This window comes from bacterium (assembly GCA_030018315.1).
In the GTDB taxonomy this organism is placed as follows: domain Bacteria; phylum Hydrothermota; class UBA3073; order JACQXS01; family JAGMCI01; genus JASEGA01.
This window is the reverse complement of record JASEGA010000016.1, coordinates 1-47,526: the sequence shown is the minus strand read 5'-3', so window position 1 is coordinate 47,526 and position 47,526 is coordinate 1. Positions and strand designations below refer to the sequence as shown.

62 protein-coding genes and 1 other RNA gene are annotated in these 47,526 nt (G+C 45.6%); all 63 read left to right on the top strand.

The genetic code is table 11. The annotated features are described in order from the left end of the window. A partial coding sequence (locus QMD71_06510) for a helix-turn-helix domain-containing protein (GenBank protein MDI6840479.1) occupies window positions 1-185 on the top strand: 185 nt, incomplete at its 5' end. A 150-nt stretch (window positions 186-335) separates the two neighbouring features. Next, entirely contained in the window at window positions 336-524 is a 189-nt protein-coding gene (locus QMD71_06505; protein ID MDI6840478.1) for a hypothetical protein, read from the top strand. 2 nt (window positions 525-526) lie between these two features. Next, a complete protein-coding gene (locus tag QMD71_06500) occupies window positions 527-976 on the top strand; it encodes a gamma-glutamylcyclotransferase (protein ID MDI6840477.1) in 450 nt (149 codons plus the stop codon). Window positions 977-1,015: 39 nt separating this feature from the next. After that, a complete protein-coding gene (locus QMD71_06495; protein ID MDI6840476.1) occupies window positions 1,016-1,510 on the top strand; it encodes a sigma-70 family RNA polymerase sigma factor in 495 nt (164 codons plus the stop codon). After that, window positions 1,488-3,197: a DEAD/DEAH box helicase gene (locus tag QMD71_06490; protein ID MDI6840475.1), complete on the top strand. Its 1,710-nt coding sequence runs from the start codon at window positions 1,488-1,490 to the stop codon at window positions 3,195-3,197. The genes QMD71_06495 and QMD71_06490 overlap by 23 nt, the downstream gene beginning before the upstream one ends. Then, window positions 3,169-3,645, top strand: a complete 477-nt coding sequence (locus QMD71_06485; protein MDI6840474.1) for a DUF6241 domain-containing protein — start codon at window positions 3,169-3,171, stop codon at window positions 3,643-3,645. The genes QMD71_06490 and QMD71_06485 overlap by 29 nt, the downstream gene beginning before the upstream one ends. Continuing rightward, the gene (locus QMD71_06480) at window positions 3,638-3,793 is read left to right on the top strand and encodes a hypothetical protein (GenBank protein ID MDI6840473.1); all 156 of its coding nucleotides are present in this window, start codon (window positions 3,638-3,640) and stop codon (window positions 3,791-3,793) included. Before QMD71_06485 ends, QMD71_06480 begins: the two co-directional genes overlap by 8 nt. Before the next feature lie 202 nt (window positions 3,794-3,995). Then, window positions 3,996-4,184: a hypothetical protein gene (locus QMD71_06475; GenBank protein MDI6840472.1), complete on the top strand. Its 189-nt coding sequence runs from the start codon at window positions 3,996-3,998 to the stop codon at window positions 4,182-4,184. A gap of 49 nt (window positions 4,185-4,233) precedes the next feature. Further along, window positions 4,234-5,205, top strand: a complete 972-nt coding sequence (locus tag QMD71_06470; GenBank protein MDI6840471.1) for a PD-(D/E)XK nuclease family protein — start codon at window positions 4,234-4,236, stop codon at window positions 5,203-5,205. Between the two features lie 47 nt (window positions 5,206-5,252). Then, window positions 5,253-5,570: a hypothetical protein gene (locus tag QMD71_06465; protein MDI6840470.1), complete on the top strand. Its 318-nt coding sequence runs from the start codon at window positions 5,253-5,255 to the stop codon at window positions 5,568-5,570. Window positions 5,571-5,584: 14 nt separating this feature from the next. Further along, window positions 5,585-6,382: an ATP-binding protein gene (locus QMD71_06460; protein MDI6840469.1), complete on the top strand. Its 798-nt coding sequence runs from the start codon at window positions 5,585-5,587 to the stop codon at window positions 6,380-6,382. Continuing rightward, window positions 6,372-6,578, top strand: coding sequence for a DUF669 domain-containing protein (locus tag QMD71_06455; GenBank protein ID MDI6840468.1), 207 nt, complete (start codon window positions 6,372-6,374; stop codon window positions 6,576-6,578). Before QMD71_06460 ends, QMD71_06455 begins: the two co-directional genes overlap by 11 nt. A 15-nt stretch (window positions 6,579-6,593) precedes the next feature. Next, window positions 6,594-6,779 (top strand): hypothetical protein, encoded by a 186-nt coding sequence (locus QMD71_06450; protein MDI6840467.1) that lies wholly within the window; start codon window positions 6,594-6,596, stop codon window positions 6,777-6,779. Between the two features lie 102 nt (window positions 6,780-6,881). Then, a complete protein-coding gene (locus QMD71_06445) occupies window positions 6,882-7,295 on the top strand; it encodes a dCMP deaminase family protein (GenBank protein MDI6840466.1) in 414 nt (137 codons plus the stop codon). A 47-nt stretch (window positions 7,296-7,342) separates the two neighbouring features. Continuing rightward, window positions 7,343-10,258, top strand: coding sequence for a CHC2 zinc finger domain-containing protein (locus QMD71_06440; GenBank protein ID MDI6840465.1), 2,916 nt, complete (start codon window positions 7,343-7,345; stop codon window positions 10,256-10,258). Between the two features lie 57 nt (window positions 10,259-10,315). Continuing rightward, window positions 10,316-10,678 (top strand): 3D domain-containing protein, encoded by a 363-nt coding sequence (locus QMD71_06435; GenBank protein MDI6840464.1) that lies wholly within the window; start codon window positions 10,316-10,318, stop codon window positions 10,676-10,678. A 107-nt stretch (window positions 10,679-10,785) separates the two neighbouring features. Continuing rightward, window positions 10,786-11,601: an NAD(P)/FAD-dependent oxidoreductase gene (locus QMD71_06430; protein ID MDI6840463.1), complete on the top strand. Its 816-nt coding sequence runs from the start codon at window positions 10,786-10,788 to the stop codon at window positions 11,599-11,601. After that, window positions 11,591-12,541, top strand: coding sequence for a dUTP diphosphatase (locus QMD71_06425; GenBank protein ID MDI6840462.1), 951 nt, complete (start codon window positions 11,591-11,593; stop codon window positions 12,539-12,541). Before QMD71_06430 ends, QMD71_06425 begins: the two co-directional genes overlap by 11 nt. Continuing rightward, window positions 12,519-12,668 carry a hypothetical protein gene (locus tag QMD71_06420; GenBank protein MDI6840461.1) on the top strand — a complete coding sequence of 50 codons (150 nt, stop codon included), beginning with the start codon at window positions 12,519-12,521 and terminating at the stop codon, window positions 12,666-12,668. The genes QMD71_06425 and QMD71_06420 overlap by 23 nt, the downstream gene beginning before the upstream one ends. Continuing rightward, window positions 12,661-13,323 (top strand): SDR family oxidoreductase, encoded by a 663-nt coding sequence (locus tag QMD71_06415; GenBank protein MDI6840460.1) that lies wholly within the window; start codon window positions 12,661-12,663, stop codon window positions 13,321-13,323. The genes QMD71_06420 and QMD71_06415 overlap by 8 nt, the downstream gene beginning before the upstream one ends. A gap of 49 nt (window positions 13,324-13,372) precedes the next feature. Beyond that, window positions 13,373-13,846: a nucleotide modification associated domain-containing protein gene (locus QMD71_06410; protein ID MDI6840459.1), complete on the top strand. Its 474-nt coding sequence runs from the start codon at window positions 13,373-13,375 to the stop codon at window positions 13,844-13,846. Further along, window positions 13,833-14,102, top strand: coding sequence for a hypothetical protein (locus QMD71_06405; GenBank protein ID MDI6840458.1), 270 nt, complete (start codon window positions 13,833-13,835; stop codon window positions 14,100-14,102). The genes QMD71_06410 and QMD71_06405 overlap by 14 nt, the downstream gene beginning before the upstream one ends. Window positions 14,103-14,180: 78 nt before the next feature. Next, a complete protein-coding gene (locus QMD71_06400) occupies window positions 14,181-14,921 on the top strand; it encodes an SDR family oxidoreductase (GenBank protein ID MDI6840457.1) in 741 nt (246 codons plus the stop codon). Window positions 14,922-14,953: 32 nt separating this feature from the next. Continuing rightward, on the top strand, window positions 14,954-15,208 hold the full coding sequence (locus QMD71_06395) for a hypothetical protein (GenBank protein MDI6840456.1): 255 nt from the start codon (window positions 14,954-14,956) through the stop codon (window positions 15,206-15,208). Between the two features lie 54 nt (window positions 15,209-15,262). After that, window positions 15,263-15,949 (top strand): FAD-dependent thymidylate synthase, encoded by a 687-nt coding sequence (gene thyX, locus QMD71_06390; protein ID MDI6840455.1) that lies wholly within the window; start codon window positions 15,263-15,265, stop codon window positions 15,947-15,949. Between the two features lie 106 nt (window positions 15,950-16,055). Next, a complete protein-coding gene (dnaE, locus tag QMD71_06385) occupies window positions 16,056-18,881 on the top strand; it encodes a DNA polymerase III subunit alpha (GenBank protein ID MDI6840454.1) in 2,826 nt (941 codons plus the stop codon). Then, on the top strand, window positions 18,878-19,210 hold the full coding sequence (locus QMD71_06380) for a hypothetical protein (protein ID MDI6840453.1): 333 nt from the start codon (window positions 18,878-18,880) through the stop codon (window positions 19,208-19,210). Before dnaE ends, QMD71_06380 begins: the two co-directional genes overlap by 4 nt. Next, window positions 19,197-19,415 (top strand): hypothetical protein, encoded by a 219-nt coding sequence (locus QMD71_06375; GenBank protein ID MDI6840452.1) that lies wholly within the window; start codon window positions 19,197-19,199, stop codon window positions 19,413-19,415. Before QMD71_06380 ends, QMD71_06375 begins: the two co-directional genes overlap by 14 nt. Before the next feature lie 33 nt (window positions 19,416-19,448). After that, window positions 19,449-19,841, top strand: coding sequence for a hypothetical protein (locus tag QMD71_06370; protein MDI6840451.1), 393 nt, complete (start codon window positions 19,449-19,451; stop codon window positions 19,839-19,841). Then, entirely contained in the window at window positions 19,834-19,983 is a 150-nt protein-coding gene (locus tag QMD71_06365; GenBank protein ID MDI6840450.1) for a hypothetical protein, read from the top strand. Before QMD71_06370 ends, QMD71_06365 begins: the two co-directional genes overlap by 8 nt. Beyond that, window positions 19,980-20,387 carry a hypothetical protein gene (locus QMD71_06360; GenBank protein MDI6840449.1) on the top strand — a complete coding sequence of 136 codons (408 nt, stop codon included), beginning with the start codon at window positions 19,980-19,982 and terminating at the stop codon, window positions 20,385-20,387. Before QMD71_06365 ends, QMD71_06360 begins: the two co-directional genes overlap by 4 nt. 471 nt (window positions 20,388-20,858) lie before the next feature. Then, window positions 20,859-21,158: a hypothetical protein gene (locus tag QMD71_06355; protein MDI6840448.1), complete on the top strand. Its 300-nt coding sequence runs from the start codon at window positions 20,859-20,861 to the stop codon at window positions 21,156-21,158. Between the two features lie 120 nt (window positions 21,159-21,278). Next, complete coding sequence (locus QMD71_06350) at window positions 21,279-21,635, top strand: HD domain-containing protein (protein MDI6840447.1); 357 nt, start codon at window positions 21,279-21,281, stop codon at window positions 21,633-21,635. Window positions 21,636-21,739: 104 nt separating this feature from the next. After that, window positions 21,740-23,230, top strand: coding sequence for an adenosylcobalamin-dependent ribonucleoside-diphosphate reductase (locus QMD71_06345; GenBank protein MDI6840446.1), 1,491 nt, complete (start codon window positions 21,740-21,742; stop codon window positions 23,228-23,230). 183 nt (window positions 23,231-23,413) lie between these two features. Continuing rightward, window positions 23,414-23,989: a hypothetical protein gene (locus QMD71_06340; GenBank protein MDI6840445.1), complete on the top strand. Its 576-nt coding sequence runs from the start codon at window positions 23,414-23,416 to the stop codon at window positions 23,987-23,989. Next, window positions 23,973-25,403: a hypothetical protein gene (locus QMD71_06335; protein MDI6840444.1), complete on the top strand. Its 1,431-nt coding sequence runs from the start codon at window positions 23,973-23,975 to the stop codon at window positions 25,401-25,403. The genes QMD71_06340 and QMD71_06335 overlap by 17 nt, the downstream gene beginning before the upstream one ends. A 4-nt stretch (window positions 25,404-25,407) precedes the next feature. Then, the gene (locus tag QMD71_06330) at window positions 25,408-26,943 is read left to right on the top strand and encodes a phage portal protein (GenBank protein ID MDI6840443.1); all 1,536 of its coding nucleotides are present in this window, start codon (window positions 25,408-25,410) and stop codon (window positions 26,941-26,943) included. Continuing rightward, window positions 26,849-27,718 (top strand): phage minor head protein, encoded by an 870-nt coding sequence (locus QMD71_06325; GenBank protein MDI6840442.1) that lies wholly within the window; start codon window positions 26,849-26,851, stop codon window positions 27,716-27,718. Before QMD71_06330 ends, QMD71_06325 begins: the two co-directional genes overlap by 95 nt. 13 nt (window positions 27,719-27,731) lie before the next feature. Further along, window positions 27,732-29,159, top strand: a complete 1,428-nt coding sequence (locus tag QMD71_06320; GenBank protein ID MDI6840441.1) for an XkdF-like putative serine protease domain-containing protein — start codon at window positions 27,732-27,734, stop codon at window positions 29,157-29,159. Between the two features lies 1 nt (window position 29,160). Next, complete coding sequence (locus QMD71_06315; GenBank protein MDI6840440.1) at window positions 29,161-30,162, top strand: phage major capsid protein; 1,002 nt, start codon at window positions 29,161-29,163, stop codon at window positions 30,160-30,162. Window positions 30,163-30,178: 16 nt separating this feature from the next. Continuing rightward, window positions 30,179-30,556, top strand: coding sequence for a hypothetical protein (locus QMD71_06310; protein ID MDI6840439.1), 378 nt, complete (start codon window positions 30,179-30,181; stop codon window positions 30,554-30,556). 6 nt (window positions 30,557-30,562) lie between these two features. Further along, window positions 30,563-30,952 carry a hypothetical protein gene (locus tag QMD71_06305; protein ID MDI6840438.1) on the top strand — a complete coding sequence of 130 codons (390 nt, stop codon included), beginning with the start codon at window positions 30,563-30,565 and terminating at the stop codon, window positions 30,950-30,952. Window positions 30,953-30,959: 7 nt separating this feature from the next. Beyond that, window positions 30,960-31,415 carry a hypothetical protein gene (locus QMD71_06300; protein ID MDI6840437.1) on the top strand — a complete coding sequence of 152 codons (456 nt, stop codon included), beginning with the start codon at window positions 30,960-30,962 and terminating at the stop codon, window positions 31,413-31,415. Then, window positions 31,412-31,885, top strand: coding sequence for a hypothetical protein (locus QMD71_06295; GenBank protein MDI6840436.1), 474 nt, complete (start codon window positions 31,412-31,414; stop codon window positions 31,883-31,885). The genes QMD71_06300 and QMD71_06295 overlap by 4 nt, the downstream gene beginning before the upstream one ends. A 19-nt stretch (window positions 31,886-31,904) precedes the next feature. Continuing rightward, complete coding sequence (locus QMD71_06290; protein ID MDI6840435.1) at window positions 31,905-32,888, top strand: phage tail tube protein; 984 nt, start codon at window positions 31,905-31,907, stop codon at window positions 32,886-32,888. Next, a complete protein-coding gene (locus tag QMD71_06285; protein ID MDI6840434.1) occupies window positions 32,888-33,322 on the top strand; it encodes a hypothetical protein in 435 nt (144 codons plus the stop codon). Before QMD71_06290 ends, QMD71_06285 begins: the two co-directional genes overlap by 1 nt. Continuing rightward, entirely contained in the window at window positions 33,291-33,533 is a 243-nt protein-coding gene (locus QMD71_06280; GenBank protein MDI6840433.1) for a hypothetical protein, read from the top strand. The genes QMD71_06285 and QMD71_06280 overlap by 32 nt, the downstream gene beginning before the upstream one ends. 5 nt (window positions 33,534-33,538) lie before the next feature. Then, window positions 33,539-35,551: a phage tail tape measure protein gene (locus QMD71_06275; GenBank protein ID MDI6840432.1), complete on the top strand. Its 2,013-nt coding sequence runs from the start codon at window positions 33,539-33,541 to the stop codon at window positions 35,549-35,551. Window positions 35,552-35,554: 3 nt separating this feature from the next. Next, the gene (locus QMD71_06270) at window positions 35,555-36,298 is read left to right on the top strand and encodes a phage tail family protein (protein MDI6840431.1); all 744 of its coding nucleotides are present in this window, start codon (window positions 35,555-35,557) and stop codon (window positions 36,296-36,298) included. Then, window positions 36,243-37,382, top strand: a complete 1,140-nt coding sequence (locus QMD71_06265) for a hypothetical protein (protein MDI6840430.1) — start codon at window positions 36,243-36,245, stop codon at window positions 37,380-37,382. The genes QMD71_06270 and QMD71_06265 overlap by 56 nt, the downstream gene beginning before the upstream one ends. A 13-nt stretch (window positions 37,383-37,395) precedes the next feature. After that, a complete protein-coding gene (locus QMD71_06260; protein ID MDI6840429.1) occupies window positions 37,396-38,880 on the top strand; it encodes a phage tail protein in 1,485 nt (494 codons plus the stop codon). Between the two features lie 11 nt (window positions 38,881-38,891). Then, window positions 38,892-39,074, top strand: a complete 183-nt coding sequence (locus QMD71_06255) for a hypothetical protein (GenBank protein MDI6840428.1) — start codon at window positions 38,892-38,894, stop codon at window positions 39,072-39,074. After that, window positions 39,075-39,920, top strand: coding sequence for a hypothetical protein (locus tag QMD71_06250; protein ID MDI6840427.1), 846 nt, complete (start codon window positions 39,075-39,077; stop codon window positions 39,918-39,920). It abuts the gene before it with no gap. Then, window positions 39,917-42,769: a glycosyl hydrolase family 18 protein gene (locus tag QMD71_06245; protein MDI6840426.1), complete on the top strand. Its 2,853-nt coding sequence runs from the start codon at window positions 39,917-39,919 to the stop codon at window positions 42,767-42,769. Before QMD71_06250 ends, QMD71_06245 begins: the two co-directional genes overlap by 4 nt. After that, window positions 42,769-43,053, top strand: coding sequence for a hypothetical protein (locus tag QMD71_06240; GenBank protein ID MDI6840425.1), 285 nt, complete (start codon window positions 42,769-42,771; stop codon window positions 43,051-43,053). Before QMD71_06245 ends, QMD71_06240 begins: the two co-directional genes overlap by 1 nt. A 54-nt stretch (window positions 43,054-43,107) precedes the next feature. Continuing rightward, window positions 43,108-44,154 carry an N-acetylmuramoyl-L-alanine amidase gene (locus QMD71_06235; GenBank protein ID MDI6840424.1) on the top strand — a complete coding sequence of 349 codons (1,047 nt, stop codon included), beginning with the start codon at window positions 43,108-43,110 and terminating at the stop codon, window positions 44,152-44,154. A 14-nt stretch (window positions 44,155-44,168) separates the two neighbouring features. Then, window positions 44,169-44,483, top strand: coding sequence for a hypothetical protein (locus tag QMD71_06230; protein ID MDI6840423.1), 315 nt, complete (start codon window positions 44,169-44,171; stop codon window positions 44,481-44,483). A 534-nt stretch (window positions 44,484-45,017) separates the two neighbouring features. Beyond that, window positions 45,018-45,317, top strand: coding sequence for a DNA-binding protein (locus QMD71_06225; GenBank protein ID MDI6840422.1), 300 nt, complete (start codon window positions 45,018-45,020; stop codon window positions 45,315-45,317). A gap of 187 nt (window positions 45,318-45,504) precedes the next feature. After that, window positions 45,505-46,341, top strand: a complete 837-nt coding sequence (locus QMD71_06220; protein ID MDI6840421.1) for an amidoligase family protein — start codon at window positions 45,505-45,507, stop codon at window positions 46,339-46,341. A 1-nt stretch (window position 46,342) separates the two neighbouring features. Next, window positions 46,343-46,414: hammerhead ribozyme type II (locus QMD71_06215), an RNA gene on the top strand. A gap of 10 nt (window positions 46,415-46,424) precedes the next feature. Further along, entirely contained in the window at window positions 46,425-46,715 is a 291-nt protein-coding gene (locus tag QMD71_06210) for a hypothetical protein (protein MDI6840420.1), read from the top strand. Continuing rightward, entirely contained in the window at window positions 46,708-46,944 is a 237-nt protein-coding gene (locus QMD71_06205) for a hypothetical protein (protein MDI6840419.1), read from the top strand. Before QMD71_06210 ends, QMD71_06205 begins: the two co-directional genes overlap by 8 nt. A 1-nt stretch (window position 46,945) precedes the next feature. Then, on the top strand, window positions 46,946-47,269 hold the full coding sequence (locus QMD71_06200; protein MDI6840418.1) for a hypothetical protein: 324 nt from the start codon (window positions 46,946-46,948) through the stop codon (window positions 47,267-47,269). Window positions 47,270-47,526: the final 257 nt, after the last annotated feature.

Genomic DNA, 47,526 nt, shown 5'->3' with positions numbered 1-47,526 from the left:
GGAAAGACCAACTGGCAGGTAACGAGCCAGAGACCGACGAGCTTGACCCAGGAGATATGACTGTGAAACAGCGTAATGAGCTTATCCTGGAGCGGTTACAAACAGGAGACAGCGTGGCAGATGTGGCTGAAGCCTTTGGTGTTAGCAAGTCAACTGTTTACAACATCAGGAATGCTGCAAGGTGATTGTCGAAACCACCTGCTGGTGGAAGGCAGGTGGTAGCTGGGAAATGACCTACCCAGCCTGATGATGACAGGTCAACCAGAAAGGAGAGATTATAATGAGGAAATTGGAATTGCCAGATGACGTAAAGAGGCAAATGGAATTGTGGCGATGTGGGTTGGTGCCAATACCCAAAGACTACATTGATTTTCATAGACGGTTGGATGGATGGTATGAGAGTGGTGTGGGCAATAGTTGAGAAAAGCAACGAATTGTTCAAACTTAAATGGCACGATAGCAATCAGGAGTTTTTCGTCCAAAGCAAGAGTGGTGGAGGTTTTCCATTCAGGGAGGTGGATTAAACATGTTATACTTTGCTTATGGCAGCAACCTGCACTTGGAACAGATGTTGGAGCGGTGTAAGGATGCAGAGCCACTGACCCAGGCGATATTAGAAGGCTACCAAATGATATACCGACGTGGGGTAGCCACAGTAGAGAAAGCCAGCAAGCGTGATAGAGTGTTCGGAGCGGTTTACAAAATCAGCAAGAGAGACCTGGCTGCATTGGACAGATATGAGGGTTATCCGATACTATATTACAGAGAGCTTCTCCAGGTGGAAACCAGGGGGATGGGAGAAGTAAAAGCGATAACCTACATGATGCACAAGTGTTACCGACCGAGCCTACCAAGAACAGGTTATTACAAGGTAATTGAGGAAGGTTATCGAAACTGGGCACTCCCAATTGAAGCCTTAGAAAACACGGTCACAGATTTGGGTTCTGTTAGGTTATCAATAGCGGTCAAGGGGTAACACTCTTCTGAAAATCGATATAAAAGAGGAGGAAGAGTAATGAAGTTTGAAGATTATGTTAACATGGCATATCACCTGGCAAGTAAGTTTACCTGTGATAAAAACGTGATGATAGATAGGGATGACCTGATACAGTTGGCTTTGATGGGGCTGCACAAGACTTTGACTGAGAAAAAGTATAAGGAAGGGATGCCGTTCTCCACCTACGTTTACAAAGTGATGAAGAATGAAATCCAGAAAGAGTTCAGGAGGTTTGACAAGGAGTATTTGAGGGTTTACGACGTGGAGCCAGAGACAATCAAGAACGTGCACAACCCAGAGGAACTGGCACACCACAAGCTTAACTGGGGGGAGGTTCAAGAAGTTTTATCAGAGCAAGAATATAAGGTGGTTATGATGACTGCGGAGGGCTTCAACCAAAAAGAAATTTCCACAGAAATAGGGTTAAGTCAGTCTCAAGTGAGTAGAATATTCTTGAGGGCGAAGTCTAAAATCAGGGAGGTTGTTGAGAATGGCTGTATTGCTTCTGTTTGATAAAAAGCTGGCACTGAAATGCTCCTTCGATGAGAAGGAGCTTGCCAAGTCTGTTCCAGGTTGGAAGTGGAATGGTGAGATGAAGGTTTGGGAATACCCAGTTGAGAAAGAGACTGTAGACCAACTAAAATCAATTTTCCCCAACCTTAAGATTGCCCAGGCAGTAAGAGACCACATCAAGCGTATTGAGCGTAAGAGGATGCAACTGCTTGAGCTGAAACAGGTTGAAGACGTTGAGTTGGGCGTACCGTTTGCCGACAAGCTACGCAATTACCAGAGGGTAGGAGCACATTTTCTGAACAACACCAGCAAGTGTATACTGGCTGACGACATGGGTACAGGTAAAACCCTTCAGGCGATAACTGCCTGTGAAGACCAAGGAGCAGAAAGGGTGTTGGTGGTTTGTCCTAACACCTTGAAATGGAACTGGTTTGATGAGATTGATAAATGGACTGACAGCAAGGCGGTTGTGGTGGACGGAGCCAAGAAAAAGCGTGAGAAGGCTATCAGTGAATTCCAGGGTAAATACTTGATAATCAACTATGAGGCGTTGCGGTTACACGAGGAGCTTCAAAACATTGAGTGGGATGTGCTGATACTGGATGAGGCTCACAAGATTAAGAACAGGAAGGCACAACAGACCAAGGCAGCAAAGAAGCTCAAGGCAAACCGTGTCTACCTGTTGTCAGGCACACCAATGCTCAACAGACCTGACGAACTGTGGAGTTTGCTGAACAGGTTATACCCTGACAAGTTCAGGAGCTATTGGAGATTTGTAGAGCGATATTGTAGTATGGTTGACAACGGTTGGGGGAAAGATATAGGCATAGGTACATCTGAACAACAGGAAGAGTTGAAGCGGTTGCTTGCACCAATAATGTTGAGACGTACCAAGCAGGAAGTGCTGACTGAACTACCTGATAAAATACACCAGAGACACCTGGTTGAGTTGAAAGGTAAGCAAGCCGAAGCCTACAAGACCATGGAGGAGGATGCTATAGCAACACTGACTAGTGGAGAGACTATTGCAGCACCTGTGGTGATTGCCCAGATTACACGATTACGGCAGATAGCCATATCCACTCAGCTTTTGAGTGACCAGGTGGCAGAGAGTGCAAAGTTTGAGGTATTGTTGGAGCTTATCCAGGACAACAAAGATAACCATAAGATTGTGGTATTTAGCCAGTTCAGGAAGGCTGTAGAGTTATTCAGTAAGAAACTGGACGAAGCAGGTATCAAGTGGGTAGCAGTTACAGGCAAGGTTAAGCAAGATGACCGACACCAAGCAACCAAGAGCTTCCAGGAGGATATTGAGACAAGGGTTATGTTAGCTACCATTGAAGCTGCAGCACATGGGCTTACCTGGACAGCAGCAGACATAGCGGTGTTCTTGGATAGGCACTGGACACCTGCCATTAATACTCAAGCTGAAGACCGTTTGCACAGGATAGGACAGAAGAATAGTGTAACCATAATAAACCTGGTTGCTAAAGGCACTGTTGAGGAATACATTGAGTGGTTGCTTGAGAAGAAAAAGGAAGGTTTTGACAACATTATCAATGGACAGGTTACAGCCGAAGACCTGAAACAAATATTCGGCATGGAAATAGCTAAATTACAAGGAGGTAAAAATGATGAGAAAAGTTGTGATAGTAGCATTGGCACTCCTGCTGATAACAGGGTGTAGCAAGAGCAAGGGTATTGATGCGGTGTTGAATGATGGTTATGAGATGAGCAATGAAGCATTCAATCACTGGTTGGAGACTGGGGAGGCAGACCTGAAAGATTTCAGGGATAAGCCTACCATATGGCAAGCTATTCACCAGATGAGCCACCACGTAATTGAGGCAAGGGAAAAGTGGGGATACCAGCCATTGACTGAAGAGCGTGTAAATTACTTGATAGTGGAGATTGCTGAAAGCACCAAGTTTGAGACAGACTTTGGCAGAGAGCAGTTGTTGGATATTGTCATCAGGTGGAAGGAAGGTGACTTCTCCAGAGCAGACCACGACCATAATACGGTGTGGAACAACCTGGGTGGCACAATAGGGCGTGCTTCTGGAGTGCATGAAGACCGTATCCCAGCCTGGGCAATAGCCAACCAGGAGGCAAAGCTGGTGATTAATCTTGATTAAGTTCACTGACGGTGAGGAGTTTGACACCAGTGGCGAGCTCAGAGTTGAGAAGAGAAAAGACGGTTGGTATGTAGTAGGCAAAGGCATGCTCATACCTGTCAAAGACCGAGAAGAAGCACAGGAAGTTATTGATGCCTTCTCTGAATAGGGAAGGTAATTTTTTATGAAAAAACACTAGAATAGGGTTAATGACAGTTAACTGCGATATACTTAATTAGGAGGGGCGGATATGTTGGAAGTACTATATTGAGCTTACCCAGCCTAGTTGGTAAGCGGTTAGGGTGCTACTGCAAACCACTTGCTTGCCACGGTGATATGTTGATAAAGTTAGCCAGAGAGGAGGGATTATTATGAAGAGCTTGAAAACTGGTGGGCTGCAGGAGCTTGGTTTTTTCAAGAACAGGGTAGGCAGGGCTTACGGCAGAGGGGAGATAGACCGTTCCACCTTTGAGAGGTTGTCTGCCAAAGTTGAAGACCTTCTCCAAGAACTGGAGGCACTACCCAAGCCAGATTTTGAGGAGGATGACGAAGATGAATAGGGAACGAGTGTGCAGGTAGGAGAAAATTGAGAGAATGGAGGTTAGTTAAATGACAAGGAAAGTATTAAGCTACACTCAGATTAAAACCTGGAAACGGTGCAGGCAGAAGTGGTTTTACCGTTATGTGAGAGGGCTTGTGCCCAAAGAGCGTGTCAAAAAGATTGAGTTGGGCAACTACGGTCATGCACTGCTGGAGGCACATTACAGAGGAGAAGACCTGTCAGAAGTTAGCAACAAGTATTGGCTGGAGCAGACTGAGAACATGTTCCAGGAGGAAATGTTGGAGTTTGAAGAGGTTCGGCAGCAAGCTGAACAACTGGTTGGGTGTTATATTAAGCACTACGGTAAGGAAGAGCCTTGGAAAATTTATGCGGTAGAGGAACACTTCACTACGAATATACCAACACCCAAGGGTAACAAGTCTCAGTCAGCATTACAAGGCGTGCTTGACTTGGTTGTTGAGGATGGCACCAATGAAATTTGGTTGGTTGACCACAAGTTCACCAGCATTGACTTGGATAAGTATGAAGAGAATTTAGTTCTTGACGAACAAGCAAACTACTACCTGTGGGCGTTAGCTGAGATGTTGAATAATCATAGTGCGGTGGCAGGTATCATATTCAACCTGGTGCGTACCAAACTACCGACTGTTCCCCAGTTGTTGAAAAAGGGTGGGTTGTCCAAAGCTAAGAATATTGACACAGACGTGGAGACCTACCTTCAGGCTATCAAGGACAATAAGCTCAATCCTAAAGATTATGCTGACTTCTTGACCCATGTTAGAGACAATGAAAAACCGTTCTTCAAGAGACACTACGTTCACAGGACACCCGAAGAGATAGCTGAAGTGGGTGCGGAGTTATATGAAATTTCCAGGGATATGCGTGGGTGTAGAGTGTTCAGGAATGCCACCAAGGACTGCAGTTGGGATTGTCCGTACCGTGAACTTTGCATAATGGAGTATAAGGGAGTAAAAGACGACTTCTATATTGATGCGAATTTCACCAAAAACGAGGGTTAAAACCGTGCCCAAGACAATATACTAATATATGAAGGGAGGTGGGCACGGTGCAGCCGACAAAAGTTTGGATTGTAAATTCATCAGGGCACAACTTTGATGCTGCCAAAGAATTTGGGGAAGAGATGATACCATTGACAGCAGGCAAAGTGAATATATTCAACGTTGAGAGGCTTATTCATGAGTTCAAGGGCAAGATGGTTAATCACCAGAAGGATGACTGGATATTGCTCAGTGGCAACACAGTTCTCAATGTGCTTGCTGTAACGGTTGCTCTTGCCAAACATAGGGAGGTGAAACTTCTACTGTATGATGTAATTCGCAAGGAGTATGTACCCAGGGAAATAAGCTACAAAGAATTCAAATAACAAGGAGGGATATTGTGGATAAGAAAGTTCTTGAGAAGTTGCAAGGCAGGATAGCCGACATTGAACAGATGCCGATAACTGCCAAGGTTCTCTTGTACTCTGACCCAGGTGTGGGTAAGACCACTGCAGCAGCATTATCACCCAAGCCACTGATTATTAACTGTGAAGGTGGCACATTGTGCCTGAACAAGTTCAAGGAGTATTACAAGAAGCTGGATATTAAAACTTTCAAGCCTGACAGCATTAAAGAGCTTCAAGAGATATTCTGGTATCTCAAGAGTGGAGAGCATGACAGGCAGACGGTCATTCTGGACAGCCTAAGTGAAATCCAACGTATGTCCATGGATGAAATTTTGGCTGACCCAAAACGTGATGACAAGTACGACAGGGACACACCAATTCTCCAAGACTATGGCAAAAACACCCAACAATTGAGAAGACTGGTAAGAGCCTTCAGAGACCTGCCTATGAATGTGGTGTTCACCTGTCTAGCAGGAGAGAGTAAGGATGAGACTGACGGCAGTGTGAAGATTGGACCAAGCTTGACACCCAAACTTGCATCAGATGTAATGGGCTACGTTGACGTGGTAGGTTATATGTTTGTGTCAAATGATAAGGGCAAGGAAGGAGTTCGTAAGCTGTTAACCCAGCCGAAGGGTAAGTACCTGGCTAAGGACAGGAGTGGTAAACTGGGCATAGGTATGTTGGAGCCGACCATGTTCGAGGTGTTCAACAAAATCACAGACGGTCAGGTTAAGATACCTGAGTTTGTTAATAAAATTATTGAGGAGGTAAAGAAGCATGAAGGCTAAATTGGATTTTACTAATGTCAACGACGGTTTTAAATTGATACCAAAAGGTGAATACCCTTGTTTCCTATTCGACGTAAACCACAAGGAGACCAAGAACGGAGACGACATGTATGTGTTGGTTCTCAGGGTTGCCAGTGGAGAGTACAAAGGGCGTCAACTGTTCTACAACCTGCCCGTGATGCCTTCCACCATGTAGAAGATTAAGGAGACATTGGAAATCTTTGGTATGGAAGTGCCCAAGGCTGCAATAGACATTGACTTTGACGAGTTGTTGGGCAAGAAGTGCATAGCGGTTGTGGGTCACAGAGAATGGCAGGGTAAGGACAGGGAAGATGTCCAGACCTTGAAACCGTTCGAAGGTGAAGACGTGGACGAAGAAGACGAAGAGCCATTCTAAAAATCCAGCACCACTGCTTAGGGGAAGGAGGGTAAAACCTTCCTTCCCCAATTTTACGTAAAGGAGGTTAATACGGTGCGACCAGATATTGACACGTATTTTATGAAGATGGCAGAAGTAGTTGCGGAGCGTTCCACCTGCGTGAGAAGAAAAGTTGGAGCAGTGCTTGTCAAAGATAAGCATGTTCTATCTACAGGGTATAACGGTGCAGCCAGTGGGGTAACTCATTGCAGTGAACAGGGCTGCATGCGACAAGAGATGAATATTCCTTCAGGTGAAAGGCACGAATTGTGTAGGGCTGTTCATGCTGAGATGAACACCATTGCCCAAGCTGCATTCCATGGGGTTAAGACTGAGGGAGCGGTTTTGTATTGCACTCACCAGCCTTGTTTCATGTGTGCCAAGATACTTCTCAATGCAGGCGTTCATAAAGTGATATACCAGGAGGGCTACCCTGATGAACTTACATTCTCCCTTATTCCACATTTTATTGCAGAAAAGCTCAAAAGGGGTTGATTTTTCATCGAAGCAATATACTAAAAGGGAAAGGAGGTTAAGCACACATGGACAGAAGGCAGTGGGCTGAGAATTTCTACAGCGACTACTTTACAGACCTTAATCCAGGGACAGATGGAGAGTGTGCGGTTAAATGTCCCTGGCATGACGATAACCGTGAGTCAATGAGCGTCAACTTGAACACAGGGCTGTTCTACTGCCATGCTTGTGATATTGGAGGAGACGAGTATGAATATTACAGGCGTGCAGAGGGCTACCAGAAGAGTGAGTTCAGGCGTATGGTTCGAACAATTGAAGAGCAGTATGGCGTGAGACCACAAAGCGAGCCTGAGAAAAACCCAGAGGTGAAAACAGCAGAATTCGAAGAAGAAGAAGTAGATTATATATCAGAGCGTGATGTGCAGAAGCACCACAGGATTTTATTGCAGTCCAACAAAATGCTACACTTTCTCTTGAACAAGCGTGGGCTCAAGCGTGAGACTATTGAGAAGTATAAAATTGGTTACGACGTGGAACGTATCACCATACCTATCTATGACAGTAAAGGTGGGTGTGTCAATATAAGGAGATATTCACCTGAAGCTAAGAGTAAGGTTAAGATGATTAGCTACAGGCGCGGTTCAGGCACAGCCAGGTTGTACCCTATTGAGAACATTGCTGGAGACACCATATTATTGGTGGAGGGTGAAATGGACTGTCTATTAGCCAACCAGATGGGTTACAATGCCATGACAACCACAGGTGGGGCTAACACATGGCGTGCCCAATGGAATAGCCTTTTCCAGGGCAAGACGTTGCATATATGCTACGATATTGACAAGGCTGGACAGTCTGGTGCAGAGAAGGTGGCAAGAAATCTGCACGGTATAGCCAAGCAGATTAAGATTATCAAGCTACCTATAGTTGACCCACCAGATGGAGACCTAACTGACTACTTTGTGGCATTGGGACATACCAAGGAAGATTTAGACCTGGTTATCAAGAAGGCTCACACGTTTGTACCTGGGAATGAAGAGCCAGAGGAAGACGACAGTAAACCTGCCAAGGTTCATTTATCCCAAGCCAGCCATGCAGACTATATTAACAAGAAAATCAGCATGGACGTTATGGTATCAGGGAAGGACATTGGACCATATGGCTACCCAAAGAAAATCACCATAAGCTGCACACCTGACAATGGCAATAAATGTGCGACATGCTTAGTGGGGATGAGCAGTGGTGAACGGACAATATTTTTCAGAGATGATGACCGTACCTTGCTACAGCTTATTGATTGCACAGACAGCCAACAAAAAACGGTTGTGAAAGCTAAGGCAGGTATCCCTAAGGCGTGCAATTCGTTCTGTTTAGAGGTTGAGGAGAAGGGTAACATTGAAGAGGTTATCCTACAACCAGAACTAGACTTCTCTGCAGAAGCAAGGGAGTATACAACCAGAGTTTCTTACGTCATAGGGCATGGATTGCAGGTTAACATGAGTTACCGAATGGAAGGAGTGACCATTACTGACCCAAGACACCAGTATGTTACCCACCTGATATCAAATGCCCAGCCGAGCCAGGACAACGTATCCAGCTTTAAGATGACACCAGAGAAGCACGAGCGACTGAAGATATTCCAACCTGCAGAGGGGCAGACGGTTAAGGAGAAGTTCGCTGAGATTTACAATGACTTGACCAACAATGTCACTCACATTTACGGCAGGGATGACGTGCTTGCAGCAGCAGACCTGGTTTACCACAGCGTTCTCAGTTTCAGGTTCCAAGACCAGCTAATACCGAGGGGTTGGGTAGAAGGGCTTGTAATTGGGGACACCAGGACTGGTAAATCAGAAACAGCACAGGCAGTAATGAATCACTACAAACTAGGAGAATTCGTCACAGGCGAGAACACCACCTATGCTGGGCTTATCGGTGGTATGCAGCAAACCCAGAAGAGATGGTTCGTATCTTGGGGTAAGATACCACTCAATGACAGAAGGTTAGTGGTTATCGACGAGGCTTCAGGATTGTCCGAGGATGCCATTGGTAATATGTCAGGTGTACGTTCCAGTGGGGTGGCAGAGATTATCAAAATCCACCAGGAGAAAACACATGCCAGGACACGGTTGCTATGGATATCCAACACCAGGACAGGAAGAGCCTTGAAACAGTATGGGTTTGGAGTTGAAGCGGTGAAGGAGCTTATTGGTAAGAATGAGGATATAGCCAGGTTTGAGTTCGTGGTAAGCTGTGCCAGTGAGGAAGTCAGTATGGACTTAATCAACAGGCATGCTAGCGAGATAGGGCAAGTTCCCCACATATATACCTACGACGTATGTAAGCAGTTGGTTCTGTGGGCTTGGAGCAGGACAGAAGAACAGATACACTTTACAGATAAGGCAGTAAATCTTATTCTGAAATTAGCCAAGCGTATGGCAAGGGATTTTGTCAGTGAAATCCCATTGGTGGAAGGAGCCAACCAGCGTATCAAGTTGGCACGTATGGCGGTTGCCACAGCCTGCAGAATGTACAGCACAGAAGACGGTGAGAGGGTTATTGTCAAGCCTGAACATGTGGAGTTTGTATATGACTTCCTGATGCAAGTTTATAAGAAACCTTCCTTGGGCTACTGGGATTTAAGCCAGCAGGTTAGAGAACAGGAAAGTGCTGCTGAGAAAGCACGTGAAAAGGTTGTTAAATTCTTGCGTCAAAACAAAGAGGTTGCCAGGGTATTCCTGCAGTATGGTTTTGTGGTGAGTAAAGACCTGGAAGACCTGTGCGACTTGGATAGTCAGACGGTAAGAAGGTATCTCAAGTTCTTAGCCAAGAACGGTATGATAGGCAAGGGAGCCAGAGGTTACACCAAGCAACCAGCCTTCATTGAGATACTGCGTGAAGGGGAGTGGAAGAATGGCAAAGGCACTGACGAGGATGACGATAGCGACATTGCTGGTGGCAACAATAGTGCTGACCCAGGCGGTTAGTGAACTTAAGCAAGAGTTAGAAAAATTTATGAAATTAGGGGTGAACTGGAGGAGGAATTGGATATAATAAAACGAAGGGTGCAAGAGCTTGAAAAGTTCGAAATCTTTGAGTTCGAAGCGACTGGCTATTCACCCTTCGACGACAGGACAGGGCTAAACCACGACGGTAATCCCAATGTAACTGCCACAGGCACAAGACCAAGACCTGGGGTGATTGCCGTCAATCCCCAGGTTATCCCTTATGGTACCAGGATTTTCATCCAAGGTTATGGGTGGGGAATTGCTGAAGATACAGGTGGAGCTATGCGGAGCAGAACAGACCTGATAGACCTGTATTTCCACACCCATGAGGAAGCACGAGCCTGGGGTAGGAGAACTGTTTTAGTTCTTGCTGAAAAAGGAGTGGTAAACCGTGAGTAAGCCAAGAATTAAGACCTTCCATGGTACAAACCTGCAATTATTAGAAGACATGGTTAATGAATTCTGCCAGAAGAGGTGGATATATGATATCCAATTGCAGGTAAGTGGTGGAGAGTACACGTTCATGGTTGTTTACATGGGCAGAGACAAGGAGGTGTAAGGGCTTGAAAGTAGCAATTTTAGGAGCAGGCATGACAGGGTTGCTTGCAGCGAAGGCATTAGCAGAACATGACATTGAATTCACCCTGTATGACAAAAATCCCAACGAGGGGGTAAGCAGTAGCCAAGGACTACATTACCTACACGACAACTGCAATCTCCCGCTAAAACCACAAATAGTCCACAATTATATCATTGGCTGCAAGGATGGGGAACACCCACACGAACAATACAGCCGAAAGTTGGGGACACCACTAAACAATTCTTTGGTTGAATTGCCAGCGTTCAGTATGGTGTACAACTTCCAGGAGGCATACAAGATATTGCTACACTTGATGAAAGGCAATATCCAAAGGTGCAACTTTGAGGCAGACATGCTGAAATACTTCCTGGAAAAATTTGACCTAGTTATCAGCACATTACCGTTACCAGTGGTATACCCTGAAGCTACTTGTAAATTCGTGGAGGTGCAGGCTGTTCGTGGCAGACCAAGAGGTATACCCAAACTGCCTGGAGCCAACCAGGTGGTGTACAACATTGAGGAGAACACCAACTGGTATAGATACAGCAGGGTGTTTGGGGTAGAGTGGACAGAGGTAAAGCAAGGAGGTGAGTTCATCCTAAAGAAGGTGGTTGACTCAAACTTTGAGCCACCTGATGACAGGGTTATCCTGCTAGGCAGGTGGGGGCAATGGAACAGAAAATTCTTGGCACATCAAGCTTATTACAAAATATTAAGGAGGATTGAGAAGTATGGATTTTAAGAGCATATGGGAAAACCAACTAGGCTTTAACAGTAAATTGGTGGATTTTAACAAGGTTCAAGAAGATAAGGAAGAATTTCAGAAGTGGAATAACTTCTATACCTTAGCTTTGCATAGGGAAGTCAGCGAGGTGTTGGATACCGTAAACTGGAAAATCCACCGTAAGGAGGATAAACCTAAGATTAAGTCCAACACTCTTGAGGAATTAGTTGATTGCTTAAAATATTGGATGTGTTTGTGCCAGCTACATGGCTTCAGCCTGGAAGATATTGAGAAAGAGTATTATCGTAAATCAGATGTGGTGGTGCAGAGACACAAACAAGAGCTTGTGGAACAGATTAACACAGAAGGTTGTAAGGTTGTAGGCGTGGATATTGACGGTGTGTTAGCAGATTATCCCAGGAGCTTTGTTGATTTCATTAACAAAGAGCTTGGCACCAATTACACCATGGATAAAGTAACAAGTTACGACATTTATGACTGCCTTGGTATCCCGACAGAGATTGGCATGCGTATCAAAGACCGTTACCGTCAAACAGGACAGAAGAGGTTTATACCTGTCATTCCAGGTGCAGTTGAGTTCCTACAGGAGTTACGCAACCTTGGTTATAAGATAATGTTGTTGACAGCAAGACCTTACCCACAGTATAAGCGTATTTTTGCTGATACTATGGAGTGGTTACAGAAAAATGGGTTGGTTTTTGATTCAATCATTTTCGATAAGAAGAAGGAGGAGCGGTTAGTTAAAGAATTCGGTGCTAACAAGATTGAATTCTTTGTTGATGACGTTGCAAGCAATGCCAACACCATAGCCAGACTTGGTGTACCTTGCTACCTTGTAACCAGACCTTACAATGTGGGGGTTAGCCTTAGAGAGGGGATAATCAGAGTAAATAATTTGGAGGAGGTTATTGCTGATGTACGACATAACTGCAGGTAGCGTGCAGACGCCACAAGGGATTGGCAAGTTTGTCGAGTTTATTGGGCACACAGGCAAGGTTCTGGTTGAAATGGACTACAGTTATATAGTGGAATTCGATGCTGGGGAGGTTTACATTGATGGGTAAATTAGCGTTCGTAACCAAAGTAAGACCTGGAAGCATATCTGATGCTATCAAGAACAAACTGTTAGAGCTTGGTTATGAAGTTATTGTTCCAGAGGAGAATTGGGATATTCGTGAGGGGTATCCCTTCCCACTGGACTGCAAGGTATTAGTGAACACAGCAGGGGTTACTGACACAGCCGAGGCAGATGAGTGGGATTGGGACAAAACTGACCGTATCATATCTACCAACCTGACGGGTGCAATCAAGTTGACTTCAGACTTCATCAGAGACACCAGCAGGACAGAAGGAACTAAGACTATTATTCACCTGGGCAGTCTTTGGAGCAGGAAGCATGCCACCAACGGTGCTGCTTACTGTGCAAGCAAGGCAGGTTTGGCACACTTTGTAGCTTGTATAGGTTATGATGCCAAGTTGAAGTTTGGTGATGAATTTGTGGTGGTGGGATTGCACCCAGGAAATGTAGACGGTACACCACTCACAAGGCGTGTTAAGGCACAGCTACGTAACGAAAGGGGTTTTACCCTTGAGCAGGTGGAAGACCTGTACAGAGGTACAATAACACCCACAGAAATTGCAGATGTGGTGGCGAAGGTGCTGGGTTGCAAGTGGTTGAACGGTGAAAATATTTATTTGGCGAATGGTGACAAGAGGTAGGGTTGAAAATGGAACACCATGTGTATACTATAATTGAGGAGGTGGAGAGATGAGGAATGAATGTCCTGATTGTGGCAACGAGGTTTATGACTTTACCAGACCTGGAGATACAAAAGAAGACCTTCACTGCTTCGGTTGTGGTTGGGAGAGTATTACCAAGACCGAGCGTCAAAAATATGATGCTCTGTTCAAAGGAGTGCTTGACCAGGTTTACCAGTTAGCCAGAGGAGGGGGTGGTAAAACTGACGATTATGGCGAAACCTGGACAAGAACTGGGCTTGTCGGTATTTACATCAAGCTGATGATTAAAGAGGGCAGGCTCAGAGAGCTTGTTTGGAAGGGTAAACAGCCGAAGGTGAAAGGTGAGTCAGTCAGGGATACCCTGATGGACATTGCAGCGTATGCTGTGTATGGAGTTATCTGCCACGACGAAGGAAACTACGACGGTGAGCAGAGCAGGAGAGAACATCTGCAAAGCATGCTATCAAAAATTAAGGAGGAATTGAGCAATGGCGAGGACTAAAACTAAAGGCGTATTCAAGATTGTCAGCAAGGAGAGCGGTAAGGAGTTCTTCGGAGCTTCCAGCCAGATTGAAGTGTGTTTCAGGGATTACATTAAGTGGTTGAACAACGGTAAACACACCAATAAGGAGCTTCAGAGTGAATTTGACAAATATGGCAAAGATAACCTGGAGTTGGTTATTCTGGAAGAACTTCCTGATGCTGACAGAAAGACCTTAAACCAGGTCAAAAAGTCCTACGAGCAACCTGAAGCCTAAACAGAAGCAACTGAGGCGGTGCAGTAACTCAAAAGAGTGGGTTGCTGCACTGCCAACAAAATATAAGGAGGGATTGAGTTGAACACACTAATCATTGGAGCAGGTAGGAAGGGCAACATTGGCTATGCTATAGCCAAGAAATTTGAGCAGGAGGGGCATAGGGTTATGGTTGCTGACATAACCTATGACCATGATGAGTTTGAGCAATACACCTGTGATGTAACAAACCCGAACACCATACACCTGATGATGAGAGCCATCAGCAACACGGTTGAACACTTGGATGCTATCATCAACAGTGCTGGGGTTAATATCCTGAACAAGCTGGAACGGTACACCTTGGAGGATTTCAACACCACCATAGCAGTTAACCTGACAAGCAATTTTTTGCTGCTGCAGGCATATGTCTGGGAGTTTGACAACAATGGCAAGCGTAAGGCGTTCGTGGCTATCACCAGCGATACAGGCATGATACCCAAGACCAGCACTTTTGCTTATGGTGCAAGCAAGGCTGGAGCCAACCATTTCATCAGGTGCACAGCCAGAGAGCTGAACAAATACCACAATGACGACTGGTTGGTAACTGCACTGGCTATTGGCAGGGTTTATACACCCATGGATAGAAAAACTATCACAGATTTAATGGAGCAAAGAGGTATCACGGAGGAGCAAGCCGAAAATATGCTATCTGCCAATATCCCCATAGGCAGGGGCATGACACCAGAGGAATGTGCAGAGTGGGCATACTTTGTGACAACCAAAGGAGATTATGCTACAGGCAATGTTCTGAGAATTGATGCGGGTCAGGTTCAGGGGTAGGCAGATATACTAAATTAAAGGAGGTATGAAGAATGGACTTGAAAGAGATTTTGGAACAAATGAAAAAGCAGGAAGAAAGTAGCAAACCTAACATGTCAGTTACCGTCAAAGTAGACTGTAAAGAAGAGGTAACCTTTACAGAAGATTTTCTGGTGCTGCATGTTGGTAAAAATCACGGTTCTGTCATAAGTTGTGTGGGTGTGGTGGAGCTGATGCAATCTGTTGAGATGCTAATAGACAGTGTCAGTAATGTGATGAAAAGGTTGCCTCCTCACCAACAATGGTGATGTCTCATGTGCTGTTGGAGCGTATGTTGCAGAGGTTAAAGGAGGAGGAATAATATGCCGAAAGTTACCTTGGTTAGTTGGACAAACAAGCCTTTACAAGTTATACATGCTATGACCCAGAATATGATGGGTAACGTCATAACCGACCTAGACACCATTGACGAGCAGGAGGCAATTGAAACTATAAGGGAGTTGCAGAAGACCAGTCTTGGTGGACCAATTGAGTATGTTGACTTCACCTTCCAGGTGCAAGGAGTGCCAAGGGCATTAACCCACCAGATGGTTCGAACAAGAGTGGGAGCTGTATACTCCCAAGAAAGCCTACGGTTTGTAGCCAAAGCTGGAGAGCAATTCAAATATAACGTTGGACCAAGCATTGACAACGAAGAGAAATTGGGAATCTACAACGAGGCGATGCTTAATATCCAGCATGCTTATGAGAAGTTGTTAGACATAGGCGTGGCTACCCAGGATGCCAGAGGGGTTCTCCCGATAAACATTTTGACCAATATAGGCGTAAAGTATAACCTGAAGACTTTAATGGGGATAGCTGAGGTTCGTTTGTGCACTCAGAGCCAACCACACTGGGTCAGTATAATCCAGCAGATGAAGCAGGAGATTGCTGATAAGGTTCACCCTGTGCTTGCTGAGATGTTGGTGATGTATTGCGACCGTCATAAGCGGTGTGGTTATGAGAGCATATATGACAGAAAGTGTCCTAAACAGGAGTTATTCAAGTAAAACCCAGAGAGGTTGAGTCAGGTGTAAACCTGGCTTTTCTTTTGCCTTTTTCCAGGGTTGAAAGCACATTTAAACCGATATAATATATTGAAAGGAGGAATGAAAAATGGAGTATGTGAGCCTACACACTCACACCACCTTCAGCTTGTTGGACAGCTACGGTACACCAGAACAATATGTGGCACGAGCTAAGGAGTTGGGACACAAGGCGTTAGCCATAACCGAGCATGGCAACACCAGCAGTCACCCAAAGCTAGAGCAAGCCTGCAAGGAACATGGTATAAAGCCTATATACGGTTGTGAATTCTACATGGGAGAACACAAGCAAAAGGATAAAAACCACATAACCGTATTAGCTAAGAATGAGGCTGGGTATGCCAACTTGCTCAAACTTAGCTCATTAGCTTACACTGAAGATAGGTTCTATTACCAACCTGCAATCAGGTTAACTGACCTGTTGGAAAACCAAGAGAATTTAATCATTCTCAGTGGTTGCCAAAAAGGACTTATTACCCAGAAGGTGTTGCAAGGGGATATGGAGGGGGCTAAAACCGTTGCAGAGAAGCTTAACAAGGCTTTAGACCACTTCTATATTGAGATACAGCCATTGACCCTTGAAGAGAGCAAACAAGCTAACAGAGGGCTTATAGCTGTGGCACAAGAGCTTAACATTCCACTGGTAGCAACCAATGACGTACATTACCTGGAGCCAGGGGATGAACAGGTGCAATGGTTCTTGTCTAGCATTCGCAGACGCAAGAATGTCTATGACGACTGGGGAACAATGGACAAGCGGTGTTACCTGGCTACAGGTGAGGAAATGCTGCAGTGGGGTTCACCTGTAGAAGCAGTTCGAAACACAGCCAGAATTGCTGATATGGTGGAAGCCTTTGAACTACCCAAAGCAGAGCCAGTAAGGTTTGGCATAGACAATCCTTACAAGACTTTAGTAGACTGGTGCAGGAAGGGTTGGAAGAAGAGGGGTATCCCCAAACCCAAGTGGGATGAATACCGTGAGCGGTTGTTTAGGGAGCTTGACCTGATTAAAGATAAGGATTATGTTGACTACTTCTTGGTGGTTGCCGACATGGTACAGTGGGCTAAAGACCAGGGTATCATGGTTGGACCAGCAAGGGGTTCTGTGGCAGGTTCATTGACTGCATACCTGTTGGGGATAACCGAGGTTGACCCAATTAAGTGGGATTTACTGTTTGAGCGTTTCATTGACGTGAGCAGGTATGACCCACCTGACATTGATTTAGACTTCCAGGATGATAGGCGTGAGGAGGTTAAAGAATATCTCAGAGGTAAGTATGGGCTAGACAGGGTTGCCAACATTGCAGGCTACAGCATGTTTAAGCCGAAGAGCCTATTGGACGATATAGGCAGAGTGCTCAAGATACCCAAAGCTGAGATAGAAGAAGCAAAGAACGAGCTTATTGAGAATGGTGGCACCAAAGACGTTGATGAAATTATCAGGGAGCGTTGGGAAGACCACCAGTACCTGGCTAAGGTGGAAGGAATGGTAAGGCAGTTAACCGTGCATGCTGCAGGGGTGATTGTGGCTAGCGACAAGCTTGAAAAGTTCACTACTTTAGGTAAAGATGGTATCATGCTTGACCACAGGGATGCAGAATATCTGGGGTTAATGAAGATTGATGTGTTGAGCCTTCGCACACTGACCATATTAGACAAGTGCCTGAAGGCAATAGGCAAAGATAGCGAGTGGTTGTATAATGACGTACCACTCGATGATGAGGCTACCTACAGAGCCTTCTCTACCAAAGCCTTCCAGGGCATATTCCAGTTTGAGGGGGCAACTACCAGAAGGGTGTGCCAACAAGTAAAACCAAGCAAATTTGAGGAATTGATTGATATTAATGCTTTATCAAGACCTGGACCACTTCAGAGTGGTGCTACTGAGGCTTATATTAACGGTTGGGTGGATGACATTGACCCAATTGTAACCAAGTACACTGCCAGGAGTAGAGGACAGATATTGTTCCAGGAGCAGATTATGAAAATTCTCAGAGAAGCTGGTAAGCTGGATTGGGCAGACGTTACAGCAGTGCGTAAGTTAATCACCAAGAAACAAGGTGCTGAAAAACTGGTGGGTATCAAAGAAAGGTTCTTGCAAGCATACAGTCATGACCAGGAGCTTGGAGAAGAGATTTGGCACAGATGTGGTGAGAGCGGTGCTTATGGATTCAATATTGCACACAGCACCAGCTACACGTTCCTGGGGTATTACTGTATGTACCTTAAGGTACACCACCCACTAGAGTTCTACTGGGCAAACCTGGTGGTAGAGCCAGACAATGAGAGTTTGCTTAGGGAATACATCCAGGCAGGGGGCAAGGTGTATAACGTCAAGTTTGGCAGGAGCAAAGCCACCTGGACTATAGACAAAGGTGGGTTACGAGCAGGATACCTGACCTTGCATGGCATTGGACTAAAGAATGCTGAGAAATTAGAAAGTGGGGAAGAGCCTGAAGGTAAGATACGTCAAGTATTAGAGGATGCTGGGGCGTTTGAGCCAGAGCAGGGAGAGAGTGATTACCTGGGATTGGAGGCACTGAAGGAACGTTTGGATGAGATACCAGAGCGTGATACCATTGATAAAATCAAGCCTGGTGAATATGTGAGAATTGCTGGTAAGGTTCTCAAGCTGCAGGTGAAAAACCTACGTGAAGTCATAGAGAGCCAAGGCAGGGAATATGACGTTCGTGACCCAGAACATGAGAAATACGTTCATTTAGAGATTGGAGATGAAACAGGCATAGTGAACGTAACAATCAACAGGTATAAATATGCTGACATCACCCTGCAGGAGGAGCTTGCTGAAATCAATGAGAATAGTATAGTAGTGATAACTGGAGAGTACAACAAGCAGTATCAGAAAATCTATGCAGCAAGGGTGAGGGTGATGTGATTGCTGATATACAGTTTATCATTATCAAGGCTTCGGAGGGGGTTATTGTCTACAACACTGACAAGGAGTGGGAAGGTGGGCACAGCCACCTTCGGAGCTACAAAGACAAACCACCTACCCAATGGGGGTTCAACCATCCCAAGAGCAATTTGACCAAGAAGGAGTTGGATAACATCAGGGTTAGGTTGATGGAAGGTGCGAGTGCAAAAAGGGTTGCCAGGGAACTTGGGATGGGACATAGGCAGGTTCTCCAAATAGCACACAAGAATAGTTACTCCAATGAGCCTGGACCAAAAGGGTGGGACACTTGGCAGTATGAAGGGGGGTAAACGCAGAGTCTCAAACAGCAAGCTTGATGAAAATAAGGTAATGGAAATCAGGGAGAGGTTGATGAAGGGTGAGTTAGTGAAAGACCTTGCAGTTAAATATGGTGTTTATCAGACTGCAGTAAACAAAATTGCACAGGGCAAAACCTGGAAAGGAGTGATGCCAAATGGGTTTGAAGAGTGGAGAGACGCTAGGAAAAGACGTTAGATACATCTCTGTTGACCCTGGTTAGGTGAGACCGTGGGTTATAGTATCTGGCAAGGGAAGGAGAGACTAGAACAGGGGGAACTGGGTGTAACCCAGTTTCTCCATATGTTAGAGGAGCGTATTGAGGAGTTCGACACAATTATCTATGAGAACTATGCTTTGCGGAAGAGCAGTGCCAAGGCTATGATTGGTAGTGAGTTTGAGACACCACAAGTGATAGGTGTTATCAAGTGGTTCGCTTACAAGGCAGGGGTAAAGCTGGTTAAGCAATCACCTGCACAGAAGAAGTTCTTTGGTGATGACAGGCTCAAAATGTTAGGGTTTTATGACCGAGGGCAGAGGCACAGCAGGGATAGCGTAAGGCATGCTTTATATTACCAATTCTTTACAGCCAATATAAGGGAGGTGGATGAACTTAATGGCTAAGACTAAGGCAGAATTCTGGGCAATTATCTCCAGAAGACCAAGAAGCGGTGAGACGACATGTGCAGTTTGTAGCAAGACAGATTACCGAGACCAGAGAGGCTGTCATGCAAGCAGCAGAAGCATTAGGGAGGTGGAGCAATGAACAGAAAGATGTCAGAGAAGGAAGTAAAGATGATTAAGCTGATGCTGGAGGTAGGTTGCAAGAATAGTTATGTAGCCAGGGAATTCGGTATATCTCCAGGTGCGGTCAGCGACATCAAGCACGGTAAGACCTGGGCACACGTCAAACTTGAAGATGACTGGGAGCGACCAGAGCCACCTGCCAAGCCTTATAAACCAGAGGGTAAGCCAAGGAATGCCAAGTTGGGGAAAGAACAGGTTGCCAGAATTAAGTTACTACTGGGTAAGGGGTACACAAATGTAGAACTGGCAGAGCGTTACGGTGTGTCGGAGGAGACAATCAGTGACATCAAGAGAGGTATAACCTGGGCTGGTGTAAAACCAGAGAGGTTTGATGGTGAAGAGTGGGAAGTCCCAAAAGCTTGAAATTACGTGGTTTATCTTGAAATAACTGTTTCAAGCCGATACTAATACCGAGGGTTCGAGCATTTTGCAGAAACCCTTTTAGTAAAAAATTTTTCTGCAGCCGAAAAAATTTTTACACCAACCTGGTTTTCAGGTTGCGAGAGAATATCGGTTTTAAAAGTTCACCAATAGCAGGGCTTAGTCAAAAAGCTAACCGACGGTGGAAGTTCAAAACAGATGAAATCCGCAGGGATTTGGTTAAAATTCAACCTGTTTCAACCTGTTTCAACCTGAAACAACCTGAAATTTGACCAAGTCCCAACCTGTTTCAACCTGAAACAACCTGAAACAACCTGCGAAGTTGCGTGGAGCAGTGTGGAGTGATGTAAACGGAGCGGAGTGTGGAGAAAAAACCTGCGGGGAGCGGTGAACGGAGAGCTTGAAAATTGCCATTTAAGCCGAAAATTAACGATTAAGAAATGGGGGATTGGAATGAAGAAAGGTGTGAACGTATATCTGGATGAGGAGTTGTACAACCAGGTAGCTAAAGTAGCAAAGAGTAAGGGTGTATCAATGAGTACTTGGTTCAGGCTACTGGCTATGCAGGAGGTGGGCGTACAACCACAACCTAAGCCAAGCGTGCTATCATTAGGAGATAACAGACCAACTGAATGCCCAAAGTGTGGCACCAGCGTGGATGACAGAGACGAGTTCAACCAACAGGTATTCTGTGCCTTTGATGCAGGTATCTGGCGGTGTACTGAATGTGGAGGTGAAGGTAAATGGAGCTGAAGAGGTGTACCAGGTGGATTAAGCACGACAGACTGAGACAGTGGGTAGAGGAATGCCTGGAACAAGCACCAGAATACTTCTGGAGAGTGCCAGCCAGAGTTCTCCCAGGGTGAAGGTGGGTTGGTAAGACATACCAGGGCAGCAGTGTGGGTAGCAATCAATCTGTTCGAGCTGATGGACTTCACCAGCACAGAAGAGGACATTGTTATAGCTGCACTGATATTACACGACACCTGGAAGCACGGTGAGACTGAGGAACACACTGTTGACGGACACGATAAGATTGCCCAGGAGAAGTACTGTGCAGGCGTACCTGAAGGCTCACTGAGGTGGCGTGTAGGGGAATGTATTGCCACCCACATGGGTAAGTGGGGAGAGCCGAAGCCAAGCAGCACCATACAGTGGTATGTCCACCTTTGCGACTACCTTTCATCAAGGAAAGACCTTAAATTGGATTTCAACAAAATAAAATGTTGAAAATTTTTGTTGAAAGTAGGGTTAAGAGAAGAATATAGAGATATAATAAGGTATAAGGGGAAGTCTACCCTCTCACCAAAATTCAACAAAAAGGAGGTAAAACCATGAAATTTGATGAAGTTCAATTGGAATTGCTCAAGAGGAGGTATTTAGCTCCAAATGAGACACCAGAACAAATGTTCGATCGTGTAGCAAACTACGTCAAGGTTGGCAATGGTAAGCGACTGATGGCAGAAAACAGGTTCTTACCCAACAGTCCAACATTGATGAATGCAGGTAGAGAGCTTGGACAAATGTCAGCCTGCTTTGTGTTACCAATAGAAGATAGCATGGAGAGTATCTTTGGCAGTCTCTGGCACACAGCCATGATACACAAGAGCGGTGGTGGAACAGGGTTCTCTTTTAGCAGGCTACGACCGAAAGGAGATAAGGTCAAAAGTACTGGAGGGGTAGCCAGTGGACCAATTAGTTTTATGAGGGTTTACGACGTTGGCACAGACACGGTTAAACAGGGAGGTATGAGACGTGGTGCCAATATGGGTGTGTTGAGAGTTGACCACCCAGACATTGTTGAGTTTATCAAATGCAAACACGTTGATGGAGTTATCAGCAATTTCAACATCAGCGTGGCTATTACAGACGAATTTATGAGAGCAGTGGAGCAGGATGCAAGTTTTGATTTGATTAATCCCAGGAATAACGAAGTTTGGGAAACCGTTAGAGCTAAAGATATCTGGGATTTGATTATAGAACAATCCTGGTACAACGGTGAGCCTGGAGTGCTATTCATAGACACTATAAATAGGAATAGGGCTATGCCTGAACTGGGTGAGATGGAAGCTACAAACCCTTGCGGAGAGCAACCTTTGTTGCCATATGAGAGTTGCAACCTAGGGTCAATCAATCTGTCAGAGCATGTTCTTCCAGGTGGAGAAGTGCATTATGACCTGCTTGCTGATACCGTTACTAATGCGGTAGAGTTTTTGAATGGGGTAATTGACTGTAACAACTTCCCTTTACCAGAGATTGCTGAGATGACAAAGAAAACCAGGAAAATAGGACTGGGTGTAATGGGCTGGGCAGATATGCTCATTAAGCTTAGTATCAAATATGATAGCGATGAGGCATTGAAGCTTGCAGACCAGCTTGGAGGCTTCATTCAACAGGTGGGAAAGCAAGCCAGTGCTGGTAGAAATGCCACTGTAACAACGATTGCACCCACAGGCAGCATAAGTATCCTGGCAGGGTGTTCAAGTGGTATAGAGCCAATATTTGCCGTGTCTGAGAAACGTCATCAGGCAGATATAGAGTACACACGATATCATCCATTATGGGGTAAGTATGATGAAGAGCTGTTTAGGACAGCAGGGCAGATACATTGGGTGTGGCACGTGGAACATCAAGCAATTTGGCAGAAGCACGTGGATAATGCAATAAGCAAGACCATTAATCTCCCAGGTGGAGCTACAAAGCGTGATGTGGAAGATGCAGTTTGGCATGCCTACAGAATGGGCTGTAAAGGACTGACAGTATACAGAGATAAAAGCAGAAAAAACCAGGTAATTGTGGAAGAGTGTGAGAAATGCGTCATTTAAGCTAAATATAGGCTTAATATGAAAGACTTTCGGATGTGCTTTTCCTTTTCGTATGAGGTATAATGAAAATTGAAGAAATATAGTGGTAATCCGCTGAAATAATTGCGAAACCGTTTGAGAAGAATTGTTTACCCAAACTCTGCGGAATGCTGACAAAGAGTTGTGAAAGGTGGTGAGAGGAGCATGGCGAAACCTTTGGGTTATTCTACTAGATGCAAGGTTTGCAATTCCCCTAACCGTGACAAAATTGAACAGTGGATGTTGGAAGGCGTTACACTGGTTGATTGTGTTGACAGGGTTAAGAAGGAGCTCAAGGAAAGCATAGGCAGGACTTCCATATGGAAGCATATGCGTGAGCACTTTGTTGACAAGGATACTATCAAGCAGGTGTATGCTGATAAAAAGACTGCTCAAGAATATGGAGAGAAGAAGGACAAAGTAGACCTGGCTTACGAGAAGAGTAAACTTTTGAAATCTCAGTACATTGATAAAAACCTGTCTGAGATTGAAAAGTTGGATGATATGATAGAAACTGACTATGCTATGTACAAGCGAACAGCCGAACTGATGGCAGACAAACTTAAGCAGAAAATAGCTCCTAAACCACTGGCTGATTTCTTGAAGGTGTTGAATACCAACATCAACACGAGCTTGAAAACTAAGGCTGAGTTGCTGGGGACAGATGCCGAGGGTAGAAAAGCCAGCGTCATGGAGACCTGGATAGACTTGGTGGCAAGCATGGATGAAGACACCAATTAGTCCAGAGGTTGCCCGAGAAATGGTGAAGCGTTCCCAGCAGCAACCACCATGGTGGGTCAAAAAGATTTTAGGAAACGACCTATGGAGTGTGCAAGAGGAAATCATCAATTCGGTCAGGGTCAACCAAGAGACAGTTGTAGCAAGTTGCCACGGTGCTGGCAAAAGCTACATTGCAGCGAACACAGCACTGTGGTATCTGTTCAACCATAGACCAAGCGTGGTTATCACCACTGCACCTACCGACAGGCAGGTAAAGGGTATTTTGTGGAAGGAGATACGGTTAGCACACAGTAGGGCTAAACTACCACTGGGTGGCAAGCTGTTAACCCAGGAGTTGAAGTTAGACACCAACTGGTGGGCTTGGGGCTTCACAGCACCAGAGTATGACCCAGACCGTTTCCAGGGCTTCCACGAAGTCAACATCTTGGTAATAGTTGACGAAGCTGCAGGGGTGAGTGAACAAATATATGAAGCAATTGACGGTGTACTGACAAGTGAACATGCCAGATTGTTGATGATAGGAAACCCAACGAGTACAACAGGCAGGTTCGGTCAGGCGTTTAAGACACCAGGTATCAAGAAGTTTTATATTAGTGCCTTTGACACACCAAACTTTACGACGTTTAGGATAACCGAGAAGGATATTGAGAGCGGTGCTTGGGAGAACAAGATAACAGACAACCTACCACACCCATATCTGGTAACACCACAGTGGGTTGCCAAGCGGTTCCAGAGGTGGGGCAAGAATTCTCCACTATACCAGGCTAGAGTGTTAGGGCAGTTCCCAACACAAGGCACAGACACATTAATACCACTGGACTGGATAGAGCGAGCTGTCAGGGCAGAGCTTGAGCCTGGAGAGCCAGTAGAATTGGGTGTAGATGTGGCTAGGTATGGACCAGATGAGAGTGTGTGGTTGCTTAGAAGAGGTTCGGTAGCCAGAATATACCAGACCAGACCAATGGGAGATACAATGGAGACAGCAGGGTTGTCAATATCTGCCAGGAGAGATACAGGAGCAACAAAGATTAAGGTTGATGCTGATGGGTTGGGGGCAGGCGTGTTCGACCGATTGAAAGAACTTAATGAGCCAGCCTTAGAAATGCGTTCAGGTTTTGCAGCCAGTGATAGTGAACGGTTCGCCAACAAGCGTGCTGAATGGTGGTGGGGTTTGAGAGAGCGGTTCGAAGATGGAGACATTGACATAGAGAATGATGAAGAAATGATTGCCCAGCTTGCCAACATCAAGTACAAGATAAACAGCAGAGGGCAGATACAAGTTGAGAGTAAAGATGACATGAAGAAGAGGGGGCTACCTTCTCCTGACAGGGCTGATGCGTTGATGCTAGCGTTTGCCAAGCAGAATGAGGTTAAGCCAATAAAGCTCAGAGCAAAGAGTGTGGGAAGGCGGTGATTAGATGAGAAAACCATTTGCATTTGTAACCAAAAATGGCAGGGTTGTTAGAGAGGATATCTTGGAGCAGTATGCCAACAAGTCTGCCAGCAAGCAGTTACCAGCCGACATGTTTACAGACAGCTACAACCAGCATGGGTTGGTGCAACCATTGTATAATCCTGAAGCATTGGCACGAATACTGGAGCTGAACACCTACCACTATAGGGCTTGCAAGACCAAAGCCAGAGATGTTGCTGGGCTAGGTTGGCAGATTATTCCTCTAGTGGACAAACCGAATGAGAGCATGCAGACCATGCTTGAAGACTTCTTCAGTGACCTTTCAGAGCCTGTAAGCAAGACCTTTGACAAGGTGATGTTTGACTATGAGGCAATTGGTTATGGTGCAGCAGAACTGACCAGGGTTGATTATAAGCACGACGGTGAGCCTGCAGACCTGGTGCACATTCCTGCCCACACATTGAGAGTACACAGGGATGGCAACAGGTTCGTCCAGGTGAGAGGGAGCAAAACCAGGTGGTTCAAGCGTATTGGGTTTGAGCATGATGTGGACTTTGAGACAGGGCACATTAAAGAGCTTGGTTCCTTGGCACCAGAGCGTAGAGCCACAGAAATTTTCTGGGTTGTCAACTATACACCCAGGAGCGACTATTACGGATTGCCAGACGTGATACCTGCACTGGGGGCTATCCATGGTGATGCGGCAAGGCGTGATTACAATATAGCCTTCTTTGACAACTGGGGCGTGCCAGCTTATGCGGTGTTTATCACAGGCAACTTTGACCCAGGTGAATTGGATGAGGATGGTAAGAGTGAGTTTGAGAAAAGTATTGAGGAACATTTTAACGAGCTATCTAAGTCTCCACATTCAACACTGATAATGTCAATACCCACCATTGATGGACGGGGGGAAGTGGAGATTGAGTTCAAGCCTTTGAGCGTTGATGTTAAAGAAGCCAGCTTCAGGTTATATCGTAAGGACAACAGGGATGAGGTACTTGCAGCACACGGTGTGCCACCTTACAGAATGGGTATAGCAGAGACTGGTAGCTTGGGAGGTAACACAGCTCAAGAAAGTACCGAGATTTACAAGCGTTCGGTGGTAGAGCCAAGGCAAGAAATGCTAGAAGGGCTTATCAATAAACACATTCTGTATGATGGTTTTGAGGCGTTTGATTTTGAGTTTAAGTTCGCTGAGATAGACACTAGCGACGAGAAGCACGATATGGAAATTGCCATCAAGCTCTTTGACAAGGCAGCAATGACACCTAATCAACTTATCCTACACTTTGGGGAGAGGTTTGGACTTGACCGAGTGGAACACCCAGCTATGGATGCCCACTACCTAAACGGTAAGCCGATTACCTTAGAGGTTGACGTAGCACCAGAGTTGGAGGCAACATTGATGAGCCTGCAAGAGAGGCTACTGGAGGTGGCAGAGAAGTATGCGGACAGCGATAAAGATGGCACTGGAGATAGAGAAATCATTGACGTCATTAAGAGCTTTAAAGCGGTTGCCAGCAAGGCAATTACAAGCTGAAGCACGATTGACAAGAGAGTTGCAGGCATTGTTCGCTGATGTAAGTCAGAGAACTATCCAGGAGGTTCTCAGACGAAACAGACTACCCACCGACGACACGACCATGAGAGCCATTATCAACCAGGTGATGAGAGCAAAGGACACCTTTGAGGAGTTACTGGGAGAAGAAGCATTGCAGGCAGCAAGGTACGGTAGAAACCGTATCATTAGTGAACTGCAGAAGTTGGGAGTAAGTATTGGGTTCAGCGATTTCTCAGAGAGGGTACAGAACACAATCCTAGAGCATGTGTTTGTAGCCAGTGACCGTACCATGCAGCGTATTGTAGGTGACGTCATGGGCAATCTTGCCAAGAGCTATGAAGAGGGGCTTGGTATAGATGAAGCAGCAGGAGAGCTTGGAAAGGTGTTTGAGAGAATGCAAGACTATGAGTTGAGGAGGGTTGCCAGAACTGAGATAAACAGTTTCCAGAACGAAGGTGCTTACCTGACCGAACAAGAGCTTGGTATTGAATATCACATGTGGTATACAGCACTGGATGAAAGGGTGAGAGATGAGGTTGATGCCAGCCACGTCGAGATGCACGGACAGATTGTACGTGTGGGAGAGCCTTTCAGCAATGGGTTGGAATACCCAGGAGACCGTTCTGGCGGTGAACTGACTATTAAGGAATGGATTAACTGCAGGTGTAGGGTTGTGCCATTCCTGGTACCAGAGGGTATGAGACCACCAACAGGTGCAAGCTGGTTCTATGAGAGTGACTTAGTTACTGTGTAAAGGAGGTGAGACGATGAGCAGGAGAGTAAACGACAGTTACGAAGTTGTCATGGAAAGGCTTAGAAGCAAGGTGTACAGGGAGTTGGACAACCATGACTCTAGCCAAGGTGACATTACTGACTTCTACGTAATACACACGTTTGATGATGCAGTGATTGCTAAGGATGAGGTGAGTGGTAAGTTATATGAAGTGCCATATATGAGAAGTGATACCCAAGTTTACCTGGGACAACCACGAGAAGTTGAGAATATGTACGTGCAGAAGCGGTTGGAAGCAGTTGGCTTAGATATCTCCAACAAGGGGTTAGACATATGTGAGTTGACTGGACCAATTGTCATGAAGAATGCCAGAAAGCGACTGGCATATGCAGCAGTCTTAGTTCCAGGTGAAGAGGACAGCGACGGTGAGACAGTAACCAAGGAGAAGATTGAGGAAGCAGCACACGAGTGGATGCAGAGCTACCGTAATGTAGACCTACAACACACACTGAACAACGTGGCTGTGCCTGTAGAGAGCTATGTACTACCTATGGATATGGAGGTTAACCAGGCTGGGGTTAAGACACTACTGCCAGCAGGCACGTGGGTGTTAGCCAGCAAGGTTTTGGATGATGCCACCTGGAGCAGGGTAGAGAATGGCGAATTGACAGGCTACAGCGTGATGGGTATCAGGCGTACCACACTTGAAGCTGTAAGCAAGAATAAAGATGTGGCACTGAAGAAAACCTTGCTTAGAGACCTTGGACCAGATTGGATAGCATGTGCAGTCAGTATTGTTGATGAGCCTGCAGTGCCCAAGGCAAAGTTCTTTGCACTAAAGGCTAAGGATAAAAGCAAGAACTGGTACCAAAAGGTCAAAGAAATCCTGATGCCTGCTGCCAAGGATAACAGTGAGCAGGTGGTGGAAACAGTTGCACAACTGGAAGAGGCACACAAGGCAGGCAGGAGGTTCTCTGAAGAGACATATAGCAGGTTGAAACAAGCCTATGAAACCTTGGCAGAGTTGGTAACTGAAGCAGAGCAGGAGCGTGGTGGAGGAGATGTAGGGTTCAGTGAGGGTTTACAAAAATCTAACAAAGAGAAGGAGGATGGAGACATGAGTATCAAGCCTGAAGAATTGAAAAATCTCATCGATGAGGCTGTCAAGTCTGCGGTTGAGCCTATTCAGCAGGAGCTTGAAGCACTGAAGGCAAAGGCTGATGAAGCTGAGACCACAGAGGAGACCGAGGGGCAAGAAGAGGCTGAGAACACTGAATATGAAGCGTTCAAGTCTCAGGTGATGGAGAAGTTGGAGGCGTTGGAAACTAAGGTAGGTAAGAAGAGTGCTACACCTAAAAGCCTGAAAGGGCAAGACGGTGAGGAAGTGGGAGGGGCTACCAAGTCCCAGCACGAAGACCGAGATTTATTCGGTAGAAAAAGAAACGTGAAGGAGGGTAAATAACATGACTTACAGCAATGAGCAGATTTTGGCGAAGTTGGATGAAGCTTACAAGAGTATCACTGTGGACAACCTGGGTGAGAGCATTTTAGCACCTGAGAAGTTCAACCAATTTGTACGTGCTATGCAACACAGGACTACCATTCTTCCTGAAGCACGGTTTATTGAGATGCAGTCTCATGTTACCGAGATTGACCGTGTAGGATTTGTTGGCAGGGTGTTGACTTCTGGCAATAAAGTAGTTGACAGCGTAGAGGAGCAGCACGTTCTTACTGAGAACGAATTCGTTAAACCTCAATTCGCAACCAACAAACTGATTGCCAAGGAGATGCAAGCGGTAACTGGTATCAGAGACCGTGCTTTGAGGCGTAACATTGAGCGTGGTGGGTTTGAGACTACTCTTATCAACCTGTTCGGTGAAGCTGCAGGGCGTGACCTTGAAGAATGGGCAATCTTCGCTGACACTGACCTGACTTATGCACAGGATAAAATCCTATGGTTGACTGATGGTTGGGTGAAGAAAGCCAAGAACAAGGTGTATGGTGCTGGTGTAGATGCTGACTTCAACAAAGAGGCAGACGATTATCCTGAGCAAGTCTTGAAGGCTTTGCTGGATGGACTTCCCAAGCAGTACTTGCTCAACCGTGCAGAGTGGAGGTTCTACGTACCTTATGAGATTGAAGATGGGTATAGAGACCTGTTGAAAGCACGTGGTACTGCACTTGGTGATAGGGCACAAACCACTGGTGATGGGCTGTATTACAAGGGTATCCCTGTAGTGTACTGTCCAATGCTGGAGAGGGCTGGTTCTCTTGGTAGGGTAGCTATGCTACAACACCCTGACAACATGGCTTGGGGTGTGTTCCATGAAGTAACTATTGAGCGTGAGCGTGAAGCCAAAGCAAGACGTACTGATTTCGTATTGACAATCGAAGCTGATTGCCACTATGAAGATGAAAACGGTGCTGTAGTTGCACTAGTTGACAAAGAAAAGCCTGCGGAATAAGGGGGTGTAAATCCCTATGAGTAAATTGTCCAAGGTTAATGTCACAAACAAGTACACCAGCGTGGTACACAGAGGAGGAAAACACTTTCCTCCTCTGGAAACCACAGAGGTTGAGGTAAGTGATTACCAATTGAGGGAAATCAAGGCTTGTGTTCATCTCCAAGTGAAAATGGCAAGGGTAAAACCCTGCGACAGCGACGGATTACCCAACAGTGTTGAAACTGTTGAGCCTGATTTAACCGAGGAGGAACAAAATCCCGAGGTAGAGCAGGAGAAGGGTGAGTTTGACTGCCCATACTGCGAAGACTACCAAGGAACAAGCCGAATGGGGTTACTGGCACATGTCAGACAATCTCACAAGGAGTTATACGACGAGTTCAGGGAAAGGGGGTAAGCCACAATGGAATATTACAGCTCACCTGAAGAGGTGATGCAGTATACAGGCGTAAAACCCCAAGACCTAGGCTTGGAAGAAACCGAGGAATTGATAGAGGTTCTGGAGGGTTGGTTAGTTCAGATTAAAGACATCATTGACCAAGACCGTAACCGAAATTACCACCAGGTAGAAGGTGGTGTTCCTCCTGGCATAAACCATATAGCAATGAGGGTATGTGCTAACGTGGTGGCTCAAGCTTCCTTCAGGAGGGAAAGCACCATTGTTCAGGTGGATGATTACAAGGTGCAGATGGTTGATGACAACATCTTTACTGAGCCGATTATGAGAGACCTTTCTAGATATCCCAGAAAACCACGGTTTGGTATGATGGTGATGAAGAAGAGAGAGGAGTGAGCCAGGTATGGAGCTAAAATTCGAAGGGTGGAAACAGGAAGATGTAGACCGACTTCTTGAAGCCACCAGAGAAGCTTTAGTTCTGGCTATCAAGTACACTGCCACAGAGGTGTGGGGCAATATTAGGAAAGAAGCACCTGTAGACCATGGTAGGCTTGCTGGCTCATTCCAACTTTCTCAACTGGATGAAATGGCTTGGAAAATCTGGAGCGGTGTGCATTATGCTTTGCACGTGCATGAGGGAACTGGTATCCATGGACCAACTGGACAACCGTATGAGATACGACCAGTTAACAAGAAGGCATTGTACTGGGCAGGTGCAGACCATCCAGTTGCCAGAGTTATGCACCCAGGGATACCAGGAAACCCTTATGCCACCAGAGCCATGGATGAGGCAAGCAAGAGAACTGAAGAGTTCATTAGCAGAGCCTTACGAGAAACTGGTTTAGGAGGTGCAGCATGATGCCACATCAAATAAGGCTTGACCAGGCAATCAACCAAATATTGGATGCCATTGTCCAGACCATAGAGGCAGAAATCACAGAAGGGGGATTACTGGAGGGAGTGAAGACGGTTGTCCGAGGTGACAAGACCAGACCTAAACCAGAGACACCTTCTGTGTTCATTTTTACAGACATGGCTCAGATGCAACAATCACCCAGGACATTGGCAGAACAATGGCGGTTGCCTGTAATATTTGCAACGACGGTAAAGAATGATGACCCAGAGGAGGGTTATAGGCAAGTTACAGAGCTTGCTGCAAAGGTTCGGAGTGCGGTGTTGAGAAACCGTACCTTGGGCTTGAGGAATTTTGTACAAGACACTAAGAGCTTACGGTTCGAGGCAGGTGGACCAAACCACCAGCAAGGCTCATTGTTTGGGGCTGCAGCAGTGGTGGAAGTCTTGTTTACCATACTTGAGCCGAGCCAATAAAGGAAGGAGGATGGTGTAAATGCCTAAGATTTTGAGGTATCTTGGATTAGCAGAAGAAACAGAGTTTGCCCAAGCTGAGAATGCTGAATTCCACGTGGATATTGCTAGTGCTTCTCTGGATGCACCTGGGGATACCAACCTGGAGTTCGAAGGTAGTATGGGTAGGGGTGCAAGGCTACACAGACCTGGCTTCTACAGTCCAAGCGGTAACATTGTGTATGCGTTCGATATCAAGACTATCAGATGGTTACTCAAGTGGGCTTTGGGTGGATATGTGTTCACAGGAGCTGAAGACCTGCATGAGATTTATGCCAGCGACGGAACAAACCTGCCGAGTTTTACAGCAAGGCTGGGTAAAGACGTGTTTGAGCATGTGTTTGTTGGATGTAAGATTAATTCCCTGGAGATACAAGTGGAAGATAGCTTCTGCCAAGCTACAGCAGACATTGTGGCGGTTAAGGATAGCAAGGCAACACTGAAGGAGCAACATGAGCTCATCCTACCTGAAGACTATCCGTTGGCGTTCCATGAGGTAACTGCCAAGCTTAACAACGGAGATAAATCTGCTGATATCAAGGGCTTCACCCTGACAATTACAAATGGTTTTGATGCCTCTGCTGGTAGGAGTATTGGGAGCAGATATCCCAGAAAGTTGTTAGCCAGCAACCGTGAGGTAACACTGACTGCTAACATGTTTTTCGAAGGTACTGAAGAGCTTGAGCGGTATTGGGGAGGAGAAACTGGACCAAGTGATACAGGTTCTACAGAGTACAGCCTGGAATTCAACTTTGATGCAGGCAATGGTAAAGGAATGGTAATCCTTATGCCAAGGGTTATCCATACCAACGTTGACCTTCAACCTTCTGGTAGGGATGAATTGGTTCAGGTGATTAGTGCCAAGGCGTATATGGACAGCTTGACACTCAACGATGGCACAACCGAGATTGCCACTGACGTGTATGTATCCTTGGTTGATGTAGACCAGGAAGGTGGTGAAGGTTAATGGCTAAGCTGACTAAAGCTGATATTCTCAAAGGTAAAAACCAGGTTCATACCCAATACTTTGAAAAGCTGGATGGTGAGCTTGACCTAAGACCTTTGACAGAAGGTGAGTGGGCTGAGATTGAGGCTACACGAGCTAGTGCAGGCAAGGTAAGCGGTAAGCCTGTGTTCGACAAGAAGGGCAACATTGATAGGGCTGCAACTGAGAAAGCCTTAGAGGTGGAAATTGACACCAAGCAAACACAATTGTTAGACTTTGAAGCCAAGGCTATGGCAGTTGCCTTTGCGTTAAGTATAGATGAGCAATGGACAATTGACGAGGTAAAGCAATTGAGACCAGTGGGAGTGGTAGAGGAGATTGCAGAGTTTGTTTTCAATATTTCAGGTGTATCAGAGGAGGCTATTGAGCAAGTACGTTCCTTTCGCAAGAAGTAGAGAAGGACAAACAATTTTGCAGATGCACCTTGCTGGAATACCGTTCACCAACTGCTCTCAGGTGGATTTGACACCTGCACAGACAGAGTTCTTCATAGAAGCTATAAACCATATGCAACAAGAGATAGAGAACAACAAAAACAGCAAGGTGCAGGGTTCTGCAGACACTAAGAGTTTGCTTAAAGCTCAAGTAGAACAGAGGAGGAGGTGAGCAGTGTGGCAAACGTAATGGAAATTATCATCAAAGCAATAGACCAGGCAAGCGATACTATTGAGAAGATTGGCAAGAACAGTAAGCAAGCAGCAAGCTGGATGGAACAGAACTGGGTAAAGGTTACTGCTGCAGGTGTTGCTGTAGGCGGTGCTATGACCAAGATGACCAACAGAAGTTTTGAGCTTAACGACGGTTTGAGGCGTACTGCTGCTATTACAGGTGAAAATGAGACTGAATTACGCAAGATGATACAAGCCATGACTAATGCCACCTTCTCCAATGATGATGCAGTAAGGGGCATGGAGCGGTTAATCCAGTCTGGTGTGACTACCAAGGCTGAGTTTGAAAACCTGCTACCCACATTTGATAAGTTCTCTGATGCCACAGGGAAAGATATAGTTGAGAGTATTGATATCTTCGACCGAATGTTGTCAGCACTTGGTATTCCTCTGTCCGAGACTGAAGAACACCTGGATAGCCTGACCTTCTTGGCGAGCCAAACCACAGTTAATATGGATAATCTGGGACAGTTGATGAGGCGTGAAGCACCAGCCTTGAAGGATTTGGGCTTGAGCGTTGATGATGTGGTAGTTGCCATGGCTGCACTGGAAGCAGAGGGTAGGCGTGGACCAAGAGCAGTTATGGGCTTCCAGGAAGCAATCCGCAATGCCGAAGGTGATGTAAATAAATTCTGGCAGGAGCTTGGTGTAGCGAACGAGACCTTAGAAGAGCAGCGGAAGAGGCTCAAAAACAGTGCAGGACTAACTGATGAACTTGCTGAGATTAACACCAGGAGCTTGGGTGTATGGGCTAACCTGAAACATAATATTGACAGTGCTATGTGGAGTATAGGCACGTTTCTGGAGCCAGTTAAAGACCTTGGACCACTGATGATGGGACTTGGACTAGCTATAAAAGGCGTAAGCACAGCCAAGGAAGCACTGTCAACCATATCCTTAAAGAGTATGGTGCCAGCGTTCCTAGCAGCAGTTAAGGCTACCTGGGCATTCACAGCAGCACTCTTGGCAAACCCGATAACCTGGATTGTGGTGTTAATTGTAGGGCTTATTGCAGCCATAGTTCTCCTCTGGAAGAACTGGGACACGGTTAGTGAGTGGCTTGTTAATAGCTGGGAGTGGATAAAAGACAAAGCTACAGCAATCTTCCAGGCGATAGCCGACTTCTTTGTGGGTATTTGGGACTGGATTAAAGAGATTTTCCAGAAAGCACTGTCATTCATAGTTGATTTGTTCTTCAAATACCACCCATTAGGCATAATTATTGCCAACTGGGAAGAGATATCTCAGTTTTTCATAGAGGTTTGGGAGCGTATCAAAGAAATTTTCACTAATGCTCTCAATGCTGTATGGAATGCCATACAGAATGTCTGGAACAGGGTACGAGACGTAACCAGCAACATCTGGGGCGGTATCAAGAACACCATTACAAACCTGATTAATACCATACGTAATGTCATTGGCACAACCTTCGACTGGATGAGCAGTAAGATAACAGGTGTTTGGGAGAGGGTTCGTAGCACGACCAGAAGTATTTGGGACAGTATGGTAGGTATCATTAAAGCACCTATCAATGGTATAATTGGGTTAATGAACGGAATGATTAATGCCTTGAACAGGGTGAAAATTAATATTCCTAAGATACCTGACTGGATTCCTGGTATTGGTGGTAAGGGAGGCGGTTCGATTGGCTTCAATATCCCCAACATTCCCCAACTGGCACGAGGTGGATTTATCAGGGCTGGAAACCCGACACCTGCAATCATTGGTGAAGGTGTGCATGATGAGGCAGTTTTACCACTGTCTGAGAGTGTGCTTGGAAGACTAGCACAGGCGATAGCCGATAGAATTGGTTCAGGTGGTGGCGGTGGAGAATTTGTTATAACCGTTCCTCTGTACATTGATGGTAGAGAGGTAGCTAGGGCTACAACACCACACATCAGCACCAACCTGATGCGTAAACAAAATGCCAGAGATAGGGCAAAAGGGAGGGGGTAGACTATGATTACCTATGACGGTGTAGACCTGGGTGAATTGATGTTTATCAGAGATGTGCAAAGACCGATTATGCCAAGCCAGTCATTAGAGACGGTCAATATTGAAGGTAGACACGGTGTTTTGTTCATGTTTAAGAAGCATGAGGCTATTACCCTTCCTGTCCAGGTGGTAGTGGCAGAGGATAGCGTGGAACTTCTCAACACCAGGAGACGTGAAATAGCTGCAGCCTTACACAAACATGAGCCTAAGCGGTTGATTTTTCATGACGAGCCTGATAAGTATATTGAGGGTATCTTGGTAGGTGAGTCTCCACTGCCCACTCTGGCTACACATGGAGAAGCAACGTTTAATTTCTTCTGCCCAGAGCCTTTTTGGTATGCGGTGGAAGATGATGAATTTGAATTTGAGCAGGTAGGTACGAACGACTTCGTAAGAAAAGGGACAGTTGAGAGTGAGCCTATTATTGAGATAACAGGAGAAATGGCACACGGACAGTTGGACATTGACCTTAACGGCAATGTTATGAGTTTTCTGGGAAGGTTGGAGTATGGAGAAACCTTGGTTATCGACAGCAAGTGGATGACAGCTTATATCCTTGATGCTCAACAAGAGCGAAAGAGTGTCATTAACGATTTGAGTACATTGGAATTCTTACTGACGAGACCAGGCTTAAACAACTTTAGCGTAACCAGTGCTTCAGCCGATATCAACAGCATTAAAGTCATCTGCAGAAGTAGATGGTTATAAAGGAGGGTTAAATATGAGTAAGTCAGGCTTCAAAAAATTGGGCACTGCAGACAGCGTAATTGCTGCCCACATGAATGGGCTTGGGGCAGGCGTCAACAAACTGGAGGAGCTTCTGGACATGGACACAGACACCCAGACAGGCTACCAGTTAACACCTGTAGCAGACCAAGAGGACATCAGCCTCCAGTACCGTATTTACGAGGCAGATATAAAGAATTGGTTGGAAGAGCCTGAGCCAGTTATCTACCGTAATGAGGAAGAAGTTGACCCAGATGAATATGTGGTGTACCCAGGACACGGTGCAATTGTGTTCCACGTGCAACAACAACCTGGAGATGTTGTAACAGCCGACTTCGAACATATAGTTGCCACTTCTCAGAGGTTGGACGATATGCAGAGTAAGACCGACCAAGTAGACGGTTTAGTCACTGCATTGGGGGAATTGGGTGAACAGGTAGGAGATAACACTGAAGATATAGAAGACCTGAACACAAGGGTGGAAATACTTGAGAATATTGAGTCTCTCAGTTTCCCAATATATGCGGTAGGTAGTTACAAAAATGCTGCACTGATTGGTGATGGAGCCAGTGAAAGAAATAACAACAGTGGTATAAGCCTATCAGCTAATTCTCTGTTGGTACTGCCCATGTTTGTACCACATACCATGACTTTTAACAGTATAGGGTCAAACCTGTTAACACCAGGAGGAAACTATACAAATTTTGGTATCTGGAAGGACAACGGTGCTGGCTATCCAGGGGAATTGGTGCATGACAGTGGACCAATTGTATCAGCCACAACAGGTTTAAGAACAAGCAGTGCAGAATTTACACTTGAAAAAGGGCTTTATTGGATAGGGTTTGTAAGCAATGCAACTCAAGCCTTCCAAGGGCTTCGATCTAAGACTTTACCAGTGATAGCTACAGATTGGAATCCAGCTAGAAGTTATGTGGCTTATAGGGTTAGTCACACTCACACAGGCAGTGAGCACAGTTTGCCTAACCCATTCCCTTCAGGTGCAACCATGCAAAGTACTGAGGTAAATGAGATGTTTCCTGCTGCATTTGTAAGACGTAAAGAATAGGAGGTGAGGACACATGGCAAGGTATAACCAGTTAGGGACAATTAGATATAACCGACTGGGTGTAGTTCGGTACAACGACCGAGCTGACATTAGACCACCTGTGCCCACCTTCTATGATAGGCTTGCCAAAGCCAGACCAGTGGTGCTGGGCGAAGACCGAAAGGTGTTAGCGGTGCTAGAGAATGCCACAGACATCATAATCTTTGAAGAGATTAATGGTGAACACACTCTGACCTTTGTTCTCCCATTCAAAGATGACAAGAGACAATATGTTAAAACTGAAAATTTAATCAGAGTTGTAGACCGTGAGTATGTCATCAGGCGTATCACTACTGTCAGACCAGAGCAGGGCAGTATTAACATGGAAGTGTACTGTGAAGCGGTTTGGTATGAGCTCAAATACATGGAGCCAATGGTTGAATCAGAGTGGGTAGCAACCACTCCAAAGGTGGTAATGACGGATATCTTGGCAGGCACAGGTTGGCGTGTTGGAGACGTTGAAATTGATACAGAGCGTAACCTGGAGCTTGAGCCTGGGTTAACCAACAGGCTGAGTGCTTTGTGGAATATTCCAGAAGTTTGGGGTGGAGAGATAGAGTTTGACACTCTTACCAAGGTTGTCCACCTGAGAGAACAGATAGGTGGTGACCCAGGGGTTGCCATAGTAACAGGCAAAAATATGAGGAGTATGGAGAGTGAGTCAAGTACAGAGGAGTTAATCACCAAAATTTACCCTTACGGCAAGAATATGATGACCATTCGAGACGTAAACAACGGTGTGGAATTCTTGGAGAATTATCAGTACACTGACAAGGTAAGGGTAAAAACCTTCAAAGATGAGCGGTTTACTAATCCGTTCCACCTGAAGGAGAAGGCAGAAGAGATTTTAGAAGAGTTATCCAGACCGAGAGAGAGTTATATTGTTAAGGCTTCAGACCTGTCATTCCAGACTGGACTTAGCCACGAAGTGTTCAGGCTGGGGGATAAGGTTACAACCTTTGATAAAGACCTTGGTATATTCGTCAAGACCAGGATAGTCAGGTGGGAGTATAATGTTGTTAAACCATGGGATACCGACCTGGAATTAAGTGCCAAGTCTCCAGACTTGAGTATGTTGCTTAACCAGGTAAGAGACGTGGCAAGACAACTGGAGCAAGCTGACACGGTTGACAGGAGTGAGATGCTTGAGCTGATGGTATTCAACTATCTGATTAACAGCCGAGCAGACGAAGGTTTTGCTCACTGGAGTAACCTGGGCTGGGAAGTAGATGCCACCAGGGGGAAGACAGGTGCAGCTAGTTTCAAATGTGTGGGACACCCAACACAGGAGAAGGTGATGGAGCAGAAGGTTTACCCTTCCAACCGTGATAACTTTGCAGTGAGTTTTGAGGCTGATGTAACTGCAGTACAACCAGCAAGCGGTGCAAAGATAGGCATTGAAGTGGAGATTAAATATGATGATGGCAGCACAGAGATTGTGTTCTTGCCATTGGTTTAGGAGGTGTAACTATGTTTAGGAGAAAGGCACAGGTGGTTACACCAGACTGGGGCAAGAGAATTGTGTCAGTCAAGATACGACTGGTTGGTAAGAATTTTAGTGGGACATTGTATATTACTGACTTGATGTTCCAGGGTGGCACCATATCCACAGAATGGACTGGACACCCTTCTGAGATAAAGTGGGTGATGTAAATGGGAGAGTTTGTAAGATATTTGCAGGTGTTCCAGCCCAACAAAGATAAACGAATAGAGAGCATGGAATTGAGGGTGGTTGCCAACAATTTTGAAGGGGAGTTGACCATAACCGATATCATGTTCCAGGGCGGTGCTCAAGTTACTGCTTATATTCCCCACACATCAGAGATTTTGAAATTGGTGGAAAGTACCATAAATGAGAACGATACAGCACAAGGGAATGACGAATATCAAAACTTTCCACCTGAAGTCTATGAAGGCGTTAAGAACAGGTTTTTCAACTTTATAGGGCGTGGACATGAGGTAATTGTCATCCCTAACGTTTATCATGAAGACTATTCCAAGCCTATAATGATGGCTGGGCTTGATTTAACCATATATCCTAAGGATAACTACGACTTACTCAAGATTTCAACTAATTTTGGCACCCAGATAGAGAGTTGGGACAGGGTTTACTGGGGTTTGTTTGAAGAACACCCACTGCACAAGCGGTACACTAAAGAATTTTATATGAGCGGTGCTACAGCAGGTACAGAGATTAAATTGCATACCAGCACACGTACAGCCACTGTGGGTGGCGTTCCCCAACCACAGGGGATAAGACACTTCAACGTGGGGGAAGTCAATGGAGAGACCAAAATTTTGACCACTCCAAGGCAATCCTTCATGGTAATGCCTGTGGGTTCGTACCGAATAAGGGTTGAATTCTACAAGAGGGTGAGCCAAGAAATTTCCAATGCCTGGGGCGGTGTTGACCAGGTGCAATATATGAGAGATACTGGTATTGGCTTTACAGGGGTTGCGGAGTTTACTCAGTACACGTTGGGAGGTGGTAAGATATGAAATTCCTGTCATGGAGCTTACATGCACCCAGCAGTGCAAACTTTGACCAATACAAACAGAAGATAAACGGTGAGTGGGTGACAATTGACCCAAATGCACCTATGAACTGGGGCGTCAATAGCAGGGGCTTCCTCCAAGCGATTGAGCTGTATCATGAGAAAATTTATGCTATTGGGTTGCACGACTTCGGAGTAGCAAACGACGGTACTATATACAACTATAAAGCCACTTGGTTGAACGTGCTCAACAGTGCAGGCACTGCAATACAATCCTGGGTTCCAACATCACTGAGATATCTGATGGAGACATACCCAAACATCAAGTGGAGTTTACAGACGATAGCCTTTGGAGACACACTGGTTAACCGATTGTTGGACAATACAGATGGTTGCCAAGACACCTATATTGACCAGTTGTACAAGATTGCCGAGCTTTACCTTGCAGCAGGATATCCCATAGCAGGCATTGAGACCGACTTCGAGAAGGTGGGCACACGTGAGGGTGATGCTGAGAAATACAGAGACCTGTTGATAAGAACTAAGCAAGAGGTTTGCATACCGTTAGGACTGGAAGACCGTGTCAACCTGTATGCTATGACTGGAGTTAATAACCCAAGCTACTACGGTTGGCACAGCTACCCAATAATGGCTCAAGCCAACTGTGACGAGTACCAGTTGATGACCTATGACTTCGCCTGGGCAGGTTCAGCACCTGGACCAAGTACACCTGTGTGGTGGCTACAGAATGTCATGAGCTGGGTTGCCCAGAGCCTTCCACCTGACAGAACATTCATAGGTAACGCAGCATACGGCAGACGTTGGAACATCAGCGTTGAGGGTGGACGGGGAGCAACTGTAACCTACAAACAGCTCATCCAGTGGCAGAACGGATTGTTCAAACACAACGAGGGTAGTAGGAGACCAGACGGTTCATTCTGGTGGGTTAACCAGCCATTCCTGCCTTGGTGTGGTACTCATGATGACGAGAGCCACTACCAGAAGAGTTACTTGCACGTATATGACATGTTCAGAGAGCCACACATTGAGACGGTTAGGAACATCAACCGAGGCACATACAACCAAGAGCGGTTCATCACCAGTTACTTCAAGAGACAAAGACCTGTTTTTGGCGGTGTGCTGATGGTTCTAACATCAGGTGTTCGTTCAGGTGAAACCAGCTTATCTTTGCAAGCTACCAGGAATGAAGAGGGGTTAGGGCAACACACCTTCCAGGGCTACACAGTAAGAAACCGTCAATGGGCTTATGACGAAAACCGGAAAGCATGTGTGCCAGCCTTGGTTGGTTGGGATGGAGAAGAGCCAATATTTTCAGAAGATGGAAAGATAACCTATATGTTTAATGCCACAGGCAATTACCGACTGATAGCCTTGGTTAGCTTCCCCACATACGGAGCTGATACCATAGGTATTACTGTAAACAGTTCTCCTTTCACTATAGGAGGAGAAAACCTGGAAGACTGGTATCCGTTCTATGTGTTGGGCAGTCATTTCTATGACTGCGGTTCATGGAATTTTTCTGGCACGAATACAATTGAGGTGGGGAACACTAACCAAGCTGTCATATACGGGTTCATAGTGTGCCAGAGCTATGACCAAAATAACTTAGGAGGGGTGATGCGTTGTACACCGAACATTCAGCAGTTTTACGAGAGGGACGAAGTGGATGGAAAGGTACTAAAAAAGAGACTGGCTTCTCTGCCAGAGGAGCTGACGGTAACTGCTGAAACGATACGGAGAGTGCCGAGACCTGTCATTATCTGGGAAGACAATATCTCACCACATGTCAACCAGCAGATACCGAACAACGACTTGACACGTACAGCATATTACAGGAGGGCAAACCCAGCCAGCTACAGTAGTGGAAGTGGACCAAACCTTTACTGGACTGGAGAGCAGATGGTTTGTATCAGCCAGGTGAGTGCTGTAGGGTTTAGTTCAGGTGAGTGGATTATCCAGCCTGCAGGGTATGCAACCTGCAGCAACGGACAGCTTATTTTAGACAAGCGGTTCTCGTGTAATATCCATGCGGAGGTTAGGTTGCTCTTTGAGACAGGACAACAACAAGCTGCAGGAATGAGGTTCTTGGCAAGTCAGAGAGGGAATAGCAATGAAGGGTATTTGTTTTTGGTAGACTACCGAGACAACACGGTAAAGCTGATATATAACGGTCAGGTGATAGCCACAGAGCCAATGAGTGCAGCTTTAGCAGGTTTGCAAGGGTCAAGTGTGGATATAAGAGTAACCGTGCACAACAACAGATTTATCGGTGTGGTGGGTAACAGGCAGTACTTTGATATGCAACTACCCACACCCGTAGAACAGGGAGCTTGGGGTGCTTATGTTAAAGGTGGGCAGGTTAGACTTTACAACCTGATTATAAACACCACTGACCGATACGAGCCAATGGAGAAGTTGGCAGTCAAAATCGATGAGCAAACTTATACGTTCGGAGAAGTGCCACGAAGCGTGGGGTACGACCAATATGGCTACCTGGAGTACTCAGGGCTTAATGTGAGGAGCACAGAGTTAGAGCCTTATCCATGGGATTTGGACTACCGTCATTCACCACTGGCAACCGTTCAATCTTGGCAGGGTAGTAAGGAGATAGAAGTTCAATTTGTTGATGCAGGTATCTGGTTGCGGTCAATATATGTTGGTGATGCAGAGGGGTTCTCTGTTGCTTGGAATGGTGATGCCCAAGGGTTCATCCGAACTGTAGACATTATTCGTGGCTACAATGCTAAGGGCATAGGTATGTGGGCATTGGGGCAAGAGGACATGACCTTGTTCACCTACCTACCAGACGCAAACAGAGAGGAGAGTGTGTGATGCCAGATAGAAAGGATGATACTCAGTGGTACAGTAACAAAGATTTGTTTGAAATGCTTAACAGCCTTAAAAATGACTTGAGAGAAACCCAGCTTGAGATGAGAAAATATAACGACTTGAGGAGAACACTCAATGATGTTATGGAGTCACAGGAGAAGCTAACCAAGATTGTTGAGTGTACTGTGTCAGACTTAACAAAACTAAAGGCTGGTAAAGCTGGAAGGAGGCAAGCCTTTAGCGACACCAGAGAAATGATACTCTTGGGTATAGCTGTGGGCGGGTAGATTGTGACTTTAATAGGGTTGTTTCTCAGATAAACTATGAAAGGGGGATTGGCAATGACCAAGAAGGTAATGATTGACCCAGGGCATGCACCTGGGAATGCAAACCGTGGACCAACTGGTTACTATGAGTATTGGGGTATGTGGATTGTATCCACCTGTCTCAAGGTAGCATTAGAGAGGTGTGGTGTTGTAGCCGACCTGACCAGGAAGGAGAACGAAAATCCAAGCCTGCAGGCGAGAGGTGAGGCAGCAAGGGGGTACGACTTGTTCATCAGTGAACACAGTAATGCAGCCAATGGGCGAGTACGAGGTTGTGAGGTTTACTACTCTGTCAGGAGGAGTGGAGACCGTCAGCATGCTGCAGCAATATCTGCTGCTTCTGCCAAGTTAATGGATAACCCAGACCGTGGAGCCAAGACAAGGTTGTATCCTGGCAGAACTGACCTGGATTATTATGGAGTAATCAGAAATGCTGTGGCGGTGGGTTGTCCCCATGTGTTCCTGGCTGAGAGTGGCTTCCATGATAACCCAATTGATGAAGCATGGCTTAAGAATGAGGATAACCTTGAGAAACTGGCAGAAGTTCATGCCGAAGAAATTTGTAAAATCCTAGGCGTCAAGTATATTGCACCTGGGGCTGATGACGAAGATAGCGACGTACTGTACCGTGTCCAGGTGGGAGCGTTCGCAGTTAAGGCTAATGCTGACAGAATGTACCATAGGTTGAAGGCTGATGGCTATGACACCTATATGGTACAAGGTGATGACGACTTGTACCGAGTACAGACTGGAGCATTCAGGGTACGGAGTAATGCTGACAGGCTGGCTAACGACTTGAAGAGCAACGGTTATGACATTTATATCACCACCAGAGCAGGCAGACCTGTAACACCTGGCAAGGCTGAAGCACCTGAGCCTATTCGGGTAGGAGATAAGGTTCGGGTGAAGCAGGGAGCCAAAACCTACACAGGTGGCAACCTGGCAAGCTTTGTGTATCAGAGAGTGTATGATGTCATTGAAGTCCGTGGAGACCGAGTGGTAATAGGGATTGGCAGTGCAGTTACTGCAGCCATGAATGTCAACGATTTAATTAAAATATAGAAGGAGGTGAAGACATGGAGTTTTTACAAGGGCTTAATTCCTGGTGGGGGTTGGTAGTAGTAGTGGTTGCAATTGCAATCTATGCTATCTATGACTTCAGTAAAGCCAAAAAGATAATTGCATCCATGATATTCCAAGCAGAAGAACGGGCTAGAGGGTTAGCTCTCATTTCAGGTAAAACCAAGTTTAATTGGGTAAAGAACAACACCTACCACCTGCTACCCAAGTGGCTACGGTTCGTTTTATCTGAGGAAATGTATCAGGCTTTAATCCAGAAGGTGTTTGATGAACTGAAGGCTTGGGCTAAGCGACAACCTTTACCTAAATAATTTGAGATTTGTTGATTAAAGCCGAAAAGCCCTGGCATACTGGACAACCCTGCGAAAATGGAGAAATTTGTCCGTTCAGCGGTGGAGGTATCAGCACTTACCTGATTAACTACCCTTACAATACGTAATGCAACTGACAAAGAATTGAATAAAAGCATACTTTAAAGGAAAATCCCTTCTCTAAATAGAGGAGGGTTTTCTTTTCAACCTGTTTCAGGTTGTTTCAGGTTGTTTCAGGTTGAAACAGGTTGTGGGATTTGAGTTAAATCCACAGGATTTAAGCTAATCCACAAAACTGACGTCGGTTTGATTTTGGGCTAATGCCTGTAAAATGGACATTTTAAAACCGAGGGTTCGTCGCAAGCTGGAAACCAGGTTGGGGTAAAATTTTTTCAGGTTGAACGAAATTTTTTCACGAAAGCAGTTCTGGGTTGGAGGGAAGGTATGGCATTAAAAATATCGGTTTGCCTGGAATGGTATTGGGAATGGTGGAACATACTACTTGTCACAATCCATTAGAGGGAGGCAACGAGAATGTTGAGTAGGCAACGTAAGGAACTGCTTTTGAGAGGACAACATATCAGGCAGGTGCAGGCTGACTTCAGAAAGAAACTGTCCACAGGTGAAATGCAGCCAGCCGAGGTTTTAGTTCTCAGAAGAGTGAAAAGTGAGGTGGCAAGGATGAGAGTTCAATACTTCCTGGAGAGTATACCAGGGGTGGGCAGGGTTCGTGCTACAGAGCTGATGAGTGAGCTTGGGTTAAACCCACAGGACACACCCAGGCTGGAAGACCTGACTTTCTCTCAGGTGCTTAAAATTTCAGAAAAATTTTAGGAAATTTCAAAAAGTCTGAAAATGGGAGCAATTAAGAGCATACCAGCAGAGGATAGTCCAAACCGACGTTAATCAGGTTAAAACCGATGTGTGAAAATCTGCCAAGTCAGTGATAATAAGATTAACCAAGGGGACATAAGAGTGAAGAGAGAGTTCCCCACCACCAAATAATAAGGAGGAAACAAGAATGAAAAAGAACACTGGCTTCAACACTAAGAGGACTTTCGGAGTAGAGATTGAATTCTTCCTGAAACAGAGCCACCAAAGAGGAGCAGGAGCACAAGAGGTTGCAGCGAAGGTTAGGGAATACGGTATCAACTGCCACGTCGAGGGATACAACCACACAACCAGATCTTATTGGAAGATAGTCACAGATGCAAGCGTAGACTACGAAGGGTTAGAAATTGTCAGCCCAATACTCCAAGGACACGACGGACTGAAGCAACTGGAAACTGTCTGTAAAGCACTGGAAGCAGCAGGAGCTAAAGTCAACAAGAGCTGTGGAATTCACGTTCACCATGATGCCAACGACTTCAGCCTGACAACCTTCAAAAATATCTACGGCATGTATGCAAGGTTTGAAGATAGCATTGACGAACTGGTTGCCAAGAGCAGAAGGGGAATGAACAACACCTACTGCAAGAGTCCCAGAACAAACCTGGAAGCATTACAAAATGCCAACAGCGTTGAAGAAATCATCAATAGCATTTATCCAGACCGTTACATCAAACTGAATTGCCAGAGCTTCAGACGCCATGGCACAATCGAATTCAGACAACACCAGGGAAGCACAGAGTTCAAAAAGATTTCAGCCTGGGTCATCTTTACCCAAATGATGGTAGAAAGAGCGGTTCAAGGTAAGATACAACTGAAGAAGGGTGCAACCGACTGGTTTAACTTCAAGAAAGTGGTAAGAGCCTACGGTTGGATGGGAGCAGATGAACTTCAGCAGGAGGCAGTCAGCTACCTGAACAAAAGACGCAACACCTTAGCCAAGAAATACAATATGGCACTGGCAAGCTAACAGCCGAAACTTCCCCAGGTGGTGGGGAAGTCTGGTGGGGATAGCCTCCCACCACTGATGAAGGCAGGCAAAACAAGGAGGTAATGAGAATGGCAAGTTACTTAGGGATTGAATGTAGGAAGATGAAACCAACCAAGAAGCATAGACCAGCGATATGGGAGAGTATGTTAGGTACAGTGAAGGCTATGAGCAGTAAGCGTGAGATAAGGTACTTTGACTATGACTATGAAGCAGCAAAAGAGTTTGCAGAATTGGGAGAAGACCTGAGAGCATACAGAGCAGACAGAACTTTGAACTATGACGGCAAACCTGAGAATTACATCAGCAAGGGTAAGCTGATACTTTGGACAAAGGAGGGTGTAAAGGATGATTAAGATAATCTGTGAAGACGGTGCAAGGTTTGAAGCTGAGAACTATGAAGACCTGGTGAGAGCCATGAAGTTGGATATGTGGCTTCCCCAGAGCAAGCAGGAGTATATGGAGAGTGTAGCAAGACGGTGTGAAATTTGGAATGGTGAACAAATACGATATGGGGATGCAAGAGAGTTTATCTTGGAACTGAAGAGAGTGGGAGTTATCAAAATGATGGTAGGAGGGGAATAACATGTGTACACTGACAACCTTCAACAAGGCTGAAAAGGAGATGCTCCAAGCCAGGAGTTTAGAAAAGTTGAACAGGACAGCAACATGGCTCAAGACACATTTTGAAAATAATCCAGAAGATAAGGAATTAATTTGGAACGACCTAGCAAAACTATATATCAGAAGGAAGCAACAGTTACAGCCGAAACCCACCACCAGACAAGCCAGAATTTACATCAAGCAGTGGTTAGCCAGAAAGATTGGCACACCCAGTGAGCGTTCTCTACGGAATTGGACCAGAGTGTGGCAAGCATTACCACATACCACAGAGCCAAGAAGATATTGAATTAATCAGGAACATGATAGAGAGCATAGAGTATGAGGGATGGATACCCAAAAGTGCAGTGGAAGTTTTCGAAGAAAGTTGAGAAAAGTGTGAAAAAGTTAGGAAAACGAAGGTGGTGGTAGATGCAACATGAAACTGGTGTAAACCGATGAATGTGAGGTATGCTAACGGAGTGGTTATCAGGTAAATAAGATTACCCGACAGGGCAACACTAAATTATAAGGAGGCAATAACAATGACTTACGGATTAAGGTGGA

What these genes read in the sequence shown, in the direction of transcription:
- QMD71_06260 (MDI6840429.1), top strand. Translation starts at nt 37,396, where the DNA reads ATGGCAAGGTATAACCAGTTAGGGACAATTAGATATAACCGACTGGGT.
- QMD71_06475 (MDI6840472.1), top strand. Translation starts at nt 3,996, where the DNA reads ATGAAGAGCTTGAAAACTGGTGGGCTGCAGGAGCTTGGTTTTTTCAAG.
- QMD71_06285 (MDI6840434.1), top strand. Translation starts at nt 32,888, where the DNA reads ATGGCTAAGCTGACTAAAGCTGATATTCTCAAAGGTAAAAACCAGGTT.
- QMD71_06495 (MDI6840476.1), top strand. Translation starts at nt 1,016, where the DNA reads ATGAAGTTTGAAGATTATGTTAACATGGCATATCACCTGGCAAGTAAG.
- QMD71_06300 (MDI6840437.1), top strand. Translation starts at nt 30,960, where the DNA reads ATGGAGCTAAAATTCGAAGGGTGGAAACAGGAAGATGTAGACCGACTT.
- QMD71_06340 (MDI6840445.1), top strand. Translation starts at nt 23,414, where the DNA reads ATGGCGAAACCTTTGGGTTATTCTACTAGATGCAAGGTTTGCAATTCC.
- QMD71_06345 (MDI6840446.1), top strand. Translation starts at nt 21,740, where the DNA reads ATGAAATTTGATGAAGTTCAATTGGAATTGCTCAAGAGGAGGTATTTA.
- QMD71_06210 (MDI6840420.1), top strand. Translation starts at nt 46,425, where the DNA reads ATGAGAATGGCAAGTTACTTAGGGATTGAATGTAGGAAGATGAAACCA.
- thyX (MDI6840455.1), top strand. Translation starts at nt 15,263, where the DNA reads ATGCCGAAAGTTACCTTGGTTAGTTGGACAAACAAGCCTTTACAAGTT.
- QMD71_06305 (MDI6840438.1), top strand. Translation starts at nt 30,563, where the DNA reads ATGGAATATTACAGCTCACCTGAAGAGGTGATGCAGTATACAGGCGTA.
- QMD71_06330 (MDI6840443.1), top strand. Translation starts at nt 25,408, where the DNA reads ATGAGAAAACCATTTGCATTTGTAACCAAAAATGGCAGGGTTGTTAGA.
- QMD71_06295 (MDI6840436.1), top strand. Translation starts at nt 31,412, where the DNA reads ATGATGCCACATCAAATAAGGCTTGACCAGGCAATCAACCAAATATTG.
- QMD71_06310 (MDI6840439.1), top strand. Translation starts at nt 30,179, where the DNA reads ATGAGTAAATTGTCCAAGGTTAATGTCACAAACAAGTACACCAGCGTG.
- QMD71_06205 (MDI6840419.1), top strand. Translation starts at nt 46,708, where the DNA reads ATGATTAAGATAATCTGTGAAGACGGTGCAAGGTTTGAAGCTGAGAAC.
- QMD71_06320 (MDI6840441.1), top strand. Translation starts at nt 27,732, where the DNA reads ATGAGCAGGAGAGTAAACGACAGTTACGAAGTTGTCATGGAAAGGCTT.
- QMD71_06405 (MDI6840458.1), top strand. Translation starts at nt 13,833, where the DNA reads ATGGCGAGGACTAAAACTAAAGGCGTATTCAAGATTGTCAGCAAGGAG.
- QMD71_06490 (MDI6840475.1), top strand. Translation starts at nt 1,488, where the DNA reads ATGGCTGTATTGCTTCTGTTTGATAAAAAGCTGGCACTGAAATGCTCC.
- QMD71_06445 (MDI6840466.1), top strand. Translation starts at nt 6,882, where the DNA reads ATGAAGATGGCAGAAGTAGTTGCGGAGCGTTCCACCTGCGTGAGAAGA.
- QMD71_06415 (MDI6840460.1), top strand. Translation starts at nt 12,661, where the DNA reads ATGGGTAAATTAGCGTTCGTAACCAAAGTAAGACCTGGAAGCATATCT.
- QMD71_06200 (MDI6840418.1), top strand. Translation starts at nt 46,946, where the DNA reads ATGTGTACACTGACAACCTTCAACAAGGCTGAAAAGGAGATGCTCCAA.
- QMD71_06250 (MDI6840427.1), top strand. Translation starts at nt 39,075, where the DNA reads ATGGGAGAGTTTGTAAGATATTTGCAGGTGTTCCAGCCCAACAAAGAT.
- QMD71_06225 (MDI6840422.1), top strand. Translation starts at nt 45,018, where the DNA reads ATGTTGAGTAGGCAACGTAAGGAACTGCTTTTGAGAGGACAACATATC.
- QMD71_06455 (MDI6840468.1), top strand. Translation starts at nt 6,372, where the DNA reads ATGAAGGCTAAATTGGATTTTACTAATGTCAACGACGGTTTTAAATTG.
- QMD71_06255 (MDI6840428.1), top strand. Translation starts at nt 38,892, where the DNA reads ATGTTTAGGAGAAAGGCACAGGTGGTTACACCAGACTGGGGCAAGAGA.
- QMD71_06425 (MDI6840462.1), top strand. Translation starts at nt 11,591, where the DNA reads ATGGATTTTAAGAGCATATGGGAAAACCAACTAGGCTTTAACAGTAAA.
- QMD71_06315 (MDI6840440.1), top strand. Translation starts at nt 29,161, where the DNA reads ATGACTTACAGCAATGAGCAGATTTTGGCGAAGTTGGATGAAGCTTAC.
- QMD71_06220 (MDI6840421.1), top strand. Translation starts at nt 45,505, where the DNA reads ATGAAAAAGAACACTGGCTTCAACACTAAGAGGACTTTCGGAGTAGAG.
- QMD71_06500 (MDI6840477.1), top strand. Translation starts at nt 527, where the DNA reads ATGTTATACTTTGCTTATGGCAGCAACCTGCACTTGGAACAGATGTTG.
- QMD71_06365 (MDI6840450.1), top strand. Translation starts at nt 19,834, where the DNA reads ATGGCTAAGACTAAGGCAGAATTCTGGGCAATTATCTCCAGAAGACCA.
- QMD71_06335 (MDI6840444.1), top strand. Translation starts at nt 23,973, where the DNA reads ATGAAGACACCAATTAGTCCAGAGGTTGCCCGAGAAATGGTGAAGCGT.
- QMD71_06375 (MDI6840452.1), top strand. Translation starts at nt 19,197, where the DNA reads ATGAAGGGGGGTAAACGCAGAGTCTCAAACAGCAAGCTTGATGAAAAT.
- QMD71_06240 (MDI6840425.1), top strand. Translation starts at nt 42,769, where the DNA reads ATGCCAGATAGAAAGGATGATACTCAGTGGTACAGTAACAAAGATTTG.
- QMD71_06440 (MDI6840465.1), top strand. Translation starts at nt 7,343, where the DNA reads ATGGACAGAAGGCAGTGGGCTGAGAATTTCTACAGCGACTACTTTACA.
- dnaE (MDI6840454.1), top strand. Translation starts at nt 16,056, where the DNA reads ATGGAGTATGTGAGCCTACACACTCACACCACCTTCAGCTTGTTGGAC.
- QMD71_06420 (MDI6840461.1), top strand. Translation starts at nt 12,519, where the DNA reads ATGTACGACATAACTGCAGGTAGCGTGCAGACGCCACAAGGGATTGGC.
- QMD71_06270 (MDI6840431.1), top strand. Translation starts at nt 35,555, where the DNA reads ATGATTACCTATGACGGTGTAGACCTGGGTGAATTGATGTTTATCAGA.
- QMD71_06290 (MDI6840435.1), top strand. Translation starts at nt 31,905, where the DNA reads ATGCCTAAGATTTTGAGGTATCTTGGATTAGCAGAAGAAACAGAGTTT.
- QMD71_06360 (MDI6840449.1), top strand. Translation starts at nt 19,980, where the DNA reads ATGAACAGAAAGATGTCAGAGAAGGAAGTAAAGATGATTAAGCTGATG.
- QMD71_06325 (MDI6840442.1), top strand. Translation starts at nt 26,849, where the DNA reads ATGCGGACAGCGATAAAGATGGCACTGGAGATAGAGAAATCATTGACG.
- QMD71_06230 (MDI6840423.1), top strand. Translation starts at nt 44,169, where the DNA reads ATGGAGTTTTTACAAGGGCTTAATTCCTGGTGGGGGTTGGTAGTAGTA.
- QMD71_06470 (MDI6840471.1), top strand. Translation starts at nt 4,234, where the DNA reads ATGACAAGGAAAGTATTAAGCTACACTCAGATTAAAACCTGGAAACGG.
- QMD71_06410 (MDI6840459.1), top strand. Translation starts at nt 13,373, where the DNA reads ATGAGGAATGAATGTCCTGATTGTGGCAACGAGGTTTATGACTTTACC.
- QMD71_06235 (MDI6840424.1), top strand. Translation starts at nt 43,108, where the DNA reads ATGACCAAGAAGGTAATGATTGACCCAGGGCATGCACCTGGGAATGCA.
- QMD71_06245 (MDI6840426.1), top strand. Translation starts at nt 39,917, where the DNA reads ATGAAATTCCTGTCATGGAGCTTACATGCACCCAGCAGTGCAAACTTT.
- QMD71_06355 (MDI6840448.1), top strand. Translation starts at nt 20,859, where the DNA reads ATGAAGAAAGGTGTGAACGTATATCTGGATGAGGAGTTGTACAACCAG.
- QMD71_06395 (MDI6840456.1), top strand. Translation starts at nt 14,954, where the DNA reads ATGGACTTGAAAGAGATTTTGGAACAAATGAAAAAGCAGGAAGAAAGT.